Origin of the sequence: Acaricomes phytoseiuli DSM 14247, from assembly GCF_000376245.1 — a bacterium.
Lineage (GTDB): Bacteria > Actinomycetota > Actinomycetes > Actinomycetales > Micrococcaceae > Renibacterium > Renibacterium phytoseiuli.
In genome coordinates this window covers 1-57,545 of the sequence record NZ_AQXM01000060.1, presented here as the reverse complement: position 1 = coordinate 57,545, position 57,545 = coordinate 1, and the positions used below count along the sequence as shown (strand labels likewise).

At 64.8% G+C, this 57,545-nt stretch carries 49 protein-coding genes, 5 tRNA genes, 2 pseudogenes and 2 riboswitches (1 of these 58 running past the window's edge); of the genes and pseudogenes, 19 read left to right on the top strand and 37 right to left on the bottom strand.

Annotated features, from left to right (window positions below):
- The 4 genes from C501_RS0108430 to C501_RS0108415 form a co-directional block, all read right to left on the bottom strand.
- Window positions 1–246, bottom strand: partial view of a dihydrofolate reductase family protein gene (locus C501_RS0108430; RefSeq protein ID WP_018135187.1) — the start only. It extends 333 nt beyond the left edge of the window; only the first 246 of its 579 coding nucleotides appear in the window; the start codon lies at window positions 244–246; its stop codon lies beyond the left edge, outside the window.
- Between the two features lie 9 nt (window positions 247–255).
- On the bottom strand, window positions 256–1,878 hold the full coding sequence (locus tag C501_RS0108425; RefSeq protein ID WP_018135186.1) for a DHA2 family efflux MFS transporter permease subunit: 1,623 nt from the start codon (window positions 1,876–1,878) through the stop codon (window positions 256–258).
- A gap of 79 nt (window positions 1,879–1,957) precedes the next feature.
- Complete coding sequence (locus tag C501_RS0108420; protein ID WP_018135185.1) at window positions 1,958–2,674, bottom strand: GOLPH3/VPS74 family protein; 717 nt, start codon at window positions 2,672–2,674, stop codon at window positions 1,958–1,960.
- A 75-nt stretch (window positions 2,675–2,749) separates the two neighbouring features.
- Window positions 2,750–2,831: transfer RNA gene (locus C501_RS0108415), tRNA-Leu, on the bottom strand.
- A 188-nt stretch (window positions 2,832–3,019) separates the two neighbouring features.
- Between C501_RS0108415 and C501_RS0108410 the strand changes: the two genes are divergently transcribed.
- Entirely contained in the window at window positions 3,020–3,637 is a 618-nt protein-coding gene (locus C501_RS0108410; protein ID WP_018135184.1) for an ANTAR domain-containing response regulator, read from the top strand.
- Between the two features lie 108 nt (window positions 3,638–3,745).
- On the opposite strand, the gene pyk is transcribed toward C501_RS0108410, so the two are convergent.
- The 11 genes and pseudogenes from pyk to hisI all read right to left on the bottom strand — a co-directional run bounded on the left by pyk (window position 3,746) and on the right by hisI (window position 19,130).
- Window positions 3,746–5,227, bottom strand: coding sequence for a pyruvate kinase (gene pyk, locus C501_RS0108405; RefSeq protein WP_018135183.1), 1,482 nt, complete (start codon window positions 5,225–5,227; stop codon window positions 3,746–3,748).
- A gap of 105 nt (window positions 5,228–5,332) precedes the next feature.
- Window positions 5,333–6,805 (bottom strand): glutamate synthase subunit beta, encoded by a 1,473-nt coding sequence (locus tag C501_RS0108400; protein ID WP_026174754.1) that lies wholly within the window; start codon window positions 6,803–6,805, stop codon window positions 5,333–5,335.
- Window positions 6,798–11,541, bottom strand: a pseudogene (gene gltB / locus C501_RS0108395) (glutamate synthase large subunit). Before gltB ends, C501_RS0108400 begins: the two are co-directional and overlap by 8 nt.
- Before the next feature lie 135 nt (window positions 11,542–11,676).
- Window positions 11,677–12,723, bottom strand: a complete 1,047-nt coding sequence (lgt, locus tag C501_RS0108385) for a prolipoprotein diacylglyceryl transferase (RefSeq protein ID WP_043568667.1) — start codon at window positions 12,721–12,723, stop codon at window positions 11,677–11,679.
- A gap of 23 nt (window positions 12,724–12,746) precedes the next feature.
- A complete protein-coding gene (gene trpA, locus C501_RS0108380; RefSeq protein ID WP_018135180.1) occupies window positions 12,747–13,601 on the bottom strand; it encodes a tryptophan synthase subunit alpha in 855 nt (284 codons plus the stop codon).
- Window positions 13,598–14,914 (bottom strand): tryptophan synthase subunit beta, encoded by a 1,317-nt coding sequence (gene trpB / locus C501_RS0108375; protein ID WP_051064510.1) that lies wholly within the window; start codon window positions 14,912–14,914, stop codon window positions 13,598–13,600. The genes trpA and trpB overlap by 4 nt, the downstream gene beginning before the upstream one ends.
- A gap of 78 nt (window positions 14,915–14,992) precedes the next feature.
- The gene (gene trpC, locus C501_RS0108370; RefSeq protein WP_018135178.1) at window positions 14,993–15,784 is read right to left on the bottom strand and encodes an indole-3-glycerol phosphate synthase TrpC; all 792 of its coding nucleotides are present in this window, start codon (window positions 15,782–15,784) and stop codon (window positions 14,993–14,995) included.
- 65 nt (window positions 15,785–15,849) lie between these two features.
- On the bottom strand, window positions 15,850–16,152 hold the full coding sequence (locus C501_RS0108365; RefSeq protein WP_018135177.1) for an HGxxPAAW family protein: 303 nt from the start codon (window positions 16,150–16,152) through the stop codon (window positions 15,850–15,852).
- A 102-nt stretch (window positions 16,153–16,254) separates the two neighbouring features.
- Window positions 16,255–17,028 carry a Trp biosynthesis-associated membrane protein gene (locus C501_RS12925; RefSeq protein WP_018135176.1) on the bottom strand — a complete coding sequence of 258 codons (774 nt, stop codon included), beginning with the start codon at window positions 17,026–17,028 and terminating at the stop codon, window positions 16,255–16,257.
- Window positions 17,025–18,686 carry an anthranilate synthase component I gene (locus C501_RS0108355; RefSeq protein ID WP_018135175.1) on the bottom strand — a complete coding sequence of 554 codons (1,662 nt, stop codon included), beginning with the start codon at window positions 18,684–18,686 and terminating at the stop codon, window positions 17,025–17,027. The genes C501_RS12925 and C501_RS0108355 overlap by 4 nt, the downstream gene beginning before the upstream one ends.
- Window positions 18,687–18,698: 12 nt before the next feature.
- Entirely contained in the window at window positions 18,699–19,130 is a 432-nt protein-coding gene (hisI, locus tag C501_RS12920; RefSeq protein ID WP_245532452.1) for a phosphoribosyl-AMP cyclohydrolase, read from the bottom strand.
- A gap of 222 nt (window positions 19,131–19,352) precedes the next feature.
- On the opposite strand from hisI, the gene C501_RS0108345 reads away from it, so the two are divergent.
- Window positions 19,353–19,997, top strand: coding sequence for a TIGR03085 family metal-binding protein (locus C501_RS0108345; RefSeq protein WP_018135173.1), 645 nt, complete (start codon window positions 19,353–19,355; stop codon window positions 19,995–19,997).
- Between the two features lie 7 nt (window positions 19,998–20,004).
- Here the strand turns inward: C501_RS0108345 and hisF are convergent, their stop codons facing one another.
- The 16 genes and pseudogenes from hisF to C501_RS0108260 all read right to left on the bottom strand — a co-directional run bounded on the left by hisF (window position 20,005) and on the right by C501_RS0108260 (window position 33,181).
- Window positions 20,005–20,769 (bottom strand): imidazole glycerol phosphate synthase subunit HisF, encoded by a 765-nt coding sequence (gene hisF / locus C501_RS0108340; RefSeq protein WP_018135172.1) that lies wholly within the window; start codon window positions 20,767–20,769, stop codon window positions 20,005–20,007.
- Window positions 20,770–20,800: 31 nt separating this feature from the next.
- On the bottom strand, window positions 20,801–21,652 hold the full coding sequence (hisG, locus tag C501_RS0108335) for an ATP phosphoribosyltransferase (RefSeq protein WP_026174750.1): 852 nt from the start codon (window positions 21,650–21,652) through the stop codon (window positions 20,801–20,803).
- 49 nt (window positions 21,653–21,701) lie between these two features.
- Window positions 21,702–21,965: a phosphoribosyl-ATP diphosphatase gene (locus C501_RS0108330; RefSeq protein WP_018135170.1), complete on the bottom strand. Its 264-nt coding sequence runs from the start codon at window positions 21,963–21,965 to the stop codon at window positions 21,702–21,704.
- A gap of 43 nt (window positions 21,966–22,008) precedes the next feature.
- Window positions 22,009–22,488: a 6,7-dimethyl-8-ribityllumazine synthase gene (gene ribH / locus C501_RS0108325; protein ID WP_018135169.1), complete on the bottom strand. Its 480-nt coding sequence runs from the start codon at window positions 22,486–22,488 to the stop codon at window positions 22,009–22,011.
- Window positions 22,485–23,189: a GTP cyclohydrolase II gene (locus C501_RS0108320; RefSeq protein WP_018135168.1), complete on the bottom strand. Its 705-nt coding sequence runs from the start codon at window positions 23,187–23,189 to the stop codon at window positions 22,485–22,487. The genes ribH and C501_RS0108320 overlap by 4 nt, the downstream gene beginning before the upstream one ends.
- Complete coding sequence (ribB, locus tag C501_RS12915) at window positions 23,186–23,887, bottom strand: 3,4-dihydroxy-2-butanone-4-phosphate synthase (protein WP_018135167.1); 702 nt, start codon at window positions 23,885–23,887, stop codon at window positions 23,186–23,188. Before ribB ends, C501_RS0108320 begins: the two co-directional genes overlap by 4 nt.
- Window positions 23,884–24,579 carry a riboflavin synthase gene (locus C501_RS0108310; protein WP_018135166.1) on the bottom strand — a complete coding sequence of 232 codons (696 nt, stop codon included), beginning with the start codon at window positions 24,577–24,579 and terminating at the stop codon, window positions 23,884–23,886. Before C501_RS0108310 ends, ribB begins: the two co-directional genes overlap by 4 nt.
- Window positions 24,579–25,760, bottom strand: a complete 1,182-nt coding sequence (gene ribD, locus C501_RS12910) for a bifunctional diaminohydroxyphosphoribosylaminopyrimidine deaminase/5-amino-6-(5-phosphoribosylamino)uracil reductase RibD (protein WP_156807702.1) — start codon at window positions 25,758–25,760, stop codon at window positions 24,579–24,581. The genes C501_RS0108310 and ribD overlap by 1 nt, the downstream gene beginning before the upstream one ends.
- 19 nt (window positions 25,761–25,779) lie before the next feature.
- Complete coding sequence (gene pnuC, locus C501_RS12905) at window positions 25,780–26,541, bottom strand: nicotinamide riboside transporter PnuC (protein WP_051064509.1); 762 nt, start codon at window positions 26,539–26,541, stop codon at window positions 25,780–25,782.
- A gap of 70 nt (window positions 26,542–26,611) precedes the next feature.
- Window positions 26,612–26,769, bottom strand: a riboswitch (FMN riboswitch).
- A gap of 42 nt (window positions 26,770–26,811) precedes the next feature.
- On the bottom strand, window positions 26,812–27,471 hold the full coding sequence (rpe, locus tag C501_RS0108295) for a ribulose-phosphate 3-epimerase (RefSeq protein WP_018135163.1): 660 nt from the start codon (window positions 27,469–27,471) through the stop codon (window positions 26,812–26,814).
- A 37-nt stretch (window positions 27,472–27,508) separates the two neighbouring features.
- Window positions 27,509–29,056: pseudogene (locus C501_RS14015) on the bottom strand (RsmB/NOP family class I SAM-dependent RNA methyltransferase); the annotation flags it as partial.
- On the bottom strand, window positions 29,049–29,984 hold the full coding sequence (fmt, locus tag C501_RS0108280; protein WP_026174749.1) for a methionyl-tRNA formyltransferase: 936 nt from the start codon (window positions 29,982–29,984) through the stop codon (window positions 29,049–29,051). The gene fmt and the pseudogene C501_RS14015, both read right to left, overlap by 8 nt.
- A gap of 38 nt (window positions 29,985–30,022) precedes the next feature.
- Window positions 30,023–30,589, bottom strand: a complete 567-nt coding sequence (def, locus tag C501_RS0108275; protein ID WP_018135159.1) for a peptide deformylase — start codon at window positions 30,587–30,589, stop codon at window positions 30,023–30,025.
- Between the two features lie 70 nt (window positions 30,590–30,659).
- A complete protein-coding gene (locus C501_RS0108270) occupies window positions 30,660–31,538 on the bottom strand; it encodes a hypothetical protein (RefSeq protein ID WP_018135158.1) in 879 nt (292 codons plus the stop codon).
- Window positions 31,535–33,001, bottom strand: a complete 1,467-nt coding sequence (locus C501_RS0108265) for a hypothetical protein (protein ID WP_018135157.1) — start codon at window positions 32,999–33,001, stop codon at window positions 31,535–31,537. Before C501_RS0108265 ends, C501_RS0108270 begins: the two co-directional genes overlap by 4 nt.
- Window positions 33,002–33,106: 105 nt before the next feature.
- Window positions 33,107–33,181, bottom strand: a tRNA-Val gene (locus C501_RS0108260).
- Between the two features lie 244 nt (window positions 33,182–33,425).
- Here C501_RS0108260 and C501_RS0108255 point away from each other — a divergent pair.
- The 3 genes from C501_RS0108255 to C501_RS0108245 all read left to right on the top strand — a co-directional run bounded on the left by C501_RS0108255 (window position 33,426) and on the right by C501_RS0108245 (window position 33,738).
- A tRNA-Gly gene (locus tag C501_RS0108255) sits at window positions 33,426–33,497 on the top strand.
- 64 nt (window positions 33,498–33,561) lie between these two features.
- Window positions 33,562–33,632: transfer RNA gene (locus C501_RS0108250), tRNA-Cys, on the top strand.
- 31 nt (window positions 33,633–33,663) lie between these two features.
- Window positions 33,664–33,738, top strand: a tRNA-Val gene (locus C501_RS0108245).
- Window positions 33,739–33,790: 52 nt separating this feature from the next.
- Here the strand turns inward: C501_RS0108245 and C501_RS0108240 are convergent.
- Both C501_RS0108240 and C501_RS0108235 read right to left on the bottom strand, forming a co-directional pair.
- Window positions 33,791–34,552 carry an SDR family oxidoreductase gene (locus C501_RS0108240; protein ID WP_018135156.1) on the bottom strand — a complete coding sequence of 254 codons (762 nt, stop codon included), beginning with the start codon at window positions 34,550–34,552 and terminating at the stop codon, window positions 33,791–33,793.
- Window positions 34,553–34,598: 46 nt separating this feature from the next.
- Window positions 34,599–34,913, bottom strand: coding sequence for a DMT family transporter (locus C501_RS0108235; RefSeq protein WP_018135155.1), 315 nt, complete (start codon window positions 34,911–34,913; stop codon window positions 34,599–34,601).
- A 42-nt stretch (window positions 34,914–34,955) separates the two neighbouring features.
- Window positions 34,956–35,017: riboswitch (guanidine-III (ykkC-III) riboswitch) on the bottom strand.
- Window positions 35,018–35,146: 129 nt separating this feature from the next.
- Between C501_RS0108235 and C501_RS0108230 the strand changes: the two genes are divergently transcribed.
- On the top strand, window positions 35,147–35,464 hold the full coding sequence (locus tag C501_RS0108230) for an antitoxin (RefSeq protein WP_018135154.1): 318 nt from the start codon (window positions 35,147–35,149) through the stop codon (window positions 35,462–35,464).
- A 113-nt stretch (window positions 35,465–35,577) separates the two neighbouring features.
- Here C501_RS0108230 and zapE read toward each other — a convergent pair whose 3' ends face one another.
- The gene (gene zapE, locus C501_RS0108225) at window positions 35,578–36,615 is read right to left on the bottom strand and encodes a cell division protein ZapE (protein ID WP_018135153.1); all 1,038 of its coding nucleotides are present in this window, start codon (window positions 36,613–36,615) and stop codon (window positions 35,578–35,580) included.
- A gap of 203 nt (window positions 36,616–36,818) precedes the next feature.
- Here zapE and C501_RS0108220 point away from each other — a divergent pair, with 203 nt between their 5' ends.
- The 3 genes from C501_RS0108220 to hrpA are packed head-to-tail and all read left to right on the top strand — an operon-like array spanning window position 36,819 to window position 42,460.
- Window positions 36,819–37,742, top strand: a complete 924-nt coding sequence (locus C501_RS0108220; protein ID WP_018135152.1) for a sulfurtransferase — start codon at window positions 36,819–36,821, stop codon at window positions 37,740–37,742.
- 30 nt (window positions 37,743–37,772) lie between these two features.
- Window positions 37,773–38,261: a SufE family protein gene (locus C501_RS0108215; protein ID WP_018135151.1), complete on the top strand. Its 489-nt coding sequence runs from the start codon at window positions 37,773–37,775 to the stop codon at window positions 38,259–38,261.
- 53 nt (window positions 38,262–38,314) lie between these two features.
- Window positions 38,315–42,460, top strand: coding sequence for an ATP-dependent RNA helicase HrpA (gene hrpA / locus C501_RS0108210; protein WP_018135150.1), 4,146 nt, complete (start codon window positions 38,315–38,317; stop codon window positions 42,458–42,460).
- Here hrpA and C501_RS0108205 read toward each other — a convergent pair.
- On the bottom strand, window positions 42,436–42,861 hold the full coding sequence (locus C501_RS0108205) for an HIT family protein (RefSeq protein WP_018135149.1): 426 nt from the start codon (window positions 42,859–42,861) through the stop codon (window positions 42,436–42,438). The two genes, hrpA and C501_RS0108205, sit on opposite strands and share 25 nt — an antisense overlap.
- Before the next feature lie 84 nt (window positions 42,862–42,945).
- Window positions 42,946–44,007 carry an NAD(P)-dependent alcohol dehydrogenase gene (locus C501_RS0108200; RefSeq protein ID WP_018135148.1) on the bottom strand — a complete coding sequence of 354 codons (1,062 nt, stop codon included), beginning with the start codon at window positions 44,005–44,007 and terminating at the stop codon, window positions 42,946–42,948.
- A gap of 168 nt (window positions 44,008–44,175) precedes the next feature.
- Between C501_RS0108200 and C501_RS0108195 the strand changes: the two genes are divergently transcribed.
- Window positions 44,176–45,294 (top strand): PLP-dependent cysteine synthase family protein, encoded by a 1,119-nt coding sequence (locus C501_RS0108195; RefSeq protein WP_018135147.1) that lies wholly within the window; start codon window positions 44,176–44,178, stop codon window positions 45,292–45,294.
- Window positions 45,295–45,312: 18 nt separating this feature from the next.
- Here C501_RS0108195 and C501_RS0108190 read toward each other — a convergent pair whose 3' ends face one another.
- Complete coding sequence (locus tag C501_RS0108190; protein WP_018135146.1) at window positions 45,313–46,626, bottom strand: alpha/beta hydrolase family protein; 1,314 nt, start codon at window positions 46,624–46,626, stop codon at window positions 45,313–45,315.
- An 88-nt stretch (window positions 46,627–46,714) separates the two neighbouring features.
- Between C501_RS0108190 and C501_RS0108185 the strand changes: the two genes are divergently transcribed.
- The 9 genes from C501_RS0108185 (at window position 46,715) to C501_RS0108145 (ending at window position 56,792) form a co-directional block, all read left to right on the top strand.
- Complete coding sequence (locus tag C501_RS0108185; protein ID WP_018135145.1) at window positions 46,715–47,224, top strand: hypothetical protein; 510 nt, start codon at window positions 46,715–46,717, stop codon at window positions 47,222–47,224.
- Window positions 47,225–47,238: 14 nt separating this feature from the next.
- Entirely contained in the window at window positions 47,239–47,724 is a 486-nt protein-coding gene (gene msrB, locus C501_RS0108180; protein WP_018135144.1) for a peptide-methionine (R)-S-oxide reductase MsrB, read from the top strand.
- A gap of 117 nt (window positions 47,725–47,841) precedes the next feature.
- On the top strand, window positions 47,842–49,314 hold the full coding sequence (locus C501_RS0108175; RefSeq protein WP_018135143.1) for a DUF6421 family protein: 1,473 nt from the start codon (window positions 47,842–47,844) through the stop codon (window positions 49,312–49,314).
- Between the two features lie 53 nt (window positions 49,315–49,367).
- On the top strand, window positions 49,368–49,973 hold the full coding sequence (locus C501_RS0108170; protein ID WP_018135142.1) for an SDR family oxidoreductase: 606 nt from the start codon (window positions 49,368–49,370) through the stop codon (window positions 49,971–49,973).
- A 76-nt stretch (window positions 49,974–50,049) separates the two neighbouring features.
- Window positions 50,050–51,129 carry a threonine aldolase family protein gene (locus C501_RS0108165; RefSeq protein WP_018135141.1) on the top strand — a complete coding sequence of 360 codons (1,080 nt, stop codon included), beginning with the start codon at window positions 50,050–50,052 and terminating at the stop codon, window positions 51,127–51,129.
- A gap of 114 nt (window positions 51,130–51,243) precedes the next feature.
- A complete protein-coding gene (locus C501_RS0108160) occupies window positions 51,244–51,834 on the top strand; it encodes a DUF3000 domain-containing protein (RefSeq protein WP_026174748.1) in 591 nt (196 codons plus the stop codon).
- A 44-nt stretch (window positions 51,835–51,878) separates the two neighbouring features.
- The gene (locus tag C501_RS0108155) at window positions 51,879–53,201 is read left to right on the top strand and encodes an HRDC domain-containing protein (RefSeq protein ID WP_018135139.1); all 1,323 of its coding nucleotides are present in this window, start codon (window positions 51,879–51,881) and stop codon (window positions 53,199–53,201) included.
- Between the two features lie 16 nt (window positions 53,202–53,217).
- Entirely contained in the window at window positions 53,218–54,621 is a 1,404-nt protein-coding gene (locus C501_RS0108150) for a thiolase family protein (RefSeq protein ID WP_018135138.1), read from the top strand.
- Complete coding sequence (locus C501_RS0108145; RefSeq protein ID WP_018135137.1) at window positions 54,618–56,792, top strand: 3-hydroxyacyl-CoA dehydrogenase NAD-binding domain-containing protein; 2,175 nt, start codon at window positions 54,618–54,620, stop codon at window positions 56,790–56,792. The genes C501_RS0108150 and C501_RS0108145 overlap by 4 nt, the downstream gene beginning before the upstream one ends.
- Window positions 56,793–57,545: the final 753 nt, after the last annotated feature.

Genomic DNA, 57,545 nt, shown 5'->3' with positions numbered 1-57,545 from the left:
GAAGACCCAGCTCGGGCGGTCCGGGTAAGGCCAGGCCTGCTCCGCCGGGTCTGCGGCGGCTGCGGCTGCGCGCTGCAGGAAACGGTAAGTCTGCGCTCCCATGATCTGCGCGCCGATCCCGGCGTAGAACTGCTGGTAGAGCTCCATATCGTAGCCCTGGAGCGAGAAGAGCCAGTCCAGGTTGTGGTCTTCTGTGGCGAGGAAGCCATCGATGGACATCGAGGTGTAATAGACGGTCCGGCTCATCGTGACAGCCTACGCTCCGGGGCGATCAGGCTGGGCAGTGCCCCCGGGCGCGGGATCCGCCGGAGCAGCCGCTGCCGCAGGTGCAGCGGCTGCCGTTGCCGTTGCCGCCGAAGTCTCTGGCCCGACGGTGATCACCGGGCGGGCGAAGCACAGCGCAGCGACCACGCCGACGAGGATCACCGTCGCGGGCAGCAGCAGCGACTCCCCCATGGCACCGGCGAACCCTGCGTGCAGGAACTCGGGCAGGCTTCCGGCTCCCTCACCCGTTGCCGTGCCGTCAGGAGCAGAGGGCAGGTTCGCGTTCAGCCGAGCCTGCATGAGCGAGGCGATCATCGCCGCGCCCAGAACCGCGCCGACCTGGCGGGTGGTGTTGTAAACTCCTGAGCCTGCGCCGGCCTGAGCCGGGGTGAGGTTCCGGGTGGCGGTCAGGGAGACCGGCGCCCAGACCCCGGCGTTGGCGAACCCGAGCAGTGCCATCGGCAGCAGAAGCATCCATATCGGAGTGTCCGGGCGCAGCAGAGAGCCCAGCCAGAACAGGGAGACGGCGATCAGGGCGAAACCCAGCACGGCAAAGTACCGCGGATCGCGCCGATTGATGAGCTTACCGATAAAAGGGGCCAGCACACCGGAGATCACCGCCATCGGCGCGAGCAGCAGTGCCGCCTGCGTGGGTGCCAGCCCGCGGACTTCCTGGGCATAGAGCATGAGCGGCAGAGACATCGATGTCACCACGAAGCCCATCGCCGCGATGGCCAGGGTGGCCAGGGAGAAGTTGCGGTCCCGGAACAAGCGCAGCGGCACGAGCGGCTCGGCCCGGTTGAAACGTTGCCAGAGCACGAAGCAGACCATTAGGACGAGCCCGGTGATGATGAGCGACCAGACCGAGATGGGCCCGGCGATGGTCCCCCAGTTGAAGCTCTCCCCCTCCTGGATACCGAAGACCAGGAGGAACATGCCTGCGCCGCTGAGCAGCACCCCGAGCCAGTCGAAGCGGTGCATCTGGGTGCTCAGCGATGGCACGAGGCGCACCGCCAGGATGAAGCCGATGATCCCGACCGGGACATTGATGTAGAAGATCCATTCCCAGCCAGCCAGATCCACCAGGATGCCACCCAGCACCGGGCCCACCAGAATGGCCACACCGGCCACCGAGCCCCAGAGCCCCATCGCTGCGCCCCGGCGCTGCGGCGGGAACATCCTGGTGATCATGGACATGGTCTGCGGGGTCATCAGCGCCGCGCCCAGGCCCTGGACCACCCTGGCAATGATCAGGATGGTCACATCGCCGGCCAGCCCGCACCAGGCCGAGGCCAGGGTGAAGATCACCAGACCGGTGAGGTACATGCGTTTGGGGCCGAAGCGGTCCCCGAGCCGCCCGGTGATCAGCAGCGGCACCGCATAGGCGAGCAGATAGGCGCTCGTCACCCAGACCACCTGGCTGATATCGGCGTCCAAGGCGTTCATGATGGCCGGAGTGGCCACGGAGACGATGGTGGAATCCACCAGGATCATGAAGAAGCCGATGACCAGCGACCAGAGCGCGGGCCAGGCGCGGGCTTCCAGATCCCGATCAGCCTGTCCGGAAGTTCCGCCGGATGCTTGTGCAGTTGCGTGGCTCGAGGGTTCAGGCATTCCTGATACTTCCTTCCCCGCGCGTTCGCGGAAGGTCGAGCGCAAGCACGATGAAAAGCAGCGCCGTCTTCACCTCGACTCAGCTCTGGGCGGTGTTGACGTTGGCCGCTATCGCGACGCTGACTGAGGCGGAGACGCTGGCCGCGATCATCGCCGCGGCCTGGCGGCTGACCGCAGCGCCAACCGCTTGGACTCCCCAGTCCCCGTCTTCGAGTTCTTTAGCCCGCCGTGCGATCTCGCTGCTCCAGGGCAAGGGCGGCCGCAGATAGCGCAAGGCCTTGACTGCGGAGAGCAAGCCGATCAGCACCGCTATCCGGGTATCCGGTTCCGCGCCGCCTTCCAGCACCGCGCGGATCCGATCCCTGAGAGCTGATTCGTGCTCCTGGTCCTCAGTGGGCCAGGTGGTCACGGGAATGATGCCCAGCATCCGCCCGCGTTCCTCTCGGATCAGCCCGCGTTCGGCCAGGCGGCTCAGCACGGGCTTCCGGAGCTCACCACCGAGGCTGAGCAGAAGCGTCTGCACCCTGCGGGGGCGCTCCGCGATGGTGTCGTAGGCCTCTTGGAGCAAAGTGTCTGGCAGTTGCTCCTGGCCGACGGCGCGGACTTCGGGGCCGCTCAGCTGACGGCCCAGGCCTCCGCTTTCTTCATCGAGTTCGATCCGCTCGAGGAGGCCGAGTTCGATGAGAACCGCACCGCCGAGAACATAAGGCAGAACCCCCGCAGCGGTGATGGAGCGGCCGTCGTCAGCGAGCAATAGCAGCATGAGATCTTCGACGATCAGCAAATCTTCCTCCACCGCGTCTCCTTCGGGTTTTCCGCCAGATACTGCCGAAGCTTACTCCGGAATCCTGGTATGACCGGAGAACAATCGTGCCCGAGGTGGGACTCGAACCCACACACCTTTCGATACCGCATTTTGAGTGCGGCGCGTCTGCCAATTCCGCCACTCGGGCAGGCACTGGATCGGACCGCTGAAGAGATGGAGATCACATTCAACGGAGAGCCGCACCGGCCCTGATCCACGGACAATAACTCTACATGCCGATAGGCTGTTTTCTGAAAGAGGCAAATATCTGCAATAGCTGTAGAAGAAATATCTGTAGAAAATGTACGGAGCAGAGTACTGAGTCAAGGAGTCACTGTGACAGATTCACTGGAGCCGACGGAGGCCCCAGCACCAAATACCGATGCCGGCCGTCGGGTGATCGTCGCCGAGGACGAGACTCTCATCCGCCTGGATATCGTCGAGATCCTGACGGGCGAAGGCTACGAGGTGGTGGGTGAAGCCGATAACGGCGAGAAAGCAGTGGCCCTGGCCCGGGAGCTGGAACCGGACCTGGTGCTCATGGATGTGAAGATGCCCGTCATGGACGGAATCAGCGCCGCGGAGACCATCGTCAAAGAGCGGATAGCTCCCGTGGTGCTGCTCACCGCTTTCAGCCAGAAAGAACTGGTCGAACGAGCCCGGGATGCCGGGGCGATGGCCTATGTGGTCAAGCCGTTCACACCGGCGGATCTGATCCCGGCGATCGAGATCGCACTGAGTCGGCACGAGGAGGTCAAAGCCCTGGAGGCCGAGATCACCGATCTGCAGGATCGCTTCGAGACGCGAAAGCTCGTGGAACGGGCTAAATCGCTGCTGACCACCAGAATGGGGCTGAGCGAGCCCGAGGCTTTCCGCTGGATCCAGAAGACCTCGATGGACCGCAGGCTCAGCATGCGCGAGGTCGCGCAGACCATCATCGATCAGGTGAACTAGTTCTCAGCCGACGACCCGGCTGAAGACACCTACTGCATACGGTGAAGGCGCCTGGCCCAGAAAAATGTGGGCCAGGCGCCTTCACCGTATCGACTGCGGTCGAACAGGTCAGCGCTCGTGCGCTACCGGCCAGGGGCCGACTTTCTCCCGGCGGTCTTTTCCGTCCCCGCTGTAATCAGCCAGGTCGCCGATTTTGTGGACCTTGACCGAGTTGGTCGAGCCGGCCTGCCCTGGGGGGGAACCAAAGGCGATCACGACGAGGTCATCCGGCTTCAGGAGATCCCGCTCCGAAAGCACATGATCGACTTGTTCGACCATTTCGTCGGTGTGCTTCACCACGGGCACCTTGACCGGCTGCACGCCCCAGGTGAGCGAGAGCTGATTCCAGACCCGCTCGTCCGGAGCGAAGGCGAAAACCGGCTTGACGGGACGTAACCGCGAGATCCGGCGCGCCGAGTCCCCGGTCTGGGTGAAGGCGCAGACGTATTTGGCATCGAGCTGATCCGCGATCATCACCGCGGCGCGGGTGATCGCCCCGCCCCGGGTCTTGGGGTTGGTGCCGAGCGCTGGTACCCGCTCCAGTCCGTGTTCCTCGGTGGATTCGATGATTCGGGCCATGGTCTGGATCGTGATGATCGGGTATTTGCCCACGCTCGTCTCCCCGGAAAGCATCACAGCATCAGCACCGTCGAGCACCGCATTGGCGCAATCGGAGGCTTCTGCTCTGGTGGGACGGGGGTTCTCGATCATGGATTCGAGCACCTGGGTGGCCACGATCACGGGCTTGGCCCAGCGCCGGGCCAGCTCCACCGCGCGCTTCTGCACGATCGGCACGTCTTCAAGCGGCAGCTCGACACCCAGGTCGCCGCGGGCCACCATGATCGCGTCGAAGGCATCGACGATCTCCGCGAGCTGCTCCACGGCCTGGGGCTTCTCGACCTTGGCGATCACCGGCGCCCGGCGGCCTTCTTCGTCCATGATCTCGTGGACTCGCTTGATGTCCTCGGCGTTCCGCACGAAGGACAGCGCCACCATATCCACGCCACGTTTGATGGCCCAGCGCAGATCTTCTTCATCCTTCTCGCTGAGCGCGGGGACGTTGACGGCCACCCCAGGCAGGTTGATGCCCTTGTTATTGGAGACCGCTCCGCCGACCATGACTTCCGTGGTCACTTTGACATCGTCGACGGCGGTGGCGCGCAGTGAGACCTTGCCGTCGTCGATCAGCAGAGTATCCCCCACTTTTACGTCCTCGGGGAGGCTCTTGAGCGTGGTGGAGCAGATCTCCTTCGTACCGGGAACATCCTCGGTGGTGATGGTGAAGATGTCGCCCGGGAAGAGCACATGCGGGCCGTCCACAAAACGACCGAGACGGATCTTGGGCCCCTGCAGGTCCGCCATGATACCGACCGGCTTGCCGAGTTCGGCGGAGGCCCGGCGGACGTTCTCGTACGTCTCGTTGTGCACGGTGTAGTCGCCATGGCTCATATTCATCCGGGCTACGTCCACACCGGCCTCCACTGCGGCCAGGGTCTGGTCATAGCCGGCGATGGCCGGGCCGAAGGTTGCAACTATTTTCGCGCGTCTCATACCCCTACCTTATGCATAATCGGATCGTTCTGCGGTCCCCCTGAAGCTGACATCATGGTGAATTCACACCATGGATTCATCATGATGTAACAGATGTCACACCTGTCACAGTGGAGTGATCGCGGCATCAGCAGGAGTCACCGGAGCCGGCAGGTTGCTGCTGCCGCTCAGATAGGCGTCAACAGCAGCCGCGCACGCCCGGCCCTCGGCAATAGCCCAGACGATCAGCGATTGACCTCGCCCGGCGTCTCCGGCCACGAAAACCCCGTCCGCTGAGCTCTTGTAGTCGATGCCGCGGTTCAGCGTGCCGCGCTCATCGCAGCCGATCTCCAGCTGCTCCGTGACTGCCCCGGATTCCGGGCCGGTGAACCCCAGCGCCAAGAAGACCGCATCGGCGGGGATGACTTTCTCGGTACCCGGCTTGGGCAGGCGCCGGCCTTCGCGGTACTCGGTTTCCGCCACTTTCAACCCGGTCAGCACACCATCCTCACCGAGGAATTCGACAGTGGATGCGAGATAGCTGCGCTGCCCCCCTTCTTCATGCGCGCTCGCCACCTCGAAGAGAGTCGGCTGCATGGGCCAGGGCTGATGCGCGGGCCGCTCTTCCGGAGGCTGCTGGCCGATAGCCAGCGTGGTCACGGAAGCCGCCTGCTGGCGATGCGCGGTGCCGAGGCAGTCGGCTCCCGTGTCACCGCCGCCCAGGATCACCAAGTGCTTGCCACGGACATCGATGATTCCCTGACCGCCGAGGGCGATATCGGCGTCCCCGGCGACCGCCCGGTTCGCCTGGACCAAGTAATCCATGGCGAAATGCACACCGCTTAGCTCCCGGCCGGGAATCGGCAGATCCCTCGGCACAGTGGCACCGGTGGCCAGCACCACCGCATCATAGCGACGGCACAGCTGCTCCCAGGAGATGTCCCTGCCGATCTCGATCCCGGGCCGGAACCGAGTGCCTTCGGCGCGCATCTGCTCGAGCCTGCGGTCAAGCTGCGCCTTTTCCATTTTGAAATCGGGGATCCCGTAACGCAGCAGGCCGCCGATCCGATCATCGCGCTCGTAGACGGCTACCGTGTGGCCGACCCTGCTGAGCTGCTGGGCTGCGGCGAGACCAGCCGGCCCAGAGCCGACCACGGCTACGGTGCGCCCGGTGAGCCGCGCCGGGGGCAGCGGCTGGATGAGACCGTCTTCGGCAGCGGCATCAGCGATGGAGACCTCGATCTGCTTGATCGTCACCGCGGGCTGGTTGATGCCCAGTACGCAGGATGCCTCGCAGGGAGCCGGGCAGAGCCGGCCGGTGAACTCGGGGAAATTATTCGTCGCGTGCAGCCGCTCCGCGGCTTCGGCGAGCCTGTCCCGCCAGACCAGATCGTTCCACTCCGGGATCAGGTTGCCCAGCGGGCAGCCCTGATGGCAGAACGGGACACCGCAGTCCATGCAGCGGCCGGCCTGCGAGCGCAGTATGCCCTTCTCCTGGGCTTCATAGACCTCCTTGAAGTCCATGATGCGCACGGGGACGGGGCGTCTGGGCTGGACTTGCCGTTCCCTGACCTTCAGGAACCCTCGTGGATCAGCCACCGGTCACCTCCAGAATCCGCTGCCAGACGATATCTCCGTCCGGGTCCAGGCCCTCCGCGCTGGCGGCTTCCCTGGTCCGCAGCACTGCCGCGTAGTCCCGGGGCAGTACTTTGGTGAATCTCCCGGCGGCAGCTGAGCGCTCCGCGGGGTCTTCGCTCTGCAAAGCCGCCAGCAGGCGGGCCGCGAGCCTGGAACCGGTCTCTTCCTCGTGTCTGTGGATCATACCGGTCAGATAGCGCAGATCCTGCTGGAGCTCTTCCGCCTCCGGGCCAGCAGGGTGATCCGAGGTATCAGTGAGCCGGTGCAGTTCCAGTTCGCCGGAATCCAGCGCCTGCTTATTGACCCGGTCAACGACGAGATCGAGGACGTAGGCGATTCCCCCGGACATCCCCGCCCCGAAGTTCCGCCCGGTTACCCCGAGGATCACCGCCCGGCCGCCGGTCATGTACTCGCAGCCGTGGTCGCCGATGCCCTCGACCACGGCGCTCGCCCCTGAGTTGCGGACCAGGAACCGCTCGCCGACCTGGCCGCGCAAGAAGATCTCACCGCTGGTGGCGCCGTAGCCGATGACGTTCCCGGCGATCACGTTCTCTTCCGCCGGGAAGGTGTTCGCCCGGTCGGGCCGGACGATGATCCGGCCCCCGGAGAGCCCTTTGCCGGCATAGTCGTTGGCATCGCCCAGCAGCCGCAGAGTGACCCCTGCCGGCAGGAAGGCGCCGAGGGACTGCCCGGCTTGCCCGGTAAGCGTGATATCGATGGTGTCCGGCCCCAGGATTTCAGCGCCGAATCGGCGCGTGACCTCGTGCCCCAGCATCGTGCCCACCGAGCGATCGGTGTTGACCACCGGTACGGTGATCTTGACCGGAGTCCGGTCTGCCAGGGCTTCAGCGGCCATCGTGATCAACTGCTGGTCGAAGTGCTTATCCAGTTCGTGATTCTGCGGCACCAGGTTCCGCAGGGCCACGTCTGCATCATGGTTCTGACCCGCCAGAATGGGCGAGAGGTCGAGCCCATCGGCCTTCCAGTGCTCCACCGCCTGCCGGGTGTCGAGGAGCTCGGCGTGGCCGATAGCCTCGTCCAGGGAACGGAACCCCAGCTCGGCGAGGTATTCGCGGACTTCTTCCGCGATGAATTCGAAGAAGTTGATCACGAACTCCGGTTTGCCGCTGAACCGGGCGCGCAACTCCGGGTTCTGCGTGGCCACTCCCACGGGGCAGGTGTCCAGGTGGCAGACCCGCATCATGATGCAGCCGGAGACCACGAGTGGGGCGGTGGCGAAGCCGTATTCCTCAGCGCCGAGCAGTGCCGCGATGATCACGTCGCGCCCGGTTTTGAGCTGGCCGTCTGCCTGGACTACCACACGGTCCCGCAAACCGTTGAGCATCAGGGTCTGCTGGGTCTCCGCGAGGCCCAGCTCCCACGGCACGCCGGCGTGCTTGAGCGAGTTCAGCGGCGAGGCGCCCGTACCGCCGTCGTGGCCGGAGATGAGCACGACATCCGCTTTGGCTTTGGTCACCCCGGCGGCTACCGTGCCGATGCCCACTTCGGAGACCAGTTTGACGTGCACCCGGGCAGAGGGATTCGCCCGCTTCAGGTCGTAGATCAGCTGGGCGAGGTCTTCGATGGAGTAGATGTCGTGATGCGGTGGCGGGGAGATCAGCCCTACTCCGGGGATGGAATGCCGGATGGCGGCGACCCAGGGGTAGACCTTCTGCGACATCAGCTGGCCGCCCTCCCCCGGTTTGGCGCCCTGAGCCATTTTGATCTGCAGATCCTCGGCCTGGGTGAGGTACAGGCTGGTCACGCCGAAGCGGCCGGAAGCGATCTGCTTGATCGCACTGCGCCGCTCCGGGTCCAGGAGCCGGGCGAGATCCTCGCCGCCCTCTCCGGTATTGGATTTGGCGCCCAAACGGTTCATCGCGATGGCCAGGGTCTCGTGGGCCTCCTGGGAGATCGAGCCGTAGCTCATCGCCCCAGTGGAGAAGCGCTTCACGATATCCGCAACCGACTCCACCTCTGCTAGGGGCACCGGCGGCCGCGAGCCGGTTCTCAACTCGAGCAGTCCGCGCAGGGTCATCAGCTGACCGGATTGATCGTCCACGGCGCGGGTGTAGTTTTTGAAGACGTCGTAACGGCGCTCCCTGGTGGCGTGCTGCAAACGGAAAACAGTATCCGGGTTGAACAGATGCGGCTCGCCTTCCCGGCGCCACTGGTACTCGCCACCGCCCAGCAGCGGGCGATGCGCCTGCTCGATGCCATCGGGCGGATAGGCCATGAGGTGCCGGGCGGCGACTTCCGCGGCGATGACCTCCAGCCCCACCCCGGAGATCTGACTGCGGGTGCCCGCGAAGAACTCGTTGACCATCTCCTGGGACAGCCCGATGACTTCGAAGGTCTGCCCCCCGCAGTACGAGGCCACCGTGGAAATGCCCATTTTGGACATGATCTTCAGCAGCCCTTTGCCCAGGCCTTTGAGCAGATTGCGGACGGCCTGGACGGCGCTTACGCCGGTGAGGTCCCCGGCGCGGACGAGTTCCTCTACGGACTCCATTGCGAGGTACGGGTTTACCGCAGCGGCACCGTACCCGATGAGGAGCGCGACATGATGGACTTCCCGAACGTCTCCGGCTTCGACGAGGAGCGCAGTTTTGGTCCGGGTGGCGCTGCGCAGCAGATGATGATGCACCGCGCTGATCAGCAGCAGCGATGGGATGGGCGCCCATTGCGCGCTGGAATCGCGGTCGGAGAGCACGATGTACTGGGCGCCCCGGTTCACTGCGGCAGAGACTTGCTCGCAGATCTCGTTGAGGCGGTTCCGCAGCGCTTCCGCCCCGCCATCCGGCCGGTACAGGCCGCGGATCTTGATCGCGAGCCGCTCCCCTTCCCTGCCGAGCTGGTTGGATTCCAGATTGGCGATCTTCGCCAGCTCGTCATTGTCGATCACCGGGAAATCGAGCGCCACCTGAGGCTGTTCGACCCGGCCCGTCGCCAGCAGATTGCCGTTGGGGCCAATCGAGGTCAGCAGTGATGTCACCAGCTCCTCCCGGATCGCGTCCAGGGGCGGGTTGGTCACCTGGGCGAAGGACTGGGTGAAGTAGTCGAAGAGCAGCCGGGGCCGGGCGGAAAGCACCGCGATAGGCGTGTCCGAGCCCATCGCACCAAGCGGCTCCGCCCTGGTGCGGGCCATGGGTGCCAGAAGCACCCGCAGCTCCTCCTGGGTGTAGCCGAAAGTGCGCTGGCGCAGGTTGACCGAAGCCGGGGTGTGCACGACGTGCTCCCGTTCGGGCAGCTCCGGGAGCCTGATCAAGTTCTCCTCGAGCCTGTCCCTCCAGGGCTCGGCAGCCGCCAACTCGGCCTTGATCTCCTCATCATCGATGATGCGGCCGGCATCCGTGTCGACCAGGAACATCTTCCCCGGCGAGACCCTGCCTTTCCGGACCACCCGTGCGGGTTCGATATCCAGGACTCCTACTTCGGAGGCGAAGACCACCAGACCGTCTTCGGTGATCCAGTAGCGGCCGGGACGAAGGCCGTTGCGGTCCAGCGTCGCCCCGACGAGCAACCCATCGGTGAAGGAGACCGCGGCGGGGCCGTCCCAGGGCTCCATAAGCAGAGAGTGGTATTCGTAGAAGGCCCTACGGGCCGGATCCATCGCGGTGTGGTTCTCCCAGGCCTCGGGGATCATCATCATGGCGTGGGTGATGGGCCGGCCGGAGAGCCAGAGCAGTTCGGCCACTTCGTCGAACGATGCCGAATCGGAAGCCCCTGGGGTACAGACCGGGAAGAGCTCTTCCGGCCGCTCGCCCAGCAGCGGGCTGGCCAGGGTGGATTGCCTGGCGCGCATCCAGTTCCGGTTCCCCCTTGACCGTGTTGATCTCGCCGTTATGCGCCACCGTGCGAAAAGGCTGCGCCAGAGGCCAGGAAGGGAAAGTGTTCGTGGAGAACCGGGAGTGCACGATGCCCAGCTTGGTCTTGAACTTAAGGTCGGAGAGATCCGGATAGAAGGGCTCGAGCTGCGCGGTGGAAAGCATGCCCTTGTAGACGATGGTCCGGCAGGAGAAGGACGGGAAGTAGACGCCGAGCTTGTTCTGGGCTCTTTTGCGCACCCGGAAGGCTCTGGCATCGAGGTCGTGGAGCCTGGCCTGCGGCTCCGGAGGCGCACTCTGCACTTTTTTCTGCTCTGCTGAACCGGGTTCGGACTCCCGGCAGACGAAGAGCTGCCGGAATCGGGGCATCGAAGAACGCGCCAACGCGCCGATAAGACCTTCTTCGATCGGCACATCGCGCCAGCCCAGAACTCGCAGGCCTTCTTCAGCGCTCAGCGACGCCAAGTTCTCCATGGCGTCATGCTCCGCCTGAGGGTCCGTGGGCAGGAAGGCCGTGCCTACCGCGTAGCGTCCGGCTGCCGGGAGCTGGAAGCCGACCACCGCGCGGAAGAACTCGTCAGGGATCTGGGTCAGCAGCCCTGCGCCATCGCCCGTGCCTTCATCAGCACCCACTGCGCCGCGATGCTCCAGGGCGCGTAATGCCGTCAGTGCGGCATCGACGATATCGTGCCCGGCTACTCCCCGTAACGTGGCGATCACGGCGAGGCCGCAGGCGTCCTTCTCTGCTTCCGGAGCGTAGAGTCCCTGCGCCTCAGGCAGCGCGGCGAACCGCTCGAAAGGCGATACCGACACCGGCGGAGCGGTGGAAGAAGGGAACCCGAAGGGGGATTCGGAGGCACCTGGAGTCAAAGTAGTGTCCTTCCCACGTGACTGCTGTGGAGGGGACAGCGCTGGCCCCGAGCCAACGATGCCGGTGCACTAGGCACTGGCATCGTGGAGAATCAGTATATGACAGAGGTCACACGCTGCGGTGAAAGGGCCGACTCAGGGACGTTGTGCATCCCCTTCGTGCTCCCGAACCTCCGGATCAGCATTGGTCTGCGCTTCCGGAAGACTTCCCGCGAGATTAGCATGGGCTGAAACCTGATCTGCATCCTGAGACAGATTGTCCGCATTCTGGACATCTGCATTCGGGGCCGGCAGATCTTCCTGACCCGGAAGCATCACCTGGTCCTGTTCCGTGTGGGGCACACGCCGAGCATAGATGCTCAGCGCGATGAAGACCAGCAGCGCGGCAATGAAGACCAGCACGGAGGTCCAGACATTGAGCCTGGCGCTGAGCCCGAAGAACATCAGCTGCTGGGCGTCATCGATACGCAGGGCTTCGATCCAGACCCGACCCAGGGTGTAGTAGATCACGTAGAGCGCGAAGAGCCGGCCCAGCCGGAAGCGGAACCGCTTGTCCAGGGCGAGGAGCAGCAGCACACCCACCAGATTCCACAAGCTCTCGTAGAGGAAGGTCGGATGGAAAAGCGTATCCGCCGGGTAGCCGGCGGGGAAATTAGGATTGGTCGCATCGATCTGCAGACCCCAGGGCAGCGTAGTGGGCGCCCCGAAGAGCTCCTGGTTGAAGTAGTTGCCCCAGCGGCCGATGGCCTGCGCCAGCAGCAGTCCCGGTGCCGCAGCGTCCAGCAGTGCGGAGAGCTTGACGCCGGCGCGGCGGCAGCCGATCCAGGCACCCACGACGCCGAGGAGCACTGCACCCCAGATGCCCAGGCCGCCTTCCCAGATGCGCAGGATCCGCGAGGGGTCGCCGCCGGGGCCGAAGTAGCTGTCCGGGGAAGTGAAGACGTGATAGAGCCTGCCGCCGACGATGCCAAAAGGAATAGCCCAGATCGCGATATCCCAGAGCGAGCCCTCCGGGGCACCTCGGCGCTTCCAGCGGATCTGGGTGAGCCAGAGCGCGGCGACGATCCCCAGCAGGATGCACAAAGCATAGGCGTAGATGGTCAGCTGCCCCCAGGGCAGCGGGATGACGAACCCGGACCAGTCCGGGCTGGGAATGGCGGAGGGCGCTAGAGCCGGCATCATCCCGCCGCTCGCTGTAGAGGCATTCACCGTGATCGGCCTTCCTTCTCTTCTTCGGTACTCGGCTCACCAGGAGCCCCGGCGATCGCTTTGTCAGTGCCACCGCGCAGTTCGGCCATGAGCCTGCCGATTCCGGCGACTCCCGCATCCCGGAGCGCAGCTACCAGGGCAGTGCCGACGATAGCACCATCGGCGTACTGGGCGATCTGACGCACATGCTCGGCCCGGCTGATACCGAGCCCGACGCAGACCCGCTCCGCACCGGCCTCCCGCGCCCGGGCCACCACGGACTCCGCGCTCGTGGATACTTGCTGCCGGGCGCCGGTGACGCCCATCACGGATACCGCATAGACGAAACCGCGGGATGCCTGCGCGGTCTGGGCCATCCGCTCGGCAGTGGAGGACGGCGCGGTCAGGAAGACCCGGTCCAAACCGAACTCATCGGAGGCCGCGATCCAGTCACCCGCTTCATCCGGAATGAGATCAGGAGTGATCAGCCCTGCGCCCCCGGCCTCGGCGAGACTTCGTGAAAAATCGTGCACACCGATGCGCAGCACCGGGTTCCAGTAGGTCATCACCAGCACGGGCACCTCGCCCTGCGTGGCCGAGGTGATGCCTGCCACCACATCGAAGATCTCCGGAACCCGGAATCCGCTGGCCAGCGCCTCCTGAGTGGCAGCCTGGATGACCTCGCCGTCCATGACAGGATCAGAATAGGGAATGCCGATCTCGATCAGATCCGCACCGTTCCGGGCCAGCGCGATACCGGCCTCGATACTGGTCCTGGTATCCGGGTAGCCTGCTGGCAGGTAGCCGATCAGCGCCGTCCGGCCCTCTGCTTTCGCCCGGTCGATAGCCGCCGCGGCATGAACGCCGTTCATCGCGCAGCCCCCGCCCCGGTGTCTTCGCGTCCGCCTCCGCCTTCGCCCTGCTGATCCTCCAGCAGATCGAACCACTCCGCTGCCGTGGCGACGTCTTTATCGCCCCGCCCGGAGAGATTCACGATGACGATAGGCGGCTCCGCGCCCTCGGCGGCTTCCGCAACGAGCTCCTGGCCGATCCGGAGCCCCCCGGCCAGGGCGTGCGCGGATTCGATCGCCGGAATGATGCCTTCGGTACGGCACAGCAGGCGGAAGGCGTCCATCGCCTCGGCATCGGTGACCGGCTGATAGGAGACCCGGCCGATATCCGCCAGATAGGCGTGCTCGGGGCCGACCCCCGGGTAATCGAGGCCGGCCGAGATCGAATGCGATTCGATGGTCTGGCCGTCTTCGTCCTGCATCAGATAGGAACGGGCCCCGTGCAGCACTCCGGGCCGGCCCAGGGTGATCGTCGCGGCGTGCCGTGGAGTATCGACGCCATCGCCGCCGGCCTCGAAACCGAAGAGCCGCACTGAAGCATCATCCAGGAAGCCGTGGAAGATGCCGATGGCATTGGAGCCTCCGCCCACGCAGGCGCAGACCGCATCGGGCAGCCGCCCGGCCTGGTCCAGGATCTGCTGCCGGGCCTCTTCGCCGATGACTTCGTGGAAGTACCGCACCATCGCGGGGAAGGGATGCGCTCCGGCGGCGGTGCCCAGCAGGTAATGCGTGCTGTCGACATTGGCCACCCAATCACGCAGAGCCTCGTTGATCGCGTCTTTCAAGGTCTGCGATCCGGCGCGCACCGGTATCACGGTGGCCCCCAGCAACTGCATTCTGGCGACGTTGAGCGCCTGCCTGCGGGTGTCTTCAGCGCCCATGTACACGACGCATTCCAAGCCCAGGAGCGCTGCAGCCGTGGCACTGGCGACTCCGTGCTGGCCCGCACCGGTCTCCGCGATGAGCCGGGTCTTGCCCATCCGCTGCGCCAGAAGCGCCTGGCCGAGGACGTTGTTGATCTTGTGCGAACCGGTGTGGTTGAGATCCTCGCGCTTCAGAAAGACGCGTGCTCCCCCGGTGTGCTCGGCGAAGCGGTGCGCTTCGGTGAGCAGCGATGGGCGGCCGGAGTACTCCCGGCCCAGCCGGGCGAGTTCTGCCGTGAACTCCGGATCCGCCTTGGCTTTGGCAAAAGTTTCTTCGAGCTGATCGAGGGCGGCGATCAGCGATTCGGGCATCCAGCGCCCGCCATAGTCACCGAAATACGGCCCCGGGGCATGTCTGAAGTTTGCCCCGATCTCTTCTGCCGTCAAGGTTTCCGCCGCATCTGCGCCGATGGGCGTCGCTGAGTTATCGGACACCGCACCTTCCTCTCTGCTCGAATCCGTTCGAATCGCCCGCTCTTGGAATTGGCCTCAGGCCGCTACCGGAATCGCCCGGAACTCGGTGATCAGCTGCGCTGGATCAGCCGCCGTGACCAGGGCTTCTCCGACGAGCACCGCAGCGGCGCCGTGCCGAGCGTATTCGGCGACGTCCTGCACTTGGCGGACTCCTGATTCGGCGACGAGGAGCGAGCCCGGTGGGAGGCTGCCGGAGATCTGGCCGAAGACCCGCCGATCCACATCAAGGGTCTTCAGATTGCGCACGTTGATCCCCAGAATGGTGGCGCCGGCGTCCAGCGCCCGCTCGGCCTCCTCGGCGGTGTGTGCCTCGACCAGGGCATTCATGCCCAGTGACTCCGTGAGCTGAAGATAATCCCGCAGCCGGCTCTGCTCGAGCGCCGCGACGATCAAGAGCACCACATCGGCACCGTGCGCACGGGCCTCCCAGATCTGATAGGGATCCACCGTGAAATCTTTGCGCAGCACCGGAATATCCACCGCGGCGCGGACCGCGTCGAGATCAGCCAATGAACCCTGGAAGCGCCGCTGTTCGGTGAGCACGCTGATCATATTGGCACCGCCGCGAGCGTACTGGCCGGCCAGCAGAGCCGGTTCCGGAATTTCCGCCAACTCGCCTTTGGCCGGGCTGCTCCGTTTGATTTCGGCGATCACGCTGACACCGGGGCCGCGCAAAGCCGCAACGCCGTCGAGCGCCGGCGGCAATTGCCCGCAGCGCTGTTCGAGTTCCTGCTGACTCGTCCGCTGCTTCCGGAGCGCGAGATCTTCCCGAACCCCGGTGATGATCTCACTCAGGACATCGGGCACAGCGGGCGTCGTACCGCCCCGAGCGTCTTGATCTCCTTGATCCCGGCTGCTCGTTGAGCTGGAACTCAATGACCTGGACCCGAAGCCTTGACCTTATCGCCGCCCACGCCATAACCCATCCGGCGCATGATGAAACCTACCGCGCATCCGATCACCATGACCACGGCACCGGCGATGAAAAGCGGGGTGTTCGCGAGGATGAAGGCGATGGAGCAGACCAGGGCACCCACCAGAGAGATCATCACGAGCGCCCACGCCGCGGGGCTGTTCCCGTGACCCTCCACAGCGGCGCGGTGCATAGCCTGCTCCGCCGGCGTCGTGGACCCCGCTGCCGCCTGAACTTTGCTTGCGGTGGGGTTGCTGCTCATGATCTCTCCTGTGCGTGTTGTGCTTAGCGCGTGCAATCTGTTTCTTGCTTGCCACTCATTCTGCCAGATGATCGCGGGGATCCTGACTTCGACGCAGCCGGATCAGCCCCGCTGGGTGGATTCCGGGGTGCTCCCGCCGTCTCCCCCACCATCTGCTTCATCAACGGCAACGGTGGGGTCTTCCCCGCGGCTGAGCCGATCCCAGCCGTCAATCTGGTCGAACTCCTCGAGATCATCGACAGCACCGGTACTTGTAGAAGCTGCGCCGTTCGCCCCCGGCCGCGCCTGCCGGGCCGCGTTGTACTTCCGGGTGCTGGTCCAGTCGGAACCGAACACCAGAATCGCCAGCCCGGCGAGCAGCAGGCAGAGCGCTGCCGCGAAAGCCAGCGGGAGCAGCGGGGTCAGTTGGGCGTCCAGGGCCAGCCCTTCCACCCCGATCTGCTCGCTCACCGCAGGTGCAACAGCGGCTTGCGGATCGAGCATGGACGACCCCGTCGTCCATGCAGCGCCCACCGCCGCGAGCAATACGAGCACACCCGCTATCACCCGGCCCACCCGGCCCGCGATCGTCACAGCGAGGGCTCCCGCAGCAGCGACCAGAGCGAAAGCGGTGACAGCGGCGGAGACTTTAGTCCCGGGCACCGCGATCTCCGTAGCACGCACCGTGCCCTGGTCCATCGATACCTGGAACCAGGTCTGGGTCGCCGCGCCGAGCAGGGCACCGGCAAAGATCAGGGTGCTGAAGACCACGGTGCTCTTGCGCCGATACCACGCCGACGTCGCTGCCGAACGCGATGCTTCCGCAGCGGCGTGCGCGTCGGACTGGGTAGCGGGCAGTTGGGCATCGGGCAGTTGGGGGGCAGAATCGTTATTCATCGTCCGTTTCCGATCGGTGAGCTCATGTCTTCCAATGGCGATTCCGGAACCGGATTCAGCCGCTGCGCGGCGTACACCGCGCGAAGCGGGGCTGCCGCCTTATTGATGGTCTCCTGCGCTTCATCGGCCTGTTTGGAATCAGCCACGATTCCGCCACCGGCCTGAACATAGGCGGTGCCTCCGCGCAGCAAAGCGGTGCGGATGCAGATCGCGGTATCCATATTCCCGGCGAAATCGAGATAGCCGACCACCCCGCCGTAGACTCCACGCCGATGCGGTTCGTAGCGGTCCAACAACTGCATGGCCCGGGGTTTCGGCGCCCCAGAAAGAGTACCTGCGGGGAAGGTCGCCGCCAGCGTGTCGTAAGCGGTCCGATCTTCTGCCAGCGAACCGACCACGGTGGAGACCAAGTGCATGATGTGGCTGAACCGCTCCACTTCCATGAACTGGCTGACCTCGACGCTGCCGGGCACGCAGACCTTGGCGAGGTCGTTACGGGCCAGGTCGACGAGCATCAGGTGCTCGGCCCGCTCTTTCGTATCGGCCAGCAGATCTTCTGCCAGCGCCTGATCCGCCTCGACGCCTTCGCCCCGTGGCCGGGATCCGGCGATGGGGTGCGTGATGACCTCCCGGCCGGACACCGTGACCAGCGCCTCCGGCGAGGACCCCGCGATGGCGTACTCGCCGCCCTCCGGATTCGCGAAGCTGTAGAGGTACATATAGGGGCTGGGGTTCGTCATGCGGAGCATCCGATAGACATCGAGGGCATCCGCTGCAGGAGCCTCAGCACCGGAGTTGTCCAACTCGAATCTGCGGGAGATCACCACCTGGAAGATCTCCCCGTCCACGATCGCGGTCTTCCCCTTCGCGATGGTCGCGAGGTAATCGGACTCGTTCCAGCGCTCCCGGACCGCCGAGCGGTACGCGTCACGCTCAGCTGCCGCCGGTACCGCGACACCACGCGGCCCCTGCGCCGAGATCGCCTGCAGCATCTCCTCAAGCCTGTTCGCAGCCGCCTGCCAGGCTTCATCCACGCGTTCATCGCTGCCATCGAAATTGATCGCATTGGCGATCAGCAGCACCGTGCCGTCGGTGTTGTCGTGCACCGCCATATCCCTGACCAGATTCATCGCCAGCTCCGGCAGGCCGAGATCGTCCTGGGGCGGTTCCGGGAGGCGTTCCCAGTAACGGGTCATATCCCAACCCAGGAAACCGACCAGACCCGAGGTGAACGGCGGCAGGCCGGGCAACGGTTGGGTGTGCAGGAGGCGCACGGCCGCATCGAGGACCTCGGCGGGATTACCGCTGTGCGGCACCCCAACAGGCGGTTCTCCGATCCAGTGCGCCTGGCCGTCGCGGCTGGTCAGCGTCGCGCTGGAGGCCACACCGATAAAGGAGTGCCGGGACCAGACCCCGCCCGGGGCTGCGGATTCCATCAGGAAGCTGCCTGGAACACCATTGGCCAGGGCACGATAGAGACTGATCGGGGTATGCGCATCGGCCAGTACCCGGATCGTCACGGGAATCACTCTGCGGTCCGCAGCCAATTCCCGGAATTCTTGCAGATCGGGGCTGATCCGCAGGCCGAGTGCGCGCAGCCGGCCATCGGGCCCGACAGAGGCCGCGGTGTCTGGGGCCGACTGCTGACTCTGCTGCATCTAGAGGTTTCCTTAGTTCTCGGTGCTGTGGGTCGTAGAGCCTTCGACGGGCGGCAGCACCACAGCCGGTAGCCGGCGGCCATCGAAACAGGTTCTCGTCCCGGTGTGGCAGGCCGGGCCGTGCTGGTCCACTGCGATCAGCAGGGCATCGCCGTCGCAGTCGATCGACACGGCACGCACCAACTGGATATTCCCCGAGGTATCGCCTTTGCGCCAGTACTCCTGACGGGACCGGGAGAAGAACGTCACGCGGCCGGTGCTGAGCGTTCGGCGGAGCGCCTCGTCATCCATCCAGCCCAGCATCAGCACGTCCCGGCTGTCGTGCTGCTGGATGATCGCCGCCACCAGGCCCTGCGCATCCCGCTTCAGCCGGCCGGAGATCTCCGCGGGCAGCTGCGCTGCGTCACTCGATGCCGAGTCACTCGATGCTGCGTCGTCAAACACTGTGTCATGAGCCCCGCTATCAGCGTGTCCGGGGAGACCGCGCCGCGGATCGCCGAGCTCAGAAGCATACACATCAGACACTCGATCCATTCTAGTGCTTCCGCCCCGAGAGCGGCACCACGTCGTCCGGAAGCGCAGGATCTTATGCGCGGGCCAAGGAAAGCTCTGGTGAAACCGTTTCGCACAAGATTTCAGAGCCGGAACATGCTACTTTCACGAGTAATGCACTTCGTCGATCCTTCCCGTGAGGTCCTGGCTGAAACGCTTCTGGCGGTCGGCCCGGACGCCCCTACCCTGTGCGCCGGATGGCAGTCGCAGGATCTGGCGGCGCATCTGTACCTCAGGGAGCGCAATGCCGGAGTGGGCATCGGGCTGCTGCTGCCCAGCTTCGCCAAGGCCACGGAGAAGGCCACCCGGAAATTGGCGGAGAAATCCGCCACACCGGAGAGCTACGCCAAACTCGTCAAGCAGTTCCGCGAGGGGCCTCCGGCTTTCTCTCCCCTGCGGATCAAAGCGCTCGACGAATCCTCGAACCTCATCGAATACTTCGTGCACACCGAGGATTTGCGGCGGGCCAAGGAGCGCTGGGCACCCCGGGCGCTGGACGAAGAGTACTCGCAAGCGCTCTGGGATGAACTGATCAAACGAGCGGCCATCCTCTACCGGGGCGTGGATCTGGGGGTCGTCCTGGTTCAGCCGTCCGGCCCCAGGCATGTCGCCAAACGTGCACCGGTATCGGTGGCGATCGTGGGCGAGCCCAGCGAACTGCTCATGCATGCCCACGGCCGTACGGATCACGCCCTGGTGACCTTCGAAGGGCAGCCCGACGCGGTGGCTTTGCTCAAAACCGCCGACGTCGGCCTCTGATTCTGCCTCAGCGCACTGGATAGCCTGCGGCGCGAATCGCAGTTTTGACCTCGGCGATCATCTCTACCGGCCCGAAGTGGAACATACTCGCGGCAAGCACCGCATCCGCACCAGCGGCAACCGCCGGCGGGAAGTGCTCGGGCACTCCCGCTCCCCCGGAGGCGATGAGCGGCACCGGAACCGCGGCCCGCACCAGGCGGATCAGCTCCACATCGAAGCCCTCCTTCGTACCATCGGCGTCAATGGAATTGAGCAGGATCTCGCCCACACCGCGGCCGACGGCTTCGCGAGCCCAGGCAACCGCGTCGATCCCAGTGCCCCGCCGCCCGCCGTGCGTCGTCACTTCGAAGCCAGAGGAGGCAGCCGGGTTCCGCCTGGCATCCAGGGAGAGCACGAGCACTTGCGAACCGAAATGCCGGGTGATCTCATCAATGGTCTCCGGGCGGGCGACCGCCGCCGAATTGATCGATGCTTTATCCGCACCGGAGCGCAGCAGCCGGTCCACTTCGGCGATACCGCGCACTCCGCCGCCCACGGTCAGCGGTATGAAGACTTCTTCCGCGGTGTGGCAGACCACATCGAAGGTCGTTTCCCGGTCGGCCGAAGTCGCCGTAACGTCCAGGAAGGTCAGCTCATCGGCTCCCGCGGCATCGTACCTGCGAGCCAGTTCCACCGGGTCTCCGGCATCGCGCAGGTTCTCGAAGTTGACGCCCTTGACCACCCGGCCGGCATCGACGTCCAGGCACGGGATCACCCGGATAGCCACTGACATAGTCGTTCTCTTCCGCTTCTACTGGCCCGGATCAGATCCGGCACGCGTGAATAGCAGATACCAGGATGGCCCTGGCACCTAGCTCGTACAGCTCGTCCATCACCTTGTGCGTATCCTGTTTGCGCACCATCGAGCGCACTGCCACCCACTCATCGTTGTGCAGCGGCGACACCGTCGGCGACTCTAGGCCCGGGGTGAGTGCGCTGGCCTGCGCCAACAGCTCGCGGGGGATGTCGTAATCCATCATGACGTACTGACGCGCCACGAGCACTCCCTGAACCCGGCGCACCAGGACATCGAGCCCTGCCGGGTGCTCGCCTTCCCGCCCGATCAGCACGGCCTCTGAGTGCAGGATCGGCTCGCCGAAGATCTCCATCCCTGCGGCGCGCAGGGTGTTGCCGGTCTCCACGACATCCGCGATGGCATCGGCCACGCCGAGCCGCACCGAGGATTCCACCGCTCCATCGAGTCGCACCACTGTCGCATCGATATCGCGCTCAGCCAGGTAGCGGCGCAATAAGCTGTCGTAACTCGTGGCCAACCGCTTGCCCGCCAGCTGCCGGACATTGCTGAAAGCGCCCATGGGCCCGGCGAAGCGGAACGTCGACGGGGCGAACCCCAGTGGGAGCAGTTCTGCCGCATTGGCGGTCTCGGCGTCCGCATCGAGCAGCAGATCCCTTCCGGTGATGCCGAGATCGAGCGTTCCGGAGCCGACATAGACCGCGATATCACGGGGGCGCAGGTAGAAGAACTCGATGTCCAGGTCCGGATCGACGAGCACCAGTTCGCGATGATCACGCCGCTGCCGGTAACCCGCCTCGGTCAGCATGGCGATAGCGGCCTCGGATAAGGATCCCTTATTGGGAACGGCTACACGTAACATCGTGACATGATCTTTCGGTTGGCTTGACTCTCAGGGAAACTCGGGACGCTCAGAGATGCTTGTAGACATCTTCCAGGCTGAGGCCTTTGGCCACCATGAGCACCTGCACATGGTAGAGCAGCTGAGAGATCTCTTCGGCGGTCTCCGCATCGCTCTGGTACTCGGCGGCCATCCAGACCTCAGCGGCCTCTTCGACGATCTTCTTCCCGATGCCGTGCACGCCGGAATCCAGCTCGGCCACAGTACGTGATCCCTCAGGACGGCGAACGGCCTTATCGCTCAGTTCGGCGAAGAGGCTATCGAAAGATTTCACGCCTTCCAGCCTAACCCCTTCCGGAGCAGCCTGGGTCCTGGAATCATCCGAGGATCAGTGCTGTGCTCAGCGCGGCATGCGTGGCTTCTGCGCCTTTGTCCTCAACCGACCCCGGGTAGTCCGCCGTCGCGGGCAGCCCGGCCCGGTCCAGGGCCTGCTTCTCGGTGTCACAGGTCAGCACCCCGAAACCCACTGGCACACCGGTGCGCACGGCGACTTCGGTCAGACCCTGAGTAGCGGCCTGGCAGACATAGTCGAAATGCGGAGTGCCCCCGCGGATCACCACGCCCAGAGCCACGAGCGCGTCATAGTACGCGGCGAGCCGAGCGGCAGCCACCGGGAGCTCGAAAGTCCCCGGAACCCTGAGCAGCCGCGGCTCAGTGATGCCGGAGCTGCGCGCGCTCCGCAGCGCACCGCTGATGAGCCCGTCCATCACCTGCTCATGCCAGGAGGCGGCGATGATCGCCAGCCGCAGGCCGCCGGCTGCCAGAGCACCCGTCGACGGGGCGCCCGCGCCGCTCATGCCGGGTTCCCCGGCAGTTCGTGGGGAAGAGCGCGCGCCGCCGGATCAGAAGGCTGAGCAGGCTCCACCAGATACGATTCGCCTAAAGCGAGTAGATGGTTCATCTTGTCCCGTTTGGTTCGCAAATACATGATGTTCTCCCGCCGCGAAGGGATCTCCGCCGGCACGGTCTGGCGAACATCGATACCGAGTTCGCGTAGTCGTTGCGTTTTCACCGGATTGTTTGACAGCAGGTCAATACGATTCTGCCCCAGAATCCGCAGGATTGCAGCTGCCGCATCGTAGGTCCTGGCGTCGACCGGCAGCCCTAGAAGCTCATTGGCCTCCACCGTGTCCGCTCCGGATTCCTGGAGCGCATAGGCACGGAGTTTATTGGCCAGGCCGATGCCGCGGCCTTCCTGGCCCCGCAGGTAGATCACCGTCCCGCCATGGCGCTGGACCTGAGCCAGCGCATCATCCAGCTGCTCACCGCAATCACAGCGGTAAGAGCCGAAGACATCTCCGGTGAGGCACTCCGAATGCACCCGCACCAGCGGGACCGGCCCCGGCTCCAGCGGCTCCGCCGCCGAGCTGAGCGAGAGATGCTCGACTCCGGTGCCCGGCTCTTGCCAGGCCTGGACGTGGAAGAGCCCATGCGGTGTCGGCAGCTGCACCACCGGCCCCGGAATCAGCTCGAACTGCTGCGGATCGGGAACGTTCATCGAAGAACCTCCATCAGCTCCTGCTCCTGTCTGCGGTCAAGATAATCCACGAGCTCCGCGATCGACAGCACCGGGCATCCCTGCGCGATCCCGAATTCGCGGATCTCCGCCCGGCGCATCATCTCTCCGTCATCCCGTACCAGCTCAGCGATCACGGCGACCGGAGCGCATCCCGCGAGCCGTACCAGCTCTACCGCGGCTTCGGTATGCCCACGACGCTGTCTGACGCATCCTTCAACCGCGCGGAGAGGGAAGATATGCCCGGGCCGACTCAGATCGCTGACCGTGCTCGCCGGGTCGGCGAGCACCCGCGCCGTGATCGAGCGATCCGTGGCGCTGATCCCCGTTCTAAGGACCGAAACCGCATCGCAGCTGACGGTATACGCGGTGCCCTTGGCATCCTGGTTGTCCGCGACCATCGGCGGCAAACCCAGCCGGTCGGCCAGGGGCTCCGGCATCGGGATGCAGATCACCCCGGAGGAATAGCGGATCGTCCAGCCCATGAGTTCCGGTGTGCTCAGCTCAGCCGCGAAGACGATATCGCCCTCATCCTCGCGGTCTTCATCATCCAGCACCAGCACCGCGCCACCCGCGGCGAGCGCGGCGAGCGCGAGCCGGATCCGTTCGTCGCGGGCTTCTGCCGGGCCGGCCGGAGGCTGATCCGCGGGGAACCCATCGATCAGGCGCTGTGTCTTCATGCTCGTTCCTCCGCGTTCTCTGCCTGACTGAAGCCGAGCAGCCGTTCGGCGTATTTGGCGAGGACATCCGTTTCCAGGTTGACGCTCTGGCCCGGGGCCTTGGCCCCCAACCCGGTCGCCTCGAGCGTGGCCGGGATGAGCGCCACTTCGAACCAGGGCTGCGGATCGTCGACGGCACTGACCTGGGTTACGGTCAACGAGACCCCGTCTATGGCGATCGACCCTTTCTCCGCCACATAGCGGGCGAGCCTGGCCGGGATGGAGAATCTCAGCCGCTGCCAGCCGTCGAGCTCCTGAGAGCTGAGCATGCGACCCACGCCGTCGACGTGGCCCTGTACGATATGCCCGTCGAGCCGAGCACCAACGGGGGTGCAGCGTTCGAGGTTGACCCGATCGCCTGAGCTCAGCTCGCCCAGGGTGCTGCGGGCCAGGGTCTCCCCCATGACGTCCAGGGCGATCCTGCCCGGAACCGGGGCGTCATGGTCCAGGTCCACGACGGTCAGGCAGACTCCGTCCACCGCGATGGAGGCGCCCAGGGTGATATCCGCTGCGAGTTCGCCGGCGTCCAGGTGCAGCAGGACCATGGTGTTATCGGCCCGGGCGGCAGTGTCCCGGGTGGCAGTGTCCTGGGCTGCAGGCCGCTGTTCGATGCCGCGCACGGTGCCCCGACCGGCGATGATTCCCGTAAACATCAGGCGTGCTCCGCTTCTGCTGGGGTGTTCCCGGCTGGTCTCTGATGTCCCTTAGCTTGTTGTTGTCCCTTAGTTTGTTGTTCTGCCTTAGCTTGTTGTTGTGCCTTAGTGTGTCGGACTTCAGTTTCTTCTGAGCTTCCGGTTGCTTGCGGTATCAGGGTCAGCAGGAGATCTGCTCCGGCGCGCTGCGGCGGGCTGAGCGGGTCCCAGCCGAAATGCCGGGCGTCGGCGAGCGCGGTGATTCCGAGATCCCCGATGCCGCTCACGCCCGCGCCCAGTACAGTCGGCGCGAGCGCGACGATCAGTTCGTCCACGAGGTCGGCGCGCAGGAAAGCGGCGCTGATCTGGGCTCCGCCTTCGACCATGAGATGCCGGACCCCCCGGCGATGCAGCAGCCGGCTCGCCGTTAAAGGGTCGTGCTGGGGAATCTGTAGCCAGTTGTCATCGGCCCGGATCGCTGCCGTCTCCGGGATGTCGCGCCGTCCCATGACCACCCGCAGCGGCTGCTTCCGGAGCGGCTGTCCCTCAGCATCTCGTGCGCTGAGCCGCGGGTTATCGGTGAGTACTGTTCCGGTACCCAAGAGCATGGCGTCCACTCGGGCGCGCAGCGCGTGGTTGAGCGCCAGTGATGCGGTATCGGAGATCCATTGGCTGCTGCCGTCCGCTGCGGCGATCCTGCCGTCCAAGGTTTGCGCCAGGTGCAGGCTGATATAGGGCCGTTCCTGGCGGACGGCCTGGAACCAGCGCCGGTTCAGTTCGCTCGCCGCGTTCTGAGCGGCCCCGGCGATCACCTCGATCCCGGCTTCGCGCAGCCGCTGGGCGCCGCCGGTGGCCTCCGGATGTGGATCCGCTACCGCGTAGACCACTGTTGCGATTCCAGCGCGGATGATCGCCTCGGCGCAGGACGGCATCCGGCCATGATGTCGGCAGGGCTCCAGGGTCACCAGCAGCGTCGCTCCCCGGGCGTTTCCACCGGCTCGCTGCAGCGCGGCCAGGGCTTCCGCCTCGGCATGTGGGGTTCCGGCACCCTGATGCGCACCGGTGGCCAGAAGCTCCCCATCGGGGCCCAGCAGCACGGCTCCGACCAAGGGGTTGGCGCCGCGCACACCGGTCTGAGCGGCTTGGATCGCCCACTGCATGGCTTGGCGGTACCGCTCATCGGACGCTGACGGCGCCCCCATAGCGGGGCCGGCTCCAGGATTAGTCGGCATGGTTGCGCTCCGTCCTGGAACCCTCCGGAGGGGCTGAATCTTCCAGGGTGACCGTAGGGTCCGGGAAGCCGGTTTCGATAGTGAGCCGCTGGGCTTCAGCCCGGTTCCGGACCCGCCACCAGACGAAGAAACCGATCAAGGTAAACACCCCGTAGAAGGCGTACATCAGGGCACTGGAGTAGTACCCCGCGGAGAGCAGCAGAGGCACGCCCACGATATCCACGGCGACCCAGATCAGCCAGAACTCGACCCAGCCTTTCGCCATGCCGTAGGTGGCCAGAAGAGATCCCATGAAGATCCAGGCGTCAGCCCAGACTGGCTCGTAGGAGCCCAGGGCGGAGAAGATCGGGGTCAGCAGGCCGGTGCCCAGAAGCATCGCGGCGATCAGGCCGAATCTCACCCGCCAGCCGGCCCATTGCGGCTCGACGACTGCGGCACCGGGGTTCTCAGCCAGCCGTCGTCCCTGACGCCAGCGCCGCCAGCCGTAGATGGAGACCGCGATGAACATCACCTGGCGCCCCGCCTGGCCCAGTAGATTCACGGGGTTCGGGGAGCCGAAAACGGAGCCCATGAAGACCGTGAAGAGAAGGACGTTACCGGCGATGCCGATGGGCCAGGCCCAGACTTTACGGCGCATTCCGCCGAGGGCGCTCAGCAGCCCGAAGACATTTCCCAGCACTTCCCGCCAGAGCAAGAATCCGCCACCGGCGAATTCGATCCTCGCGTCGAAGAGCCATCGCAGAAAATCGATCATCCGTTCCCTTCCAGCCACTGCGATGGCTCCGGGGACGAACGAGCGGCGCGCCGCAGCGCGCAACCACGTACGTGCTTCTCCCATCCAGACTTTGACTGTCGGTACCGGAATTCCACCGGTTCAACCGCATGGTCCCGATCATCCGAATGATCTCGGATGCCGGTGCTGTGCGGGTCGCGGACTATGACCGCCGGTTCGGACTTTCACCGACCCCGGAGCACGTTAGTTAACAGCCCTCATTATGCCACGGCAGGCAAGGGCCCGGTCTCAGCCTCCGGCGTGATCCGCAATCTGGCGCAACATCTGCACGGCCTCGGCCGGATCCGGGGAGTTGTACACGGCAGAGCCGGCGACGAAGACCGTGGCACCGGCCTCAGCGGCCTGTTCGATGGTCTCCACCGAGACACCGCCGTCGACCTGGAGCGCTACCGCGGCGCCTGAACCGTCGATGGCCGAGCGCGCCCTGCGGATCTTGGGGAGCATGGTCTCCAGAAAGGGCTGACCTCCGAAGCCGGGTTCCACGGTCATCACGAGCAGCAGATCCAGTTCCGCGAGCAGGTCCAGGTAGGGCTCTACCGGGGTGGCCGGCCGCAGAGCCAGCCCGGCCCGGCTCCCCCGCGCCCGCAGCTCCCGGACCAGCCGAATGGGTGCGGCGGAGGCCTCGACGTGGAAGGTCACCGAGGCGGCACCGGTATCGGCGTATTCGGGTGCCCAGCGATCCACATCGGTGATCATCAAGTGAACATCCAGCGGAACCGGGCTGACCTCCTGGATGCGCTGCACGACCGGCAGGCCGATGGTCAGATTGGGCACGAAGTGGTTGTCCATGACATCCACGTGAACCGCATCGGCCGTGGCGATCTTGGCCAGTTCGGCTTCCAGATTTGCGAAGTCGGCAGACAGGATGCTGGGGTTGATGGCACTCATGATTCCTCCTGGACGGGGGGGCGCCGGCGGCAGCCGGTTTGCGGATCAAAGCGATGAACATGGCGTCGGTGCCGTGCCGGTGCGGCCAGAGCTGGGCGGTGCCCGGCAGCATCCCGGAGTCGCTCGCGGCATTCAGGGGCTCTAAGGCCACGGCGTCCAGGGCCGCACCGGCATCGAGCAGCTCCAGCTGCGGGTTCTTCTTGAGTACCTGGCGCACTACCTCGACCGTCTCCGCCGGATGCGGCGAGCAAGTGACGTAGGCGAGCACGCCGCCCGGGGCGAGGAGCCCTAGACCGGCGTCGAGGAGTTCGCGCTGCAGGGCGCTCAGTTCCGAGACCTGCGCCGGGGTTCTGCGCCAACGCGATTCCGGCCGACGCCGTAGGGCACCGAGCCCGGTGCAGGGCGCATCGATCATGATCCGCTGGAAGGTTCCTTCATCCTGGGCAGTGACCGTCCGGCCATCACCGGTACGGATCTGCCATGCTTTCTCCGGGATCGGGGCTAGTGCCTTGCGCACCAGCTCGGCCCGGTGGTCAGCAGGTTCGTTCGCCAGCAGAGTCGCGCCCCGCTGAGCCGCGAGCGCACCCAGCAGCGCCGCCTTGCCGCCGGGCCCGGCGCACAGATCCAGCCAGGCCTCAGCACCATCGGCAGACCCCGAAAGAGGCGCATGGGCCAGGGCACGGGCCACCAGCTGTGAGCCGACATCCTGCACCCGCACGGTGCCCTCCCGGATCGAACTGAGCCTGCCGGGGTCACCGCCCGAGGACAAAGCGGAGTCGGCGACAAGCGTGCCCGCTTCGAACCCTGCGTCGAAGGCTTCATCCAGTTCGCCGAGCCCCGGCAGCGCGACAAGATTGACGACGGGAGCGGCATTGTCCGCCTCCAGCAGCTCCTGGATTTCAGACACCGGGCGGCCATGGGCGGCCAGAGCCTGACGCAGGGCCCGCACGATCCACTCCGGGTGTGCGTAGCGGAAGGCGTTCTGCGCCACCTGATCGGTGCTCTTCGCGGTGAGCAGATCCAGCCAGCTGGTCAGCTCCCGCTCCCCGATCCGCCGCAATACCGCATTGATGAAGGATGCCGCACCGGCGCCGACCACCGCCCGGGCCAGTCCCACGGTCTGGTTCACTGCGGCGTGGGCCGGGATCCGCATGGCCAGGAGCTGATGCACGCCCAGCCGAAGAGCGTCGAGCACTGCGGGGGCGACCTCGGCGAGGGGCCGGTCGACGCACCGGGCGATGATGGCGTCGTACGTGCCCAGGAAACGCAGCGCTCCATAACTGAGCTCCGTGGCGAGGCCGGCATCCCGCCGGTCCAGGCGATAGCTGCGGATCTTGGCTGGGAGTACAAGGTTCGCGTAGGCGTCCTGCGCACTCACCGCCCGAAGCACCTCGTACGCCACCAACCGGGCCGGATCCGCTTCGCGCAGCCGCTGTGCCGGAGTGGCTTCCGAGTACTGCCGCGAGCCGGAGCCGCCCCGGTTCCGCTGCCGTCCTTGAGTATTCCGGGTATTTCGCCGCCCACCGGACTCCTGCTGCGGGCGCACCTCGGCGTTACGGCGCCGCTCGGGCCGTCGCTCAGACATCGAACTTCATTCCTCTGATCACCTCTGCCGTACCCAGGCCGCGTATCCAGGCCATCGCATCCATCATCTTCTTACCTGCGGGCTGCACCTGACCCAGCTCCACCGCATACGAACCAGTGCCGGCAAGCAGCTTCCCAGCCTGCACGTCCAACTGGCCGGGAGGCAGCTGCCGTTGATCGGGCCGCATCTGCACCGGGCCGAGCTTGATCCGCTGATCGGCCAACATCGCCCAGGCCCCCGGCTCGTGGGTGACCCCGCGGATGCGCCGCCAGACCGCGAGCGCCGGCTGGTTGAAGTCGATCCGACCGTCAGCCGCATGCAGTTTGGGTGCCAGGCTGATCTCGCCTTGCTGCGGGATCGGCTGCGCGGTTCCCTCAGAAATCGCCGTGAGCGTCTTGGTCAGCAACGCGGCGCCGGAGATCGAGAGCCTACTCAGCAGGTCCGTGGCGGTGTCCTCCCGGCGGATCTGCTCGGTCATGGTGCCGTAGACGGGGCCGGTGTCCAGGCCTTCTTCCAGCAAGAAGGTGCTCGCTCCGGTGATGTCATCGCCGTGGATCAGGGCGTGCTGCACCGGTGCCGCACCCCGCCAGGCCGGTAAGAGCGAGAAATGCAGGTTGACCCAGCCGTGCGGCAGCGCCTTCAGTGCGGCTGGCGGAACGAGCGCCCCGTAGGCGACCACCGCGGCGATATCCGCAGACAGCTCGGCGATCCGGCGCTGGGTTTGAGCATCCACGGCGGCGGCCCGGATCACCGGCAGGCCCAGGCTCTCGGCTTCAGCGGCGACCGGGGACGGGGTGAGCACGCGTTTGCGGCCGATCGGGGCATCGGGCCGGGTCAACACGCCGACGACCTCGCATGCAGCGCTTTTCTGCAGGGCGGCGAGGCTGGGCAGGGCTACCGTGGGAGTCCCCGCGAAGATTACTCTCAGCGGCTGTCCAGGGGCTTGAGTTTCCACAGTCTGTGCCATCATCGGCCGACTCCGAAAGCAGAACCGGCCTGCTGGGCCTGCGAGCCCCGGTGCTGCGCGGTCCGCTGGGCCTGACCTGAGAAATCCGTGTGCCGGATCGCCTGCATCGCCGCTCTGCGGTCCTCGCCGGAGAGCCGCTCCAGAAACAGCCTGCCTTCTAGGTGATCGGTTTCGTGCTGCATGCAGCGGGCGAGCAATCCGGTGGCTTCGATCCGTACCGGCTTGCCGTCACGATCCGCACCGGTGACCACGCTGTGCTGATAGCGCGGTGCGGCGAAGCTGAGCCCCGGTACGGACAGGCATCCTTCAGCTCCTTGCTCCTGCCACTGCTCGCCGTTTTCCAGCACCGGGTTGACGACGTGCCCGTACTGGCCGGCTACCCGGTAGGTGAATACGCGTAGACCCACACCGATCTGGGGAGCAGCCAGGCCGGCTCCGGACACGGCGTCCATCGTCTCTATCATGTTCTCGATGAGCTTCCCGAGCTCCGGACCGAAGTCGGTGACTTCCGCAGCGGAGGTGCGCAGCACCGGATCTCCGATGAGCCGGATGGGGAGAATTGCCATACTGTGCCCCGCGCTCCTGTTCCGAGTTCCTAATGAGGTTCCCTACGAGTCTAGGCGAATCCGAACGCACCTAGGTGAGCTCCGGCCTGGTTTCCTGGCGCGGCGGCGCGGGGACGGGCAAGAGCGGAACCCCGGCCTGAGCGGCTTCCCGGTCGCGTTCCCAAAGCCGCCGCAGAGCGCAGAACTTGTACCAGTGCTGGGGCAGGATCTCCGGGTTCGCCCGCTGCGGAATCACGGCCCGTTCGCTGATGGCCACGGCGAGCAGTAGCGGTTCCTGCTGATACTGCTCGGCATAGGACCAGGGCGCCCAGGAGCCGGTATGGGCGTCCTGGAGGAATTCTTCGGCTTTGAGCCCTGCGGTCAGCTGTGTCACCACCCGCGGGTCCAGCGCTTTGACCTGCCCCCTGCGGTCCACGCCTTTGGTCTTGAAGTCGATGAGGCATAACCGGCCAGCGATCACCGCCACGAGGTCCAGAGTGCCCGCATAGCCGACGGCATGGTTCCACACCGTGACCTCCGGGGCGAGCGGCTGCACGTCATACTGCTGCCACCATTCTTCGAAGCGGTCCGCGTAAGCGCTCTCCCCGTGTTCTGCCAGCAGCTCTCGTGCCCCGCGCACATCGTGTTCCCGGCTAAGAGCCCGCAGCGCGATCTGCTCGGCGAAGGCATGCACCCTGTCGCCCCGTTCCGAGGTGGCCTGGCGGTACTGCTCGGCAGCGGAGGCGGCTTCACGGACTAGGGGGCGCAAGGCGGCGGGCTGACCCGCCGAGACGGGGAGATCTGGATGATCGGCCAGGGCTTTCGCCGCCATATAACCGGCCCAGCCGAGGAGGTCGGGGGTCTGCATGCCGATCACCGTGGTGATCGAGGGCACTTCGGGCTGGCCTCCCGGCTGGCGCGAATACATCCGCCCGAAGTCGGTGCTGTGTGCTAAGAGCGGCTGCGTCACGATGCGCCCCCGTGATCTCCCCTGCGTGACCTCTGGCCCGGTGCTTTCCGCCGGCTCTCCTGATCCCGGCCTTGCCCCTGTTCCTGCTCCTGCTCTTGTCCCTGCTGAACGCTCGCCTCCGGTGGGGCTTCGCGCTCGACCTCTTCTTCGGCCGCAGCTCTCGCCTTAGCCCGAGCAGCGGCTTGCGCCACAAGCAGTTCAGGTGCCACGAAATGAGCTTTATACGCGAGATGAACCGCTAAAGCCTTGCTGGTCTGCAGAATCAGCGGATCGTAGAAAGCGTCTCGGTAAGCCTGGCTGGAGTTGACCGACACCGCGAAGTTCAAGGCCGCGATACCCGCCAGAAAAGCCGAGACGCGCACCTCGGCCTCCGGAAAGGCATTGAAATTGATGCCGAAGAACTGAGAGGGGCTATTGGGTTTACCGCTCCAGCTCTGGGCCAAATCCGGCGGGATCGACAAAGTGCAGAGCACCATCATGAAGACAAAGGCGAGCGCCCCGAAGAACAGCACCTGAATGCCCTGTGCGAGCACCAGGACGATCACGACATTGGCGCGCTCCAGAGGACTCAAATCGCTCCAATGGTTCTCCGCCGGCTCCTGCTCCGCTTCTTCCTCCGCCTCGATGGAGTCTTCCAGCCCGGCTAGCGGGGTGCCTTCTCGCAGCTTGCGGCGGGTTTCCTCAGTCAGCTCCTGCGGCATCGTCACCGCTTCCTTACGGGCACTGTGCACGACGAACATCGTGCCCACCAGCGCCAAGAAAGCCAGCAGCCAGAACATCTGCCCGCGAGCCAGCCGGGATGCCATCTGCCAGGTCTCCACGGAATAGAAGGCGAAGATCACGACGAGAATCAGCAGCGGCAAGGCGATCGACGCCAACAGCCAGATCGCGGAGAGCTGCTTCACCGCAGCGCGTACGCTCCAGCCCAGAAAAGAACCGAGTCCCAGCCAGGTCAGGGCGATAACCGCCAGGACCAAGACGATGGAGATCAGCGTGTCTTCGTACCAGTTGACGCCTTCGACTCCGATGGAGAGCAGTGGCACCACCGCGACCAACAGGAAAATCGACACTGAAGCGACCAGACGCGCCCAGGCCGGCCGGGTTCGCACGTAACGGCGCGCCAGCACCGCCGCAAGCCCCGGAATCACCAGCAGCAGAACGAACAAGAAGCCCAGCACCACAAGCGAGATCACCAGAGGCAGGAAGTCCTCGCCGCCCGCCGCCACGCCCTCGGCATCGAGCTCACCATCGAGGAGAGTCTGTACCTCTAAAGTGAAAATCCGCAGCAGCAGGATCAAGCTGGCGCTGAAGATCGCCAGGAAGACGAGGACCGGGGCGCTGCGAACCAGAAGCCGGCGGCCACGATTGCTACGGTCGACGAAATACGGCAGACCCTGGGCCCGGAACCACTGCTCCGTAACGTATCTGGCCCGGTGCTCCGTTACCTCGCTTGCTCCGTTCATGACGCCCCCTCCGGCGATCAACTCTCCGCTAAGAACTCCCTGCTGGGAAGTAGACCGGAACGACAGAGGTCCCGGCCGATCTCCCGGCCGGGACCTCTGTCGTTCTGGTGGGCGATACTGGGTTCGAACCAGTGACCTCTTCGGTGTGAACGAAGCGCGCTACCGCTGCGCCAATCGCCCAGGCTGCTTGCTCATTGCAGCGTAGCCGATACCGTCACCCAACACCTAATCTCCCCTATGCGAACAACCGGACAAGCCAACCACCCGGCCGTGCTGCCTGGAATGAAGACGCTCCGAACGCCCCCGCGGATTTTGCGTTTCCAGTATCCTCAGATAAAGTTTCTACTCGCAGGAACCCGAGGATGGCGGTCGCGGCACAAGCCGTCAACTAGCCGGAATCACGGTGCAAACCGGTTCCCCAACTGCGGATGTGGCTCAGTGGTAGAGCATCACCTTGCCAAGGTGAGGGTCGCGAGTTCGAATCTCGTCATCCGCTCGCAGGAAACTGTCAACCGCAGGTTGTTGGCATGTGGAATCAATCCGGGCCCAAGTCACGGCGCGGTGGGGTGGCCGAGAGGCGAGGCAGCGGCCTGCAAAGCCGTATACGCGGGTTCGAATCCCGTCCCCACCTCTCAGGCACCTGAGAGTAACGGCAGGTACCCGGGCGATTGGCGCAGCGGTAGCGCGCTTCCCTGACACGGAAGAGGTCACTGGTTCGAACCCAGTATCGCCCACCACGCAGTGCTATTGCTTCTCTTGCAATGCAGCTGAAACCCTCCATCCAGTCAGTTAGTCGGTTGCGCCCGAATATCTTGCCGACGCCTTAGGTGCGCTTTCATCGATGTTCTTCCCGGCCCGGAAAAATGCACCTAGCACCCCTGGAATTCTGAACGGGACCAGAATCCGACGGCTGCTGTTCGCCATACGGTATCGTTTCGCTGCCTCGCGGGCCGTGATGGTCTCCGGCCCGGCAAGGCGCCAGTCCTCAGGAACCGGACCATCGAGCACCCGAAGAAGCTCATCTGCAACATCAGCTTCACTGACCGGCTGGAACGATGTACCCGTAGGCCAGAGAATACAGCCGAGCCTGCGACCCCCGTCGAAGATCATGTTCAAGAACGAGAAGAACTGCGAAGCGGAAAGCACCGAGGACTCCTCATACCCTCGGTAGATCTCCGCCTGAGCCGTTTTCGCCCGGTAGTACTCATAGGCAGAGCCATCGGCATTGAGTATGCCCAGGCAGACCAGTCTGGGCGATCTCGGAGACTGCCGGGCAGCTTCCACAAGATTCCTTGCACCTTCAGCCAGCCGATCGGCCGCCGTCCGGGAATCCGTCAGGTCGTAGATAACATCACATTCATCAGCCAGGCGCTGGAGATCTGATTTCTTAGTGATGTCTCCCGGCCAGGCTTCGATGCCCTGCTGCAGGGGCTCAACCTCCTGCGCGGAGCCGCTGCGCGTGAAGGAAACGACATCGTGCCCGCGTCCCAGCGCTCCCACGCATACGCGGGCTCCGATCCGCCCGGTGCCTCCGATGACTCCGATTCTCATACCGGCTCCGATCCGCCAGAGTTACTTCTTGTCTGCGCCCCTCAGCTCAGCTGATCACCTTCAGGCCGACGACACCGCCGACGATCGCCAGCAAGAACACGATCTTCAATAGCGAGACCGTCTCAGCCCCGGTGATCATGGCATAGGCCACCGTGAGCGTCGCCCCGATACCGACCCACACCGCGTATGAAGTGCCGACCGGCAAGGTTCGCATCGCCCAGGCCAGGCCGATCATACTGGCGATCAGCCCTACGATGAACACTATGGTGGGCCCAGCTTTGCTGAACCCTTCGGATCTGCCCAATGCAGTGGCCCACACTGCTTCGAGGATTCCGGAGATGACAAGTATGATCCAGGCCATGGTCTTCCCTTTCGCCGAGCTGACTAGAGTCGTAACTTCGTGTCAGTACCGTCTTGTCCTTGCCGGGTACGGTGCGCCTCGTCCGGATTACCTATGGGTGCCTCCAGTATGGCACGCCGATACATTTCGCTGGTAGCTGGGATCAGCTGTTTCTTGATAGCACTCAGGACTCAACTGCGTCTAATATCTAGCTAGCGGAGCAATTCTGGCTCCATCAGTGAAAGGAGGTGCCCGTGGGTCTGTTCGACGACATCAAGGGCAAGGCCGAGCAGTTGATCGGCGGCAACCGGGATGCCATCAAGGATGGCATCGGTAAGGCTGGCGATTTCATCGACAGCAAGACCGGTGACCGGTTCAAGGACCAGATCGACTCAGTTCAGAGCAGTGTCGGCGGCTTCGTCGACAAGGTTGGCGGCGACGAGGGCCAGAGCGCTGAGGCAGTAGCCGAAGCCGAAGGCGTTCCGACGACAGAGCAGCCTGCTACGGGGGCCCCGGACGCAGAGAATGCCGCTCCTGAAGCGGGAGACTTCGAAGAGCCGCACCAGGGCTGATCCGCTCGGCTTCCCGACGATTTTTCGTCCCGGAGCGCCGGTACCGTCGTGAGGCGGCACCGGCGCTCTGTGCTTTTAAAGATCGTTGTGCCTCGGAAAAACAGTGCAGGCGACTAACGAGCCGCTTCGGCCTGACCTTCCCGAGCCAGGGCGGTCAGCCGGGATATCGCCCGGTAATACTTCTTGACATAGCCGCCGGCCATCATCTCCGGGGTGAAGAGCTGGTCCATCGGAGAGCCCGAGGTCAGAATCGGAACGTCTTTGTCATACAGCCGATCCGCGAGAACCACGAACCGCAGTGCGGCGCTCTGCTCCGTGATGGTATGCACATCCCGCCAGACTACCGCGTCGATTCCCTGAAGCAGCTGGCGGTACCGGCTGGGGTGCACGGACGCCAAGTGATCTACCAGCAACGCGAAATCATCGATTGCCACGGTGCGCCCGGCGAACTCCCGGCCGGCCTGCTCATCGAGATCCGCCTCGGCCAGTGGTTCGGGAGGCTGCGGCAGGCCCCTGTGCCGGTAGTCTTCGCCATCAATCCGCAGCACCCGGAACTGCCCCGCCAAGGCCTGGATCTCGCGCTGGAAATCCACTGCGGCGAAACGTCCTTCGCCCAAGGCCCCGGGCAGGGTGTTCGAGGTGGCGGCCAGCTTGACCCCGGCATCGGCGAGCTCTCGCATCAGGCGGGACATCAGCACGGTATCCCCCGGATCGTCGAGCTCGAACTCATCGATGCAGACGAGGGTGTAGCGGGAGAGTTCTTCCACTGCCCGTCGGAAGGACAGGGCGCCCACCAGGTTGGTGTACTCCACGAAAGTGCCGAAGGCCTTGGGCCCCGGCGCGGCGTGCCATAGTGACGCCAGAAGATGGGTCTTGCCGACGCCGAAGCCACCGTCTAGATAGATTCCCGGACGAGCGGCCTCTGGCTTCGAGTCGAAGAAGCGGCGTAGGCCCTTGCCGCCGGAGGTTCTGCCGACTCCGGTGGCGAAGCTCTGGAGCGCTTCTACCGCAGTGGATTGACTGGGCTGCGCGGGATCGGGCCGGTAGCTGGCGAAGGAAACCTCCCCGAATCGCGGAGAAGGATGCAACCCGCCCAGCAGTTCATCTATGGAGGCAGCGGGGCAGCGGGTGACAAGGTGTTCGATCTGCACTCAGTAAGGATAGCCACTCCGAGCGCGAGTATCCGCTAGCTGAGCCGGACCGGGCTGAACCGGGTTGAATCGGGTTCGGGATATTGCTTCCCGTGACAGCCGGGAAGTTTAGCGCTGCGGCGATGGTTAGGCTCAAAGACAGAGGAGGTTGTGATGCCTCCGCGACTGCCGAAGAGAACAGCCGATCTGACAGGAGTCCGACGATGAGCAGCCCCGCGAAAATTCCCGTGGAGACCTCCGAGAAGTTCAGTGAATACGCCCACCCCGAGCGCCTTGTTTCCACCCGATGGCTTGCCGAGGCGCTTGACGCCGGCCTCGTGGGCACTCCGGAGCTGGCCCTGGTCGAATCGAATGAAGACGTGCTCCTCTACGACACCGGGCATATTCCGGGGGCAGTCAAAATCGATTGGCATACCGATCTGAACGATCCGGATACTCGTGATTACATCGACGGCGAGGCCTTCGCCCGGCTCCTGAGCAGTAAGGGCATCGGCAGGGATACCACGGTGGTGATCTACGGCGATAAGTCGAACTGGTGGGCTGCCTATGCGCTCTGGGTCTTCACCCTTTTCGGCCACGAGGACGTGCGGCTGCTGGACGGCGGCCGGAATCAGTGGATCGCCGAAGGGCGCGAGCTGAGCACCGAGCCGCCCGCTGCCCCGATCGCCGCGGACTACCCCGTCGTGGACCGGCAGGACGAGCCGATCCGCGCTTTCAAGGATGATGTGCTGGCGCATCTGGGCGCCGGCCCGCTGATCGATGTGCGCTCCGCCGAGGAGTATTCCGGGGCGCGGACCACGATGCCCGCCTACCCCGAAGAAGGTGCTTTGCGCGGCGGCCATATCCCCACCGCGGCATCGGTCCCCTGGGCCCGGGCCGCCGCCGAAGACGGCACCTTCCGGAGCCGGAAAGAACTCAGCGCGATCTACCTCGGGGATGCGGGGCTCGCCCCGGGCGATGATGTGGTCGCTTACTGCCGGATCGGCGAGCGATCCAGCCACACCTGGTTCGTCCTCAAGCACCTGCTGGGCTTCGGCAAGGTCCGCAATTACGACGGCTCCTGGACCGAGTGGGGCAATGCGGTGCGGGTTCCTATTGTCAAGGGTGAGGCCCCGGGAACGGTCTAGCTGCCCGGCGCCGCGTACTACCCTGGAATCGTGAGTACCGATAAGGAAGCTGCCGCGCTGCCGAAGAAACTCGCCGAGATCCTGGAGGACTTCCAGGCCCTCACCGAGCAGGACAGGCTGCAGCTATTACTGGAATTCTCCCGGGCGCTGCCCGCACTGCCGGAACGGCTTGCGGAGCACCCGGATCTGCTCGAACAGGTTGTGGAGTGCCAGTCGCCGCTCTTCCTGACCGCTGAATTGGAGGGACCTGTCGGGGCCGAATCAGGCGACGGTGAGGCAGCAGTCCGGCTGTTCTTCTCCGCTCCCCCGGAGGCACCCACCACCAGGGGCTTCGCCGGGGTGCTGCACGAGGGCCTCGATGGCGCCACCGCGGATGCAATCCTGGCGGTTCCCGGAGACTTTCCGGAGCGATTGGGCCTGACCCGTGCGCTGACACCGCTGCGACTGCGCGGAATGACCGCGATGCTGGGCCGGATCAAACGCCAGGTCCGTGAGCTGCAGGCCACGCCAAGGGCGTAAACCGACGGCAGCTACAGGTCTGGCCGGTGACCAGCGCCTAAACTGGTAAGGCTATGAGCCTGACCATCGCCTATCCTCCCGAGTTGCCGGTTTCCGCCCGGCGCGACGAGCTGATGGCGGCTATCCGGGATCACCAAGTCGTCGTGATCGCCGGGGAGACCGGCTCCGGGAAGACCACCCAGATCCCCAAGATGTGCCTGGAACTGGGCCTGGCCGAACCGGGCCCAGACGGCAGACCGCGGATGATCGGCCATACCCAACCGCGTCGACTGGCGGCGCGCACCGTTGCCAAGCGGATCGCCGAGGAGCTTCAGGTGCCCCTGGGCCAAGAAGTCGGATTCCAGGTCCGCTTCACCGGCGAGGTCTCCGCGCAGACCCGGGTCAAGGTCATGACCGATGGCATCCTGCTCGCCGAGATCCAGCGCGACCGGCTGCTGAAGCGCTACTCCGTGATCATCGTCGATGAGGCTCATGAGCGCAGTCTGAATATCGACTTTATCCTCGGCTACCTCAAAAGGATTCTCCCGGAGCGCCCGGACCTGAAGGTCATCATCACTTCGGCGACGATCGACCCGGAGCGGTTCGCAGAGCACTTCGCCACAGCGGATAGCACCCCTGCCCCCATCGAGGAGGTCTCGGGCCGCACCTATCCCGTGGAGATCCGCTACCGTCCACTGGAGCAAGAAACTTCAGAAGACGCAGAAGAGACGGCTATAGATCAGGGATCCGGCCAGCAGGACAACGACACCCCCGGCGAAGGCCGGGACCCGGTCGATGCCGTCTGCGATGCCGTGGACGAGCTCTCCCGCGAATCCCCCGGCGATATCCTGATCTTCTTCTCCGGCGAGCGCGAGATCCGCGACGCAGCGGAAGCTCTGCGCGCGCGTTTGCAGCAGAAATCAGTGCAGAAGAAGAAAACGTCCTGGCTGCGCGACGCCGATGTCCTGCCGCTCTTCGCCAGGCTCTCGCTCGCTGAGCAGCGGGCCGTCTTCCAGCCCGGGGCGCGGCCTCGGATCGTGCTGGCCACCAATGTCGCGGAGACCTCGCTGACCGTCCCGGGCATCAAATACGTCGTGGATACCGGCACCGCCAGGATCTCCCGCTACTCACACCGAACGAAAGTGCAGCGTCTGCCCATCGAGCGGATCTCCCAGGCCAGCGCGAATCAGCGCGCAGGCCGCTGCGGCAGGGTTTCCGCCGGAATCTGCATCCGGCTCTACTCGGAAGAAGACTTCAACGCACGTCGTGAATTCACCGACCCGGAGATCCTGCGCACCAATCTCGCTTCTGTCATCCTGCAGATGAATGCCATCGGCGTAGCCGCCAGCCCGCAGGAAGTCGCTGATTTCCCCTTCGTCGAACCGCCGGACGCCAAAGCGGTCGCCGATGGTGTGGCCCTGCTGCGCGAGCTCGGTGCGATCTCGAGCGCCTCGGAACAGAACAGTTCAGGGCGGCGGCGCGGAGCCAAAGGATCCACTCCCCGCCCCGCCGCTATCACCCGGATCGGCAAACAGCTGGCGCAGCTTCCCGTGGATCCGCGGCTGGGCCGGATGATCATCGAAGCAGGCCATCAAGACTGCGTGCGCGAGGTCATGGTGCTCGCCGCCGCGCTGACCATCCAGGATCCGCGGGAGCGCCCCGGTGAGGACAGTGGCAAACGCCAGCAGGCTGAGGAAAAGCACCGGCGCTTCCGGGATGAGAACTCCGATTTCACCGGTTACCTGAACCTCTGGCGGTACCTGCGAGAGCAGCAGAAGGAGCTTTCCGGCACCGCGTTCCGGCGGCTGTGCCGGGCCGAGTACATCAGTTATCTGCGGGTACGGGAATGGCAAGATCTCTTCGCCCAACTACGGCAACTCGCCAAACCCCTCGGCATCACTCTGGCTGCCGGGGAAGTCGACCCGGTCGCCCGGCATGAGGCCGTGCACCGCTCGGTACTGGCCGGGCTGCTCAGCCAGATCGGGCTCTATGATCAGCGCCGCCGCGAATACACCGGTGCCAGGGGAACTCGTTTCGCGATCTTCCCCGGCTCGGCCCTGTTCAAGAAGAATCCGGACTGGGTGATGAGCGCTGAGCTGGTGGAGACTTCCCGGCTCTGGGCCCGGGTCAATGCCCGGATCGACCCGCTCTGGGTGGAGCAGATCACCGGCCACGACGGAACCGCGAACGCCGGGCTGCTCAAGCGCAGCTACTCGGAGCCGCACTGGTCCAAGCGCAGCGGCGCCGTGATGGCCTATGAGAAAGTCACCCTGTTCGGGCTCCCGGTAGTCCCCAGACGTCGAGTGGGCTACGGCAAGATCGAACCGGAGCTTTCCCGTGAGCTGTTCATCCGGCACGCCCTGATCGCCGGGGAATGGCGGACCCATCATGCGTTCTTCCGGCGTAATCAGAAGCTGCTGGCCGAACTCGAGGAGTTGCAGACCCGAGCTCGGCGGCAGGATCTGCGCGTGGATGATGAGACGCTCTTCGACTTCTATGACGCCCGGATAGCGGCGGATATCGTCTCGGAGCGGCATTTCGACAGTTGGTGGAAGCGGACCAGACAGCAGGAACCGCAGCTGCTCGACTTCGACCCGGAAGTGATCTTCGCTGACGCCGAGAGTGTCGATGAAAGCCAGTACCCGAACGTTTTCACATACCTGGATTCCCGGACCTCACAGGGCGCCCACGGCTCCGAGGGGACCTACGAGCTGCCCTTGGATTATGCTTTCGACCCGGTAGCTGCAGCGCAATCGCGACTGGGCGGAACGGCCCCCGCCGCTGCCGACGGGGTCACCGTGCTGGTTCCCGTACTGCAACTCGGCCAATTGCGACCCGAGCCCTTCCGCTGGCAGGTTCCCGGCCTCCGGGAAGAACTCGTGACCGCCATGATCAAATCGCTGCCCAAAGCGGTGCGGAAGCATTTCGTCCCCGCTCCCGATGTCGCCCGCCAGGCAGTAGCCGCGCTGAACGCAGACTTCGACCCCACCTCCGATGAGCTGGAAGCCTCGCTGGAGCTTGTACTGCGCCGGCTCCGCGGCCACATCATCCCCCCTGGGTCCTGGGACTGGTCCGCCGTGCCGGCGCATCTGCGGATGCGTTTCCGGGTGGTTGACGCCCTCGACTCCGGCAAGCACAAGAAGAACCGTTATGACAGTGTCCTCGGCGAAAGCGATGACCTGAGTGCCCTGCAGGAATCCCTGGCCGGGGCCTTGCGCCAGGCCATCGCTGCGTCCCTGGGTGCGAGCCCGAAGCTCCTGGACCGGGCTGCCTCAAAGTCCCCCAGTCAAAAGGGGGCAGAAGTTACGCAAACGCCTCTGCTCCGAGAGCGGCAGGGTGAGACGAGCTGGGTTTTCGGCAGCATCGAGCGCTCGCTCAGCCGGGAGGTCAACGGCCACCGGATCACCGGATACCCTGCATTGCATGATGAGGGGAAGACCGTGGGCCTCACCGTCTTCCGCTCCGAGGAGGAAGCCCTCCAGGCCCATCGAGGCGGTGTGATCAGACTGTTGGCGCTGGGCCTGCCGCCCTCTGATCGGTATGTGCAAGAGCATCTCAACAACGAGGAAAAGCTGATCTTCGGTCAGAATCAGCAGGCCAGCGCGGCTGAGTTGATCGCGGATTGCGCCCTGGCTGCTATCGACAAACTGGTACCGGAGCAGCTGCCTTTCAACGAAGCCGCTTTCGAGGAGCTCTTCCAGCGCTGCCGGGCCGAGTTACTGGATACGGTGTTCGAGATCGTTGCCGTCGTAACCAAGATCCTGGCCAGTCACGGCAGGATCAATCGGACACTCAGCAGCACCGCGAGCCTGCCACTGCTGAGCGCCCTGAACGATATCCGCGCGCAGCTCGACGAGCTGATCTACCCGGGGTTCATCGCAGAAACCGGTTACCACCAGCTGACGCAGTTGCCGCGCTACCTCGCCGCCATTGAGCAGCGCCTAGCGAAGCTGCCGGACCGGCTGCAGCGCGACGCCCAGAACATGGCCGAGGTGCAACGGCTCGAAGACGAATACGAGGACGCGGTAGCGGCACTCGCCGCCCAACGTTCCGGCAGCCCGATCCCTTCGGGTTTGCTCCGTGTGCGCTGGATGATCGAGGAGCTCCGGGTCTCTTATTTCGCGGTGGAACTCGGAACCGCGTACAGCGTCTCGGAGAAACGGGTGAGGCGCGCGCTAGCAGAGGCGCTGAGCACTCAGTCCGGCACGAACTCGCCGTAGCCAGCGCTTCGCAGCTGCTCCCGGAGCAGCTCGGCGACCTCGTCTTGACGGGCCGGGTCCGGGTTCTGCTCCGCCCGGGCGAAATCGAAATCCGACATGGACTCCGAAGGCCAGACGTGCAGGTGCAGGTGATCCACTTCGTAACCGGCGATGGTCAGGCCGGCCCTGACCGCATCGAAAAGGGTCACCTGGGCAGCGCCGATCGCCTGGGCCACCGTGATGAGCCGCTGCATCAGTTCGGGGCTCGCGTCCGTCCAGCGATCCACCTCCTGCCGCGGAACCACCAGGGTGTGCCCCTGCGCTAAAGGCGCGATGGTCAGGAAGGCGACCACGTGCGGATCTTCCCAGACGAACCGGCCGGGGATCTCCCCGGAGATGATCTTAGAGAACAGCGTCGGCATATGCGGCTCCTCGGTCAGCGATGGATCCGGCCCAGTCGCAGTCGACTAGGCCGGATCCGCCTGGGCTTGATTCGACGATTCGGTTCAGAGAGTCGCGGTGTCCAGGACGAAGCGGTACTTCACATCACCGTCGATCATCCGGTCATAGGCCTCGTTGAGCTGGTCACCGGAGACCATCTCGATATCGGAAACCACTCCGTGCTCTCCGCAGAAGTCGAGCATCTCCTGAGTCTCGGCGATACCGCCGATGAGTGACCCGCCGTAGGCCAGTCGGCGCCGGATCAGCTGCCCGGGGTCGATCGGAGGCATCTTCCCATCGGGCAGACCGAGCTGCACCAGAGCACCATCCCGACGCAGGGTCCGCAGATAATCGTTGATGTTATGCGGCGCTGCCACGGTGTCGAGGATCAAATCGAGGCTCTTCGAAGCGCCCTTCATCTGCTCGGCATCGCTCGATACCACAACATGATCGGCACCGAGCTCGTGCGCGGCTTCGGCCTTCCCGGGGCTCGTGGTGAAAACAGTCACCTCCGCTCCCATGGCCTTGGCCAGTTTGACCGCCATATGGCCGAGCCCGCCCAGGCCCACGACGCCTACCGCGTCTCCGGGCTGCACGTCGAAATAGCGCAGCGGCGAATAGGTCGTGATGCCCGCGCAGAGCAGGGGACCGACGGCGGCTTTCTTATCCTCCGCGGTGAGCGCCTTAGGGATCCGCAGCACATAATTCTCATCCACCACGATGGAGCTGGAGTAGCCGCCCTGGGTGATCTCGTCCTCGTGCCGGCGGTCCGGCGCGCCGTAGGTGCCGACCATGCCGACTTCGCAGTACTGCTCGAAGCCTTCTTTACAGGCGTCGCATTCCCGGCAGGAATCGACCATGCAGCCGACGCCTACCGGATCCCCTACGGCGAATCCGGTGACCTCGGAACCGACCTTGCTCACCGTGCCGACGATCTCGTGCCCGGGGGTCACCGGCCAGTGCTGGTCACCCCAGTCGCCGCGCACCGTGTGGACGTCGGAATGGCACAGCCCGCAGAACTCGATATCGATCTCGACGTCGTGCGGCCCTGGCTCGCGTCGATCCAAGGTGATCGATTCTAATCCGGATTGCGCGGAAGTCGCGGCATAAGCCTTCGCAGTAGTCATGTTTCCACGCTATAACTCTCTCCGCTCCACGTCCACGTCGGCTTCGTGTTTCTCCAGTTTCTCCCGCTTCTCCCGCTGAGTGGTCGGGTGTGGCGCCCAAATCCCGCTTTTGGGCGCCACACCCGACCACTCAGCGGGAGAGTCAGCGAAAATTTGTAGACTTCTTACGTGGATCTCAGCTTATGCACCCCGGAACGCCGCTGGGCCGATGAAGCCCTGCGGCGCATCGAAGCGGAAAACAACCGCTCAGCGGATACTCATCTGCACCTCGTACCGCTGCCCGCGGACTGGGGCGTCCGGCTATACCTCAAGGATGAATCCGCGCATCGCTCCGGCAGCCTCAAGCACCGGCTGGCCCGTTCACTCTTCCTGTTCGGGCTCGTCAACGGCTGGATCCGGGAAAGCACCACGATCATCGACGCCTCCTCCGGCAGCACCGCGGTATCGGAGGCGTATTTTGCACGACTACTGGACCTTCCGTTCGTCGCGGTGATGCCGCGCAGCACGAGCACCGAGAAGATCGCCCTGATCGAGCAGTACGGCGGACGCTGCCACTTCGTGGAGCACCCCTCGGAGATCTACGATGCCGCGGCAGAGCTGGCCGAAGCCACCGGCGGCCATTTCATGGACCAATTCACCTACGCGGAACGAGCCACGGACTGGCGGGGCAATAACAACATCGCCGAATCGATCTTCGAGCAGCTGGCTCTCGAGGACCACCCCTGCCCGCGCTGGATCGTCGTGGGTGCGGGAACCGGAGGCACCAGCGCCACTATCGGCCGTTACCTCCGCTACCACTCCTACCCCACCCAACTGGCGGTGGTTGACCCGGAGAACTCCGCGTTCTACCCCGCCTGGCAGCAAGGCCTGGACACGGCGGAGGGCCAGCCCTCCCGGATCGAGGGAATCGGCCGCCCCAGGCTGGAACCGAGTTTCGTCTCGAGCGTGATCGACGAGATGATCCCGGTGCCGGACGCCGCATCGATCGCCGCGATGCAGCACCTGGCCCGGCTGACCGGCCTGACTGCAGGCCCTTCCACGGGTACCAATCTCTGGGGTATCTGGCAGCTTATCTCCCGGATGATCGCCTCGGGGGAACGCGGAAGCGTGGTTTCCCTGCTCTGCGACCGGGCTGATCGCTACCAGATGAGTTACTGCGATGACAGCTGGTTGGCAGCCAAAGGACTCCTGCCGGGCGAATACCGGGCCGTCATCGATGAGTTCTTCAGCACCGGGCGCTGGCCGCAGGAGCTCTTGGCTCCCCTGCGCTCGAGCCGGCTCGGCTGAGCCGGCCCATTCCGGTAACTAAGAAGCCGGGCGCCGTGGCAGTTCATAACGGCCCAGCAGCGGGGTGAGCCAGCCGGCGACCTCGCCCTCCCAGCGCTGTGAGTCCGCATTCCAGGCCCGGACATGCCCGGCCTGCTCGAATTCGACGAAGCTGACGATGTCCGGATTCTTTTGCGCGAGATCCCGGGGCGGCCCATAAGGCACATAGGCATCGTCTTTGCTGTGCAGGATTAGCGTCGGGGTGCGCAGTTGCTGCGCCTTGCTGACCCAGTCCATCTGCTGGAAGTCCACGGGAGCGGATAGCCCAGTGATGCGGCGCCCCAGTGAATGGCTGAGCATCAGCCTGCCATAGCGGCCAATCACCGCCGGCACCCGGTTCAGCGCCGCCTGATGATTCAGCACGTCGATCCAGTTGACCACCGGGCTGTCGAGGACCAGTGCGGTGATCCGCTGCCGGTGCCGGCTGCGCTCCGCGAGCTGAAGCGCGATGGCCCCGCCCATGGAGAAGCCGAAGACCACGACGTCTTTGGCACCGTGAGAGAGCGCATAGCCGATCGCAGGGTCCACGTCCTGCCATTCAGTGAGACCCAATCCGTAGCGCCCGGCATCGGCGGTCGGGGCGTCTCCGTCATTGCGATAGGAGATCAGAAGGCAGTCCATGCCCAGCCTGCGAGCCACCGGCACCGCACGCAGTCCCTCATTCCTGCGCGCGCCCCGGCCGTGGATGATGATCGCAGTGGTGTCGATCCGCTGCCCCGCAGGGGCACGGATGAGCCAGGCCGGGGCAGGGCCTGCCGGAGTCTCGATCATCACTTCACGCCATTGGCCGCCCACCGGAGGGTTTTCGGAAGAGGACACCAGCTCATCGAGCTCTGTGGGGTGTTCCAGGATCGACCCGGTGAGCCGTCCACTGACAGCATTGCGCAGGTCACCGTGATAGACCTTTTCCACCTCGCGCGTGACCGTGCCTTCACCCGTGGATGTCGGCGAGACGACTCGCCCGAGCCGAGCGCGACCGGTACCGCCAGAGAAGCTTAGGCCGTATCTTCCCGGCGCTGTGGTGTCCTCGGTAGCCGGAAGCACGATGTGCCAGTCCTCGTCCCCGTTGCGGATGATCGCCAGAATGGACAGGTCATCGGGGAGGTCTTGATCCGGAGTGACCACCCGGCGGGCGAAATAGCCGGCCAGAGCCGAGCTGAATACTCCAGCCAGAGACAGTGCGCCGAGCCCCGCCGCGATGCCCGACAACGTCCAGGCGAGGGCCCGCTGCCGTCTGCGCTGCTTCTGCTGTGCGGTGATTCGCTCGGCAGGGGCTCTCCGATTCGTCGCCATGACACTAGTCTGCCTCAGCCGGCTGTTCCGCATCGCATCAGGATCGCATCAGGATCGCATTGAATTATTACTGACTTATGCTGGAGGCATGTCTGATTCGGCCTCCGCTCCCGCCCTGATCGTCCTCACCGAAGCCTCGCTCGGCGACCCCGATGTGAGAAATCTGGAATCCGTGCTCGAGACCGGAGCCGTGCGGCCGGCGGTTTTCCTCCTGGTACCCATCGAGCGGCGGCGGAATTTGCTGGTGGAGTTCATCGATCAGCTGAGTCTTCTCGATCTGCCCGCAGCGCTGCGGGAGCTCGGCCCGCAGCCTGACGCGGAGCAGGCCCGGGCCGAAGCGCAGCAGATCCTGGATGAATCCCTCAGCGCGCTGGCGGAGGCGGGGATCAGGGCCGAGGGGCGTCTGGTGGCCGGGGAGGCCGTAGCGGGCCTGACCGCCGAGGTGAAAGAGCGCAGCGCCTCGCAGGCGGTGGTGATCACCGAGCCGCATGCGATTGAAGACACCCTTCGCACCGACTGGGCGAGCCAGGCCCAGCAGCAACTCGGATTACCGGTTCTACATCTTTACGCCGGTTCGGGATTCATCGGGGACTCCTGAGCGTTATAAGAGATATGGACCACGACGCAGCAGCTCCCGCAGCGAAATCCGAGAAAACAAACAACAGCTACTTCCCTGAAGTAGTCAAAACCGATGCCCAGTGGCGCGAGGAACTAAGCCCCGAGGAGTATCAAGTCCTCCGGCAAGGCGGCACCGAACGCCCTTATACCGGCGCGTACACCGATACCCACACCGAGGGCGTGTATCAGTGCCGGGCATGCGGCGCTGAATTATTCCGTTCCACGCAGAAGTTCGATTCCCATTGCGGCTGGCCGTCTTTCTGGGCGCCTTTGGCCGAAGGTTCGGTGCGGTACCTGCACGATCGCACCCTGGGCATGGAGCGCATCGAAGTGCGCTGCGCCCGGTGCGACTCCCATCTGGGCCACGTTTTCGAAGGCGAGGGATACGGCACGCCAACCGACCAGCGTTACTGCATCAATTCCGTGTCGATGCAGTTGGTGCCAGCATCCGGTGATACTGATGCTCAAGACGGCCGATAAGAGATTGAGCATAAAATAATCTGTTCATTCATCTTCGGATGGGGAACATTTTCTTACTGAGTCGGTAGCGTAGATGTGTCGACTGACATCAACCGAAGCTTAGAGAGGAGCCTTCCCATGACATCGACCACCACGGACTCCCAACTGGCCGCGCTAGCAGAGGGTCTGCCGGAGGGCGGGGACCGGAACAGCAGTTCCGCCCGGATCCTGAGCGACCAAGAATTCTCCGAAATAGCCCGCAGCACAGCCTGGCAATCGCTCAAGAGCGCCACTGAAGAACTTCAGGGCTACCAAATCAAAGATGGCTCCATCCCGGAAACTGACCAGCATGCCCGCGCAACGGAGCTGGTCGAGGTGATCATCTCCGCTGTGCAGGAGCTGGCACCCTATTTCCCGCAGGATGACGAGTACCTACGCCTGCTCGTGCAGGATTTCGAGCGTTGGCGCGCCCAAGGCTTCACCGTTCCGGACTTCCTGGACTCCCTCCAGGCTTTTCGGCCGCAAGAGCACCGCATCGATGGCCTGGGGCATCTGGTGGTTTTCCCGATGTACACCCAGAACGGTTCGAACAACCGGTTCGTCGAAGCAGTGCTGGTCCGAGTGCTCTGGCCGGAGTTCATTGGCGAGCTGGAGGCCGGGCCCTACAGCAACAAGCTTTTCGTACCCATGAGCTTCGTGGATTTCACCCCGGGCTATGACACTAACTCCGCGGTGCTCTTCCCCGAGTCCGTTGCAGTGCGCCAGACCCCGGTGTTCACCTGGGGCGCGATCTTCCAGGATCGCCAAGCCGCCCGCTTTCGCCGGGTCCTGAAAGCTGCGGCAGAGATCACCGGGCTGGAGCTCCCCCAGGCCGCCACCGGGTTCTTGACCCCCGGCGTAGATGCCCAGGAACTCACTCAGAACACCTTCATCATGTGGGATCTGATCCACGACCGGACCCATATGCGTGGAGATCTGCCCTTCGACCCGTTCATGATCAAGCAGCGGATGCCATATTTCCTGTACTCCCTGGAAGAACTCCGCTGCGATCTGACCGCGTTCGCCGAAGCGGTCCGCCTGGAGCGGGATCCGAGCACCTCTCCGGAGATCCGGCAGTATGCCCAGCTGGTCAAATACGCAGTGCTCTTCGACCGGATCTTCCGTTTCGCCATCACCGGCTCCCGGGTGCGCAACTACGACGGGCTGGGCGGCCAGCTGCTCTTCGCCTGGATGCATCAACATCACGTGCTGCACTGGACGAATACCACCCTGAGCATCGACTGGGACGATGTAGCCGATGTCGTGGTGGCCCTCGGCGAGAAGATCGGCGATCTTTACTGGCGCTCCATCGACCGTCCCAAGATCGCGCATTGGCTCGCCGCGTATCAGCTGGTCTCCGACACTGTGACCCCGCACCCAGCCTCGGTCTGGGCCAAGGGCCCGGACGCACTGCCGCTCATGGAACCGCCCCGAGCGCTGACCGATCAGGTGCTCGACGACGAATTCCCGCTCTCCATGTTCTACGAGGCGCTGGAGAAGAAGATGCGTCCGGTGATCGAATCGACCTCCGGTATCACCGGAAGCAGCGCCTTGGAAGCAGACCCGAATTGAGCCCAAGCCGCACCCGGGCAGAAGCTGAAAGAGAATGAAACGAAGGAGCATTCGTGAGCGCATTGCTCATCACCGGCGGGTCTTCGGCCGCGGGAATCGCCATCGCAACTGAGCTGGTCAAGGCAGGACACACGGTGGTGACGGCAGGTTCGCATCGCGACCGGATCGAAGCGGCTGCACAGGCCAGCGGGGCCGCACCGGAACAGGTTGACCTCCGGGACCCGGCCTCGGTGGCCGCTCTGCGGGATCGATTCCGCAGGGCCCACGGTGCCCTCGGCGGCCTGATCCATCTCGTCGGGGGCTGGCGGGGCGGTGGCGGGCTGGCCGGCCAGACGGATGACGACTGGGATTTCTTGGATGCGCAGATCATCCAAACCCTCCGGGTCACCACGCGAGAATTCGCGGATGAACTCGGGCCGGACGGAGCTCCCCTGGTTCTTGTCTCCAGCACAGGCCTCGGAGCACCGACGCCGGGGAACGCCAATTATCTCGCCGCCAAAGGAGCCGCCGAAGCCTGGGCGCTGGCAGTGGGCAACGCCAAGATCATCCGGGTCAAGGCGCTAGTCGATGATGCGATGCGGGCCGCCCGCCCCGATCGCTCGTTCCCCGGATACACCCCGGTCACCGAACTGGCCCGGCAGATCTCTGAGATCTTCTAGGCTTTCCCTGCTCACTTCTTCTTGACTGCTCTTGCTGGTTGCCGCTTTAAGGCTCCTCTGAGATAGGTTCTATCACGTGCTTGATTCCACGATTTCCTCGCCTTCGCCTTTCCAGCCTCTGCATGATCCGGAGTACCGGGGCTTCGCCTCGGACAACTACGCGGGAGTCCACCCCGAAGTCCTCACCGCTATCGCTGCGGCGAACGGCGGCCATCAGGTCGCCTACGGCGAGGATCAGTACACGGAGCGCCTGCAGGAAGTGTTCCGCAGCCACTTCGGCGAGCAGGCCGAAGCCTATCCGGTCTTCAACGGCACGGGCGCCAATGTGCTGGCGCTGCAGTCCTGCCTGCCGCGCTGGGGCGCCGTGATCAATGCGCAGAGCGCTCATATCAATGTGGACGAAGGCGGAGCCCCGGAACGCGTCGGCGGGATGAAGCTCCTGTCCGTACCGGCCCCTGACGGCAAGCTCACACCGGAGCTGATCGATCAGGAGGCCTGGGGCTGGGGCGATGAGCACCGCGCCCAGCCACTGGCGGTCTCGATCACCCAGGCGACCGAACTGGGCACCTGCTACACCCCGGCCGAGGTCCGGGCGATCGCCGAGCACGCACATGATCGCGGCATGCTGCTGCATATGGATGGTGCGCGCCTGGCCAATGCGGCCGCATATCTTCACGTGCCGTTCCGGGAGTTCACCTCCGATGCCGGTGTGGACATCCTCTCCTTCGGCGGAACCAAGAACGGCCTGCTCTTCGGTGAGGCCGTCGTCGCGCTGAATCCGGAGAAGACCCCGGGGCTGCGCTATCTACGCAAGCTCAATATGCAACTGGCATCCAAGATGCGCTTCGTCTCAGCCCAACTGATCGCGCTGCTCGACGGCGATCTGTGGCTGCGCTCGGCTGGACACGCCAATGCCATGGCCGCCAGGCTGCGCGCCGGAGTTGATCAGATCGACGCGGTCACCCCCACCCAGCTCACCCAGGCAAACGGGGTCTTCGCGATCCTCCCGGAAGGCATCGCCGATCAGCTGCGCAAGCAGTTCCGCTTCTACGACTGGGATGAATCCCGTCGCGAAGTGCGCTGGATGTGCTCCTTTGATACCACTGAAGCGGATATCGACGCCTTCCTGCTCAGCCTCCGGGAAGTGGTTCAGTAACTCAGCAACAACTCAGCAACAGGGCCCACCGAGCAGCACTGGCCCGATTCAGAAGGCAGTTCTGGGACGGCGTGCCTCATGAGCTTTGTCACTTAGGGGCCGTACGATTCCAGAGTGAGCGCGATAGCACAAGTTCCCTCAGAGTTTCATGCCGCCCTGGGCACGCTTCGCCAAGCCAGGTGCCGCCGGGAACTGCGACTCGAGGAGATCCCGGCCCCCAGCCGGCTGGCCCCGCACGCGGTGGCGCTGGCCGCAGAAGTCTGGGCCCAGCACTCCGGAGCCGCAGCGGAGCAGGATCCTCTTGCCACCGGACGTTTCATCCTGCTGCACGACCCGGATGGCTCCCCGATCTGGGATGGCACCTTCCGCATCGTGACATATATCCGGGCCCAGCTGGAAGCCGATCTGGGTCATGACGCCCTGCTCGGATCCGTCGCATGGACTTGGCTCGTAGAGGCACTGGAGCAGCACGGCACCCGTTACCGGGCAGCGGGGGGAACGGCAACCCGGATCCTCTCCGAGTCCTTCGGCTCGCTCTCCGGCCGCCCCGATGCCATTGATATCGAGCTGCGCGCGTCCTGGACCCCGGAGCATCACGATGTTCAGGAGCATCTGGAGGCCTGGTCAGATATGGTGTGCACCTTCGCAGGCCTTCCGCCGCTGCCCGAAGGGGTCAGCGCTCTACCGCAGCACCGACGCAACTGAGCCTCTCGAAGACCGCGGGCGGCAGGCGTTAGCATAGGTTCATCATGAATAGCAATGAGACTCCGGAACACGGACTGGAGTTCGATCTAGCTTCGCTGCCCGAAGTGGTCGAGCTGGACACCCCCAGAGACGGCGTGCCGGCGGTCGTTGACACACCCGAAGGTCTGCGGCGCGCCGCAGAGGCTCTCGCCGCAGGAACTGGCCCGGCCGGGGTGGACGCGGAACGCGCCTCGGGCTTCCGCTACGGGCAGCGAGCCTTCCTGATACAGATACGGCGCGAAGGCGCCGGGACCTGGCTCATCGATCCGGAGCCGTTCGACGACCTCACCCCGATCCAAGAGGCGCTCAAGGGCGCCGAGTGGATCCTGCACGCTGCTACCCAGGATCTGCCCTGCCTCTCCGAGCTTGGCTTATGGCCGGAGCGGCTCTTCGACACCGAACTTGCAGCCCGGCTCGCCGGCCTGCCCCGGGTCGGCCTGGCCGCAGTAGTGGAACAGCTGCTGGGCTTCGGGCTCGCCAAGGAGCACTCCGCCGCCGACTGGTCCACCCGACCGCTTCCTGAATCCTGGCTGCGCTATGCAGCGCTCGATGTCGAGGTGCTGAACGAGCTCCGCGAAGAACTCGTAGAGCTCTTGGAGGGTGCTGGGAAACTCGACTGGGCGGAGCAAGAGTTCGCGGCCCTCGTCGCCGCCGGCCCCCCGCCGCCACGGGCTGAACCGTGGCGGCGCACCTCAGGGCTGCATCAGCTCCGGCAACGCAAGCAACTGGCAGTGGTCCGCGAACTCTGGCAGGAACGCGATGCGCTGGCTCAGCACCGGGATGTCGCCCCGGGCCGGCTGCTACCGGATTCGGCGCTTATCGCCGCGGCGAAGGCGCTTCCTACAACGGTGCCGCAGCTGCTGCTGACGCAAGGCTTCCACGGCCGGGCGGCTAAACGCGAGGCCCCGCGCTGGTTGCGCGCGATCACCGAAGGGAAAGCCGTTCCCGCGGAGCAGCAGCCGCCCTTGCATCTGCCCAGCACGGCGCCCCCGCCACCGCGCGCCTGGCCGGATAAGAATCCGCAGGCAGCTGCCAGGCTGACGACCGGCAAAGCCCGTATCTCCGCTCTGGCCGAATCCCTGGAGGTGCCGGTAGAGAATCTGCTGACGCCCGACTTCCTGCGCCGCCTGGCCTGGCAGCCGCCGGAGGAGCTCTCCCTGGAGACTCTCGGCCAGGGCCTGGCCGAACTGGGCGCCCGCCCCTGGCAGGTTGAGCTCTGCGCTCCGGTTCTGCTGGATGCTTTCGTGCACCCGGATCCTCTGGAACCGGCGCAGAAAGCACCGGCGACAGCATCCGCCGAATCTGCTGAAGCCAGCTTGAAAGGCTAAATTACTGGCGAGTAACATGGTGCTTGACGGTGCCGTCCCGCGCGATGCCGTGCAGATTAGCTCCATTTCAGCGCTGGTCACCGGGCTGGTTCCGGTCTCCGGCACTCTTCAGCTAGGAGTCCAGGTGAGTTCAGCATCACGGCAGCCTCAGACCGCTTCCGGCCCCAGGCAGCTCCGCGACGTCGTCTTCGTTGATGGCGTCCGCACGCCTTTCGGCAAAGCCGGCGAAAAAGGTATCTATGCCGATGTCCGCGCCGATGATCTCGTGGTGCGCTGCATCCGCGAGCTCATGCGGCGGAACGAGAATCTGCCACCGGAGCGCATCGATGATGTCGCCATCGCGGCGACGACGCAGACCGGTGACCAGGGGCTGACTCTGGGCCGATCCGCCGCCCTTTTGGCCGGGCTGCCGCGCTCCGTGCCCGGCTTCGCCATCGACCGAATGTGCGCCGGGGCCATGACCGCGGTCACCACCACCGCTTCCGGTATCGCTTTCGGCGCCTACGATGTGGTGATCGCCGGCGGTGTAGAGCATATGGGGCACCACCCGATGGGCTCCGGCGCCGACCCTAACCCCCGGTTCCTGGCCGAGAAGCTCGTCGACCCCGCCGCCCTGAACATGGGGAACACCGCGGAGAATCTGCACGACCGCTTCCCGCAGATCACCAAGGAACGCGCTGATCGCTACGCCGTGAAGTCCCAGGAGAAGCTCGCTACCGCTTATCAGAACGGCCAGATCCAGCCCGATCTCGTGCCCGTGGCGGCACGCCCGGCGGTGCAGAGCACAACAAAAACAGCGGAGCAGGAGGCGGAAGACCCTGCTCGGGGCTGGGCCCTCAACACCACCGATGAGCCCCCGCGTCCGGGTACCACGATGGAGGACCTCGCCGCGCTGCGGACCCCGTTCCGGCCGCACGGCAGGGTCACCGCGGGCAATGCGGCAGGGCTCAATGACGGCGCCACCGCGGCTCTGCTGGCCTCTGAAGAGGTCGCCGAAGAGCTCGGCCTGCCGGCGAAGATGCGCCTGGTGAGCTACGGATTCGCCGGTGTGGAACCCGAGGTCATGGGCATCGGGCCGGTTCCGGCCACCGAAAAAGCCTTGAAAACCGCCGGGCTGAGTATCGAGGATATCGGCCTTTTCGAGATCAATGAGGCCTTCGCGGTGCAGGTCCTGGCCTTCCTCGATTACTTCGGCATCGATGATGATGACCCCCGGGTCAATCGCTACGGCGGAGCGATCGCCATGGGCCACCCCCTGGCATCCTCCGGGGTCAGGCTGATGAACCAGCTCGCCCGGCAGTTCGCCGAGGATCCCTCGGTGCGTTACGGCTTGACGGCGATGTGCATAGGCCTCGGCATGGGCGCCGCCGTGATCTGGGAGAACCCCCACTACCGCGCTAGCGAAGGAGCACAGGCATGAGCGAGATACGCAGCAGATTCGAGGGCCTGGCCGAGCTGGTGCCCGATGAGATCGTGAGCCGCTCGATCCTGCAGAACATCGAGCTCCCGGGGCCGGATGGCGCACCTCTGGGAACCTTTGCGCTGATTACTCTGGACAATGGGCTGGATCATAAGCGGCCGACCACCCTCGGGCCCCGAACACTGGTGGCGCTGGGAAGCCTGTTAGAAGAGCAGCGGGAGCGCGCCTCGGCGGGCGAGATCATCGGCGTGGGTATCACCGGCAAGCCGTATTTCCTGGCCGCCGGCGCGGATCTTTCTGCGGTCGGCTCCCTGAAGGAGCGTGAGCACGGCAAGCAGATGGCTCAACTGGGCCATGCCGTCTACCGGCTGCTGGGTGACCTCGGCGTGCCAAGTTTCGTCTTCATCAACGGCTTGGCCCTGGGCGGCGGGCTGGAAGTCGCGCTGAACGCCGATTACCGCACGGTCTCCTCGGCCGCCGGGGCGCTGGCGCTGCCGGAGGCTTTCCTCGGGCTGGTGCCGGGCTGGGGCGGGGCGTATCTGCTGCCGCGACTCATCGGGCCCGAAGCCGCCGTGACCGTAATGCTGGAGAACGCGCTGAACAACAACCGGACGCTCTCCGGGGCGAAAGCCCGAGAGCTGGGTATCGCGGACGAGCTTTTCGAGCCCGCCGACTTCCTGGAGCAGTCCTTGCTCTGGGCCGGCAGGGTCATCGCGGGGGCCGAGACGGTCTCCCGCCCGAATGCCCTGAACAGCGAGTTGGAGGCGCCCCTCGATACCGAGCAATCGGCCGCCTGGGATGCCGCCCTGACCAGGGCCGAGGGCATTGTCCGGGCGAAGACCTCCGGTGCCGCCCCGGCACCGCTGCGTCTGCTGGAGCTACTCCGAGACGGCAAGACCTGGAGCCGGGATGAAGCCTTCGCCGCGGAGGACGAGGCGCTAGCCGATCTGATGCAGACCGAGGAGTTCCATGCCACGGTCTACGCCTTCCTGGACTTGGTGCAGAAGCGCGCCAAGCGGCCGGCCGGCGCCCCGGATCCGAAGCTGGCACAGCCGGTCACCAAGGTCGGCATCGTCGGCGCCGGACTCATGGCGAGCCAGCTGGCCCTGGTCTTCGCCCGGCAGCTCAAGGTCCCCGTGGTGATGACCGATATCGATCAGGAGCGCGTGGATAAGGGCGTGGGCTATGTGCACGCCGAGGTGGATAAGCTGCTCGAGAAGAAGCGGATCTCCGCCGATGCCGCGAACCGGACTAAGGCGCTTGTCACCGGTTCCGTCTCCAAGGATGTCTTCGCGGACGCAGATTTCGTCATCGAAGCGGTCTTCGAGGAGCTGCAGGTCAAGAAGGATGTCTTCGCGGAGCTGGAGCAGATCGTCTCCCCCGAGTGCATTCTGGCCACCAACACCTCCTCGCTCTCCGTGACCGCGATGGCGGAGAGCATGAAGCACCCGGAGCGCCTGGTCGGCTTCCACTTCTTCAATCCGGTGGCGGTGATGCCGCTCCTGGAGATCGTGCAGGCACCCAAGACCTCGGAGCCCGTGCTGGCCACCGCCTTCGCACTGGCTAAGGCGCTCAAGAAGAACGCGGTTCTGGTGAAGGATTCGGCGGCTTTCGTGGTCAACCGGATCCTGCTCCGGCTGATGGGCGAGGTCGCCCAGGCCTTCGATCAAGGCACCGACGCGAAGACCGCGGATACCGCGCTCAAGCCGATGGGCCTGCCGATGACGCCTTTCACCTTGTTGGCCATGGTCGGTATCCCGGTGGCCCTGCATGTTTCGGAATCACTCAATAAGGCTTTCGGTGACCGGTTCTGGGTCTCTGCGAACCAGCAGAAGCTCATCGATGCCGGGGTCAAGGGCCTCTGGGAGAAGGACGAGAACGGCCGTCCGACAATCCCTCAGAGCACGCTGGAGCTTATGGAGTTCGGCGATCAGCCGCTGAGCTCCGAGGAGCTGCTGGTCCGGGTACAGGACGCCCTGGCCGAGGAGATCGGCCTGATGCTCCAGGAAGGCGTCGTGGCCGGGCCGGAGGATATCGACCTGTGCATGATCTTGGGCGCGGGATGGCCCATGTTCCTCGGCGGGATCACCCCGTATCTGGATCGCGTCGGCGCCTCCGAGCGGGTCAACGGCAAGCGATTCCACGCAGCAGGAGTGGCCTCCCCCGCCTAGCGATTAAGCCTTGAACCGAGGTTCCACTGCGCCGTCTCCGAGCCGAACTCATCCTGAGAAATCAGGGTGGTCAAGCTCGGAGGCGGCGCAGTGCGTTAAGAACCTCTCTCCATCAGTCAGCCCGTAGCGGGCAAATCAACGGAATACTGTGGGGAAGGGAGGTGTGTCATGAAGGTCTTGTCTTATTGTCTGCTCGGTTTAGCAATCGCTTCCCTCGGGGCGGGCTTAGCGTTTGGTTTCCTCCTGCTAACCGGTGAAGAAAACTTACCCGCATCGATCTTTTCTTATATGTTGACGGCGATGCTGGCCGCTTTCGGCCTGGGGGTAGCGTCAGGAGGCGTGCGAACGCTCTCCAGGAAACAGCCGAGAGTCGACTAGCTTTATCCGGTCTTGCGAGCGGTTTGGTGCAGTTGTTCAGCTCAGAAGAGTGCGATCTTGTCTGGTTGCGGGAAGATCTCGTCTAAGGCGGCCGGATCCTCCGGGCTCGACTTCCACGCGGCGGCCGCTGCGTTAGCGGTGATCTGCTCGGGCCGCAGGTGGCCTAGTGCCTTCCGAAAGCACTAGGGCTACCAACATTCCTCTAATCGCCACCACAGAGTGCTTATATCCTCCATGCACTGAGCACGGGTCTGCCCCGGGTTTGGTTGACATCTGATCTGTGAGGATTCGTCCTCGCTGGAAGGATGTATCTCTTGCCCAAGCCCTATCCGAAAGAGTTCCGTGACGATGTCGTGGCTGTGGCCCGTAAAGCCC

Excerpts from the sequence above, each read along its gene's own strand:
- C501_RS0108425 (WP_018135186.1), bottom strand. The coding sequence starts at position 1,878 with ATGCCTGAACCCTCGAGCCACGCAACTGCACAAGCATCCGGCGGAACT.
- pyk (WP_018135183.1), bottom strand. The coding sequence starts at position 5,227 with ATGAGACGCGCGAAAATAGTTGCAACCTTCGGCCCGGCCATCGCCGGC.
- lgt (WP_043568667.1), bottom strand. The coding sequence starts at position 12,723 with ATGATGCCGGCTCTAGCGCCCTCCGCCATTCCCAGCCCGGACTGGTCC.
- trpA (WP_018135180.1), bottom strand. The coding sequence starts at position 13,601 with ATGAACGGCGTTCATGCCGCGGCGGCTATCGACCGGGCGAAAGCAGAG.
- C501_RS0108365 (WP_018135177.1), bottom strand. The coding sequence starts at position 16,152 with ATGAGCAGCAACCCCACCGCAAGCAAAGTTCAGGCGGCAGCGGGGTCC.
- C501_RS12925 (WP_018135176.1), bottom strand. The coding sequence starts at position 17,028 with ATGAATAACGATTCTGCCCCCCAACTGCCCGATGCCCAACTGCCCGCT.
- C501_RS0108355 (WP_018135175.1), bottom strand. The coding sequence starts at position 18,686 with ATGCAGCAGAGTCAGCAGTCGGCCCCAGACACCGCGGCCTCTGTCGGG.
- C501_RS0108345 (WP_018135173.1), top strand. The coding sequence starts at position 19,353 with ATGCACTTCGTCGATCCTTCCCGTGAGGTCCTGGCTGAAACGCTTCTG.
- hisF (WP_018135172.1), bottom strand. The coding sequence starts at position 20,769 with ATGTCAGTGGCTATCCGGGTGATCCCGTGCCTGGACGTCGATGCCGGC.
- hisG (WP_026174750.1), bottom strand. The coding sequence starts at position 21,652 with ATGTTACGTGTAGCCGTTCCCAATAAGGGATCCTTATCCGAGGCCGCT.
- ribH (WP_018135169.1), bottom strand. The coding sequence starts at position 22,488 with ATGAGCGGCGCGGGCGCCCCGTCGACGGGTGCTCTGGCAGCCGGCGGC.
- C501_RS0108320 (WP_018135168.1), bottom strand. The coding sequence starts at position 23,189 with ATGAACGTTCCCGATCCGCAGCAGTTCGAGCTGATTCCGGGGCCGGTG.
- ribB (WP_018135167.1), bottom strand. The coding sequence starts at position 23,887 with ATGAAGACACAGCGCCTGATCGATGGGTTCCCCGCGGATCAGCCTCCG.
- C501_RS0108310 (WP_018135166.1), bottom strand. The coding sequence starts at position 24,579 with ATGTTTACGGGAATCATCGCCGGTCGGGGCACCGTGCGCGGCATCGAA.
- ribD (WP_156807702.1), bottom strand. The coding sequence starts at position 25,760 with ATGGGGGCGCCGTCAGCGTCCGATGAGCGGTACCGCCAAGCCATGCAG.
- rpe (WP_018135163.1), bottom strand. The coding sequence starts at position 27,471 with ATGAGTGCCATCAACCCCAGCATCCTGTCTGCCGACTTCGCAAATCTG.
- def (WP_018135159.1), bottom strand. The coding sequence starts at position 30,589 with ATGGCAATTCTCCCCATCCGGCTCATCGGAGATCCGGTGCTGCGCACC.
- C501_RS0108265 (WP_018135157.1), bottom strand. The coding sequence starts at position 33,001 with ATGAACGGAGCAAGCGAGGTAACGGAGCACCGGGCCAGATACGTTACG.
- C501_RS0108240 (WP_018135156.1), bottom strand. The coding sequence starts at position 34,552 with ATGAGAATCGGAGTCATCGGAGGCACCGGGCGGATCGGAGCCCGCGTA.
- C501_RS0108235 (WP_018135155.1), bottom strand. The coding sequence starts at position 34,913 with ATGGCCTGGATCATACTTGTCATCTCCGGAATCCTCGAAGCAGTGTGG.
- C501_RS0108220 (WP_018135152.1), top strand. The coding sequence starts at position 36,819 with ATGAGCAGCCCCGCGAAAATTCCCGTGGAGACCTCCGAGAAGTTCAGT.
- hrpA (WP_018135150.1), top strand. The coding sequence starts at position 38,315 with ATGAGCCTGACCATCGCCTATCCTCCCGAGTTGCCGGTTTCCGCCCGG.
- C501_RS0108205 (WP_018135149.1), bottom strand. The coding sequence starts at position 42,861 with ATGCCGACGCTGTTCTCTAAGATCATCTCCGGGGAGATCCCCGGCCGG.
- C501_RS0108200 (WP_018135148.1), bottom strand. The coding sequence starts at position 44,007 with ATGACTACTGCGAAGGCTTATGCCGCGACTTCCGCGCAATCCGGATTA.
- C501_RS0108190 (WP_018135146.1), bottom strand. The coding sequence starts at position 46,626 with ATGGCGACGAATCGGAGAGCCCCTGCCGAGCGAATCACCGCACAGCAG.
- C501_RS0108185 (WP_018135145.1), top strand. The coding sequence starts at position 46,715 with ATGTCTGATTCGGCCTCCGCTCCCGCCCTGATCGTCCTCACCGAAGCC.
- msrB (WP_018135144.1), top strand. The coding sequence starts at position 47,239 with ATGGACCACGACGCAGCAGCTCCCGCAGCGAAATCCGAGAAAACAAAC.
- C501_RS0108175 (WP_018135143.1), top strand. The coding sequence starts at position 47,842 with ATGACATCGACCACCACGGACTCCCAACTGGCCGCGCTAGCAGAGGGT.
- C501_RS0108155 (WP_018135139.1), top strand. The coding sequence starts at position 51,879 with ATGAATAGCAATGAGACTCCGGAACACGGACTGGAGTTCGATCTAGCT.
- C501_RS0108150 (WP_018135138.1), top strand. The coding sequence starts at position 53,218 with ATGGTGCTTGACGGTGCCGTCCCGCGCGATGCCGTGCAGATTAGCTCC.
- C501_RS0108145 (WP_018135137.1), top strand. The coding sequence starts at position 54,618 with ATGAGCGAGATACGCAGCAGATTCGAGGGCCTGGCCGAGCTGGTGCCC.